This is a genomic window from Bradyrhizobium sp. WD16 (assembly GCF_024181725.1).
In the GTDB taxonomy this organism is placed as follows: Bacteria; Pseudomonadota; Alphaproteobacteria; order Rhizobiales; family Xanthobacteraceae; genus Bradyrhizobium_A.
The window spans coordinates 4,019,922-4,075,167 of sequence record NZ_CP028908.1; the positions used below are offsets into that span (position 1 = coordinate 4,019,922).

General features: G+C 64.4%; 54 protein-coding genes, 4 tRNA genes and 3 pseudogenes (1 of these 61 running past the window's edge). 36 read left to right on the plus strand and 25 right to left on the minus strand.

Annotated features, from left to right (window positions below; all coding sequences use genetic code 11):
* Window positions 1–129: 129 nt before the first annotated feature.
* The 3 genes from DB459_RS18585 (at window position 130) to DB459_RS18595 (ending at window position 1,250) form a co-directional block, all read left to right on the plus strand.
* A tRNA-Leu gene (locus DB459_RS18585) sits at window positions 130–216 on the plus strand.
* A 127-nt stretch (window positions 217–343) separates the two neighbouring features.
* Window positions 344–724 carry a hypothetical protein gene (locus tag DB459_RS18590; RefSeq protein WP_253706743.1) on the plus strand — a complete coding sequence of 127 codons (381 nt, stop codon included), beginning with the start codon at window positions 344–346 and terminating at the stop codon, window positions 722–724.
* An 82-nt stretch (window positions 725–806) separates the two neighbouring features.
* Complete coding sequence (locus DB459_RS18595) at window positions 807–1,250, plus strand: twin-arginine translocation pathway signal (RefSeq protein ID WP_253706744.1); 444 nt, start codon at window positions 807–809, stop codon at window positions 1,248–1,250.
* A gap of 12 nt (window positions 1,251–1,262) precedes the next feature.
* On the opposite strand, the gene DB459_RS18600 is transcribed toward DB459_RS18595, so the two are convergent.
* Together DB459_RS18600 and DB459_RS18605 are read right to left on the minus strand one after the other, a co-directional pair.
* Window positions 1,263–2,465 (minus strand): FAD-dependent monooxygenase, encoded by a 1,203-nt coding sequence (locus DB459_RS18600; protein ID WP_253706745.1) that lies wholly within the window; start codon window positions 2,463–2,465, stop codon window positions 1,263–1,265.
* 7 nt (window positions 2,466–2,472) lie between these two features.
* On the minus strand, window positions 2,473–2,718 hold the full coding sequence (locus DB459_RS18605; protein WP_253706746.1) for a zinc-finger domain-containing protein: 246 nt from the start codon (window positions 2,716–2,718) through the stop codon (window positions 2,473–2,475).
* 744 nt (window positions 2,719–3,462) lie between these two features.
* On the opposite strand from DB459_RS18605, the gene DB459_RS18610 reads away from it, so the two are divergent.
* The 4 genes from DB459_RS18610 (at window position 3,463) to DB459_RS18625 (ending at window position 6,414) form a co-directional block, all read left to right on the plus strand.
* Window positions 3,463–4,260 (plus strand): hypothetical protein, encoded by a 798-nt coding sequence (locus DB459_RS18610; RefSeq protein ID WP_371926776.1) that lies wholly within the window; start codon window positions 3,463–3,465, stop codon window positions 4,258–4,260.
* 35 nt (window positions 4,261–4,295) lie between these two features.
* Window positions 4,296–5,048, plus strand: a complete 753-nt coding sequence (locus DB459_RS18615) for an alpha/beta fold hydrolase (protein WP_253706747.1) — start codon at window positions 4,296–4,298, stop codon at window positions 5,046–5,048.
* A 142-nt stretch (window positions 5,049–5,190) separates the two neighbouring features.
* Window positions 5,191–6,024, plus strand: coding sequence for a serine O-acetyltransferase (gene cysE / locus DB459_RS18620; RefSeq protein WP_253706748.1), 834 nt, complete (start codon window positions 5,191–5,193; stop codon window positions 6,022–6,024).
* 174 nt (window positions 6,025–6,198) lie between these two features.
* Entirely contained in the window at window positions 6,199–6,414 is a 216-nt protein-coding gene (locus tag DB459_RS18625) for a DUF3126 family protein (protein ID WP_253706749.1), read from the plus strand.
* A 39-nt stretch (window positions 6,415–6,453) separates the two neighbouring features.
* Here DB459_RS18625 and DB459_RS18630 read toward each other — a convergent pair whose 3' ends face one another.
* The gene (locus DB459_RS18630; protein ID WP_253706750.1) at window positions 6,454–7,158 is read right to left on the minus strand and encodes a hypothetical protein; all 705 of its coding nucleotides are present in this window, start codon (window positions 7,156–7,158) and stop codon (window positions 6,454–6,456) included.
* Between the two features lie 220 nt (window positions 7,159–7,378).
* On the opposite strand from DB459_RS18630, the gene DB459_RS18635 reads away from it, so the two are divergent.
* The 4 genes from DB459_RS18635 to DB459_RS18650 all read left to right on the plus strand — a co-directional run bounded on the left by DB459_RS18635 (window position 7,379) and on the right by DB459_RS18650 (window position 10,435).
* Window positions 7,379–7,708 carry a hypothetical protein gene (locus tag DB459_RS18635; RefSeq protein ID WP_253706751.1) on the plus strand — a complete coding sequence of 110 codons (330 nt, stop codon included), beginning with the start codon at window positions 7,379–7,381 and terminating at the stop codon, window positions 7,706–7,708.
* 364 nt (window positions 7,709–8,072) lie between these two features.
* Window positions 8,073–9,223, plus strand: a protein-coding gene (locus tag DB459_RS18640) for an IS630 family transposase (RefSeq protein WP_253706721.1) whose coding sequence is annotated in 2 segments (ribosomal slippage) — window positions 8,073–8,523 and window positions 8,523–9,223 — 1,152 coding nt in all. Because the reading frame shifts where the segments join, the coding sequence is not laid out codon by codon here.
* A gap of 265 nt (window positions 9,224–9,488) precedes the next feature.
* On the plus strand, window positions 9,489–10,019 hold the full coding sequence (locus DB459_RS18645) for a gamma carbonic anhydrase family protein (protein WP_253706752.1): 531 nt from the start codon (window positions 9,489–9,491) through the stop codon (window positions 10,017–10,019).
* 5 nt (window positions 10,020–10,024) lie between these two features.
* Window positions 10,025–10,435, plus strand: coding sequence for a DOPA 4,5-dioxygenase family protein (locus DB459_RS18650; protein ID WP_253706753.1), 411 nt, complete (start codon window positions 10,025–10,027; stop codon window positions 10,433–10,435).
* Between the two features lie 389 nt (window positions 10,436–10,824).
* Here the strand turns inward: DB459_RS18650 and DB459_RS18655 are convergent, their stop codons facing one another.
* From DB459_RS18655 to DB459_RS18665, 3 genes are all read right to left on the minus strand, one after another.
* Entirely contained in the window at window positions 10,825–11,415 is a 591-nt protein-coding gene (locus DB459_RS18655; protein WP_371926994.1) for a transglutaminase-like cysteine peptidase, read from the minus strand.
* 355 nt (window positions 11,416–11,770) lie between these two features.
* On the minus strand, window positions 11,771–12,382 hold the full coding sequence (locus DB459_RS18660; RefSeq protein WP_253713626.1) for a PilZ domain-containing protein: 612 nt from the start codon (window positions 12,380–12,382) through the stop codon (window positions 11,771–11,773).
* 120 nt (window positions 12,383–12,502) lie between these two features.
* Window positions 12,503–13,054 carry a PAS domain-containing protein gene (locus tag DB459_RS18665; protein ID WP_253706755.1) on the minus strand — a complete coding sequence of 184 codons (552 nt, stop codon included), beginning with the start codon at window positions 13,052–13,054 and terminating at the stop codon, window positions 12,503–12,505.
* Between the two features lie 286 nt (window positions 13,055–13,340).
* Here DB459_RS18665 and DB459_RS18670 point away from each other — a divergent pair.
* The 3 genes from DB459_RS18670 to DB459_RS18680 all read left to right on the plus strand — a co-directional run bounded on the left by DB459_RS18670 (window position 13,341) and on the right by DB459_RS18680 (window position 16,201).
* A protein-coding gene (locus DB459_RS18670; protein WP_253706756.1) for an IS630 family transposase occupies window positions 13,341–14,287 on the plus strand; the annotation gives its coding sequence in 2 pieces (ribosomal slippage) (window positions 13,341–13,680 and window positions 13,680–14,287; 948 coding nt in all).
* Between the two features lie 576 nt (window positions 14,288–14,863).
* Window positions 14,864–15,601 (plus strand): rhomboid family intramembrane serine protease, encoded by a 738-nt coding sequence (locus tag DB459_RS18675; protein WP_253706757.1) that lies wholly within the window; start codon window positions 14,864–14,866, stop codon window positions 15,599–15,601.
* 171 nt (window positions 15,602–15,772) lie between these two features.
* Complete coding sequence (locus DB459_RS18680; protein WP_253706758.1) at window positions 15,773–16,201, plus strand: CBS domain-containing protein; 429 nt, start codon at window positions 15,773–15,775, stop codon at window positions 16,199–16,201.
* A 149-nt stretch (window positions 16,202–16,350) separates the two neighbouring features.
* On the opposite strand, the gene DB459_RS18685 is transcribed toward DB459_RS18680, so the two are convergent.
* The gene (locus tag DB459_RS18685) at window positions 16,351–17,376 is read right to left on the minus strand and encodes a patatin-like phospholipase family protein (RefSeq protein WP_253706759.1); all 1,026 of its coding nucleotides are present in this window, start codon (window positions 17,374–17,376) and stop codon (window positions 16,351–16,353) included.
* Window positions 17,377–17,870: 494 nt separating this feature from the next.
* On the opposite strand from DB459_RS18685, the gene DB459_RS18690 reads away from it, so the two are divergent.
* Entirely contained in the window at window positions 17,871–18,929 is a 1,059-nt protein-coding gene (locus DB459_RS18690; protein WP_371926777.1) for a hypothetical protein, read from the plus strand.
* Window positions 18,930–19,142: 213 nt separating this feature from the next.
* Window positions 19,143–21,611 (plus strand): bifunctional diguanylate cyclase/phosphodiesterase, encoded by a 2,469-nt coding sequence (locus tag DB459_RS18695; protein ID WP_253706760.1) that lies wholly within the window; start codon window positions 19,143–19,145, stop codon window positions 21,609–21,611.
* Between the two features lie 208 nt (window positions 21,612–21,819).
* Here DB459_RS18695 and DB459_RS18700 read toward each other — a convergent pair whose 3' ends face one another.
* Both DB459_RS18700 and DB459_RS18705 read right to left on the minus strand, forming a co-directional pair.
* Window positions 21,820–22,383, minus strand: a complete 564-nt coding sequence (locus DB459_RS18700) for a nitroreductase (protein ID WP_253706761.1) — start codon at window positions 22,381–22,383, stop codon at window positions 21,820–21,822.
* Window positions 22,384–22,638: 255 nt separating this feature from the next.
* Window positions 22,639–24,207, minus strand: a complete 1,569-nt coding sequence (locus DB459_RS18705) for a sigma 54-interacting transcriptional regulator (RefSeq protein ID WP_253706762.1) — start codon at window positions 24,205–24,207, stop codon at window positions 22,639–22,641.
* 237 nt (window positions 24,208–24,444) lie between these two features.
* Here DB459_RS18705 and DB459_RS18710 point away from each other — a divergent pair, with 237 nt between their 5' ends.
* Together DB459_RS18710 and DB459_RS18715 are read left to right on the plus strand one after the other, a co-directional pair.
* On the plus strand, window positions 24,445–24,585 hold the full coding sequence (locus DB459_RS18710) for a hypothetical protein (protein ID WP_253706763.1): 141 nt from the start codon (window positions 24,445–24,447) through the stop codon (window positions 24,583–24,585).
* A complete protein-coding gene (locus tag DB459_RS18715) occupies window positions 24,572–26,062 on the plus strand; it encodes an amino acid permease (protein ID WP_253706764.1) in 1,491 nt (496 codons plus the stop codon). The genes DB459_RS18710 and DB459_RS18715 overlap by 14 nt, the downstream gene beginning before the upstream one ends.
* Window positions 26,063–26,403: 341 nt before the next feature.
* Here DB459_RS18715 and thrS read toward each other — a convergent pair whose 3' ends face one another.
* Window positions 26,404–28,431, minus strand: a complete 2,028-nt coding sequence (gene thrS / locus DB459_RS18720; protein ID WP_253706765.1) for a threonine--tRNA ligase — start codon at window positions 28,429–28,431, stop codon at window positions 26,404–26,406.
* 185 nt (window positions 28,432–28,616) lie between these two features.
* Between thrS and DB459_RS18725 the strand changes: the two genes are divergently transcribed.
* The gene (locus tag DB459_RS18725) at window positions 28,617–29,798 is read left to right on the plus strand and encodes an MFS transporter (RefSeq protein ID WP_253706766.1); all 1,182 of its coding nucleotides are present in this window, start codon (window positions 28,617–28,619) and stop codon (window positions 29,796–29,798) included.
* On the opposite strand, the gene yidD is transcribed toward DB459_RS18725, so the two are convergent.
* Complete coding sequence (yidD, locus tag DB459_RS18730; protein WP_253706767.1) at window positions 29,776–30,162, minus strand: membrane protein insertion efficiency factor YidD; 387 nt, start codon at window positions 30,160–30,162, stop codon at window positions 29,776–29,778. The genes DB459_RS18725 and yidD overlap by 23 nt on opposite strands.
* A gap of 320 nt (window positions 30,163–30,482) precedes the next feature.
* Here yidD and DB459_RS18735 point away from each other — a divergent pair, with 320 nt between their 5' ends.
* Window positions 30,483–31,403 (plus strand): hypothetical protein, encoded by a 921-nt coding sequence (locus DB459_RS18735; RefSeq protein WP_253713628.1) that lies wholly within the window; start codon window positions 30,483–30,485, stop codon window positions 31,401–31,403.
* 85 nt (window positions 31,404–31,488) lie between these two features.
* Here the strand turns inward: DB459_RS18735 and DB459_RS18740 are convergent, their stop codons facing one another.
* On the minus strand, window positions 31,489–31,953 hold the full coding sequence (locus tag DB459_RS18740) for an iron-sulfur cluster assembly scaffold protein (RefSeq protein ID WP_253706768.1): 465 nt from the start codon (window positions 31,951–31,953) through the stop codon (window positions 31,489–31,491).
* A gap of 293 nt (window positions 31,954–32,246) precedes the next feature.
* Between DB459_RS18740 and folE the strand changes: the two genes are divergently transcribed.
* The 4 genes from folE (at window position 32,247) to DB459_RS18760 (ending at window position 36,060) form a co-directional block, all read left to right on the plus strand.
* On the plus strand, window positions 32,247–32,903 hold the full coding sequence (gene folE / locus DB459_RS18745) for a GTP cyclohydrolase I FolE (RefSeq protein WP_253706769.1): 657 nt from the start codon (window positions 32,247–32,249) through the stop codon (window positions 32,901–32,903).
* Between the two features lie 291 nt (window positions 32,904–33,194).
* Window positions 33,195–33,626 (plus strand): phosphoribosyl-AMP cyclohydrolase, encoded by a 432-nt coding sequence (gene hisI / locus DB459_RS18750; RefSeq protein ID WP_253706770.1) that lies wholly within the window; start codon window positions 33,195–33,197, stop codon window positions 33,624–33,626.
* A 59-nt stretch (window positions 33,627–33,685) separates the two neighbouring features.
* Window positions 33,686–34,666, plus strand: coding sequence for a lytic transglycosylase domain-containing protein (locus DB459_RS18755; protein ID WP_253706771.1), 981 nt, complete (start codon window positions 33,686–33,688; stop codon window positions 34,664–34,666).
* Between the two features lie 227 nt (window positions 34,667–34,893).
* The gene (locus DB459_RS18760; protein ID WP_253706772.1) at window positions 34,894–36,060 is read left to right on the plus strand and encodes a DUF2336 domain-containing protein; all 1,167 of its coding nucleotides are present in this window, start codon (window positions 34,894–34,896) and stop codon (window positions 36,058–36,060) included.
* Window positions 36,061–36,125: 65 nt separating this feature from the next.
* Here the strand turns inward: DB459_RS18760 and DB459_RS18765 are convergent, their stop codons facing one another.
* From DB459_RS18765 to DB459_RS18775, 3 genes are all read right to left on the minus strand, one after another.
* Window positions 36,126–36,713, minus strand: coding sequence for an Hpt domain-containing protein (locus tag DB459_RS18765; RefSeq protein WP_253706773.1), 588 nt, complete (start codon window positions 36,711–36,713; stop codon window positions 36,126–36,128).
* A gap of 22 nt (window positions 36,714–36,735) precedes the next feature.
* Window positions 36,736–37,281, minus strand: coding sequence for a response regulator (locus DB459_RS18770; RefSeq protein ID WP_253706774.1), 546 nt, complete (start codon window positions 37,279–37,281; stop codon window positions 36,736–36,738).
* A gap of 167 nt (window positions 37,282–37,448) precedes the next feature.
* Window positions 37,449–38,234: an NAD kinase gene (locus DB459_RS18775; RefSeq protein WP_253706775.1), complete on the minus strand. Its 786-nt coding sequence runs from the start codon at window positions 38,232–38,234 to the stop codon at window positions 37,449–37,451.
* A gap of 339 nt (window positions 38,235–38,573) precedes the next feature.
* Between DB459_RS18775 and DB459_RS18780 the strand changes: the two genes are divergently transcribed.
* From DB459_RS18780 to DB459_RS18790, 3 genes are all read left to right on the plus strand, one after another.
* On the plus strand, window positions 38,574–39,077 hold the full coding sequence (locus DB459_RS18780) for a His-rich protein BRANT (protein WP_253706776.1): 504 nt from the start codon (window positions 38,574–38,576) through the stop codon (window positions 39,075–39,077).
* A 300-nt stretch (window positions 39,078–39,377) separates the two neighbouring features.
* Window positions 39,378–39,794 (plus strand): hypothetical protein, encoded by a 417-nt coding sequence (locus DB459_RS18785; protein ID WP_253706777.1) that lies wholly within the window; start codon window positions 39,378–39,380, stop codon window positions 39,792–39,794.
* Between the two features lie 214 nt (window positions 39,795–40,008).
* Window positions 40,009–40,482, plus strand: coding sequence for a TspO/MBR family protein (locus tag DB459_RS18790; protein ID WP_253706778.1), 474 nt, complete (start codon window positions 40,009–40,011; stop codon window positions 40,480–40,482).
* A 127-nt stretch (window positions 40,483–40,609) separates the two neighbouring features.
* Here DB459_RS18790 and DB459_RS18795 read toward each other — a convergent pair whose 3' ends face one another.
* Window positions 40,610–41,800: a serine hydrolase gene (locus DB459_RS18795; protein WP_253706779.1), complete on the minus strand. Its 1,191-nt coding sequence runs from the start codon at window positions 41,798–41,800 to the stop codon at window positions 40,610–40,612.
* A gap of 576 nt (window positions 41,801–42,376) precedes the next feature.
* Between DB459_RS18795 and DB459_RS18800 the strand changes: the two genes are divergently transcribed.
* From DB459_RS18800 to DB459_RS18815, 5 genes are all read left to right on the plus strand, one after another.
* Entirely contained in the window at window positions 42,377–42,595 is a 219-nt protein-coding gene (locus tag DB459_RS18800) for a hypothetical protein (RefSeq protein WP_253706780.1), read from the plus strand.
* A 228-nt stretch (window positions 42,596–42,823) separates the two neighbouring features.
* A complete protein-coding gene (locus DB459_RS27390) occupies window positions 42,824–42,946 on the plus strand; it encodes a hypothetical protein (protein WP_256519210.1) in 123 nt (40 codons plus the stop codon).
* 214 nt (window positions 42,947–43,160) lie between these two features.
* Window positions 43,161–43,235: transfer RNA gene (locus DB459_RS18805), tRNA-Thr, on the plus strand.
* Between the two features lie 571 nt (window positions 43,236–43,806).
* On the plus strand, window positions 43,807–44,235 hold the full coding sequence (locus DB459_RS18810) for a hypothetical protein (RefSeq protein ID WP_253706781.1): 429 nt from the start codon (window positions 43,807–43,809) through the stop codon (window positions 44,233–44,235).
* A gap of 99 nt (window positions 44,236–44,334) precedes the next feature.
* On the plus strand, window positions 44,335–44,853 hold the full coding sequence (locus DB459_RS18815; protein WP_253706782.1) for a hypothetical protein: 519 nt from the start codon (window positions 44,335–44,337) through the stop codon (window positions 44,851–44,853).
* A gap of 100 nt (window positions 44,854–44,953) precedes the next feature.
* Here the strand turns inward: DB459_RS18815 and rlmB are convergent, their stop codons facing one another.
* A complete protein-coding gene (gene rlmB / locus DB459_RS18820) occupies window positions 44,954–45,769 on the minus strand; it encodes a 23S rRNA (guanosine(2251)-2'-O)-methyltransferase RlmB (protein ID WP_253706783.1) in 816 nt (271 codons plus the stop codon).
* 237 nt (window positions 45,770–46,006) lie between these two features.
* Between rlmB and DB459_RS18825 the strand changes: the two genes are divergently transcribed.
* Window positions 46,007–46,092: transfer RNA gene (locus DB459_RS18825), tRNA-Tyr, on the plus strand.
* 159 nt (window positions 46,093–46,251) lie between these two features.
* Window positions 46,252–46,491 (plus strand): hypothetical protein, encoded by a 240-nt coding sequence (locus tag DB459_RS18830; RefSeq protein WP_253706784.1) that lies wholly within the window; start codon window positions 46,252–46,254, stop codon window positions 46,489–46,491.
* 414 nt (window positions 46,492–46,905) lie between these two features.
* Here DB459_RS18830 and DB459_RS18835 read toward each other — a convergent pair whose 3' ends face one another.
* A complete protein-coding gene (locus DB459_RS18835) occupies window positions 46,906–47,166 on the minus strand; it encodes a DUF3551 domain-containing protein (protein ID WP_253706785.1) in 261 nt (86 codons plus the stop codon).
* Between the two features lie 181 nt (window positions 47,167–47,347).
* On the opposite strand from DB459_RS18835, the gene DB459_RS18840 reads away from it, so the two are divergent.
* Together DB459_RS18840 and DB459_RS18845 are read left to right on the plus strand one after the other, a co-directional pair.
* Window positions 47,348–47,421 (plus strand) — tRNA-Gly (locus tag DB459_RS18840).
* 410 nt (window positions 47,422–47,831) lie between these two features.
* Complete coding sequence (locus DB459_RS18845; protein WP_253706786.1) at window positions 47,832–48,974, plus strand: hypothetical protein; 1,143 nt, start codon at window positions 47,832–47,834, stop codon at window positions 48,972–48,974.
* Window positions 48,975–49,133: 159 nt separating this feature from the next.
* Here the strand turns inward: DB459_RS18845 and DB459_RS18850 are convergent, their stop codons facing one another.
* From DB459_RS18850 to DB459_RS18880, 7 genes and pseudogenes are all read right to left on the minus strand, one after another.
* Window positions 49,134–49,736, minus strand: coding sequence for a recombinase family protein (locus tag DB459_RS18850; protein WP_253706787.1), 603 nt, complete (start codon window positions 49,734–49,736; stop codon window positions 49,134–49,136).
* Window positions 49,730–50,914 (minus strand): annotated as a pseudogene (locus DB459_RS18855) (TniQ family protein); the annotation flags it as partial. The gene DB459_RS18850 and the pseudogene DB459_RS18855, both read right to left, overlap by 7 nt.
* Entirely contained in the window at window positions 50,911–51,816 is a 906-nt protein-coding gene (locus DB459_RS18860; RefSeq protein ID WP_253706788.1) for a TniB family NTP-binding protein, read from the minus strand. The pseudogene DB459_RS18855 and the gene DB459_RS18860, both read right to left, overlap by 4 nt.
* A gap of 2 nt (window positions 51,817–51,818) precedes the next feature.
* Window positions 51,819–52,463, minus strand: a pseudogene (locus DB459_RS18865) (Mu transposase C-terminal domain-containing protein); the annotation flags it as partial.
* A gap of 142 nt (window positions 52,464–52,605) precedes the next feature.
* Window positions 52,606–53,430 (minus strand): IS21-like element helper ATPase IstB, encoded by an 825-nt coding sequence (istB, locus tag DB459_RS18870; protein WP_305884140.1) that lies wholly within the window; start codon window positions 53,428–53,430, stop codon window positions 52,606–52,608.
* The gene (istA, locus tag DB459_RS18875; protein ID WP_253713630.1) at window positions 53,427–54,929 is read right to left on the minus strand and encodes an IS21 family transposase; all 1,503 of its coding nucleotides are present in this window, start codon (window positions 54,927–54,929) and stop codon (window positions 53,427–53,429) included. Before istA ends, istB begins: the two co-directional genes overlap by 4 nt.
* A 220-nt stretch (window positions 54,930–55,149) precedes the next feature.
* A pseudogene (locus DB459_RS18880) lies at window positions 55,150–55,246 on the minus strand (transposase) (its annotated part continues 947 nt past the right edge of the window); the annotation flags it as partial.

A 55,246-nucleotide genomic window follows, 5' to 3' on the forward strand; every position in this document is an offset into this window, starting at 1 on the left:
CGATGCTGACATGGCGCCACTGCGGCGACAACGCGCCGCCGCTGCGCGCGGCGGCATGGCGCCATGCGGCAGAACAGGGCGGGGATAGCCATTTCCCGCAAGACGGAAACGCGCTAGAAGCGGGCGCGAGCGAACGTGGCGGAACTGGTAGACGCAAGGGACTTAAAATCCCTCGATGGCAACGTCGTGCGGGTTCGATTCCCGCCGTTCGCACCAGCCCCTCAGTCTCCGCCAATGCGACTTGCGCGTGTATGGAGCGCCATCGACAACGCCAGCCATCAAAAGACCTGCTATAGTTAGAAATGCTGCAGTCGTTCAGACGTGTCAAACCACGGAGAGACGCATGCCCGTTTTCAAGCTGCCGCTGTCTGGAGATGTCGTTCAATCGATCAGTCCATTCACCGCATTCATGAGCCCGATCGGCAGCCAGTTCGGCCTGATCAATATCACGCTCGGTCAATCGTCCGCTCCGGAGGTCGAGCAGGATGTGCTGTCCGATGTCGGCACCTACGGCAAGCAGCTTGGCAAGATCGGAGACGCTCTGCTCGTCCTCGTCGAGCGGATGTCGATCACGCCGGCGTTGACGTCCGAGGAGCGTGCGGCGATCGACGCCTTCAAGGACATGCTGCATCAGATCGCGGAAGTGAAGGAGCGCCATGGCCGGCCGGCGCTCGGCGTGCGGCCTCATGCCGCGCAGCTTGCCTCGGGACCGGGCGGTCCGTAAAAGGCCTGCCTCATTCCGGACATGTTCCCGACATGGGTCTGCGCTTTACGCAAACTCAACCTGATCTCGTTACGAAGGCCGGATGACCGATCATCTGATCCCGACCGAACCGATATCGTGCCTTGCCCGGCCGCGAAATGTGCGCCGGCGTGCGGTCGCACTCGGCCTGCTGCTTGCCGGCCTTGCGCTCGGCGGCTGCGCCCAACTGTCCGAGAACGTCTCGGGGGCCTTCGTCGACCCGGCGAAATACGATCTCTACAACTGCGCCCAGCTGCGCACGGCACGCACCGAGAATGCCAATCGCATTGTCGAGCTCAAGGCGTTGATGGCCAAGGCCAAGACTGGCGCCGCCGGGCCGGTGGTGGCGGAAGTTGCCTATGGCAATGATTATCTGTCGGCGCGCGCCCAGGCCAAGCTCGCCGACGAGGTCTGGGCTCGCAACCGCTGCGACAGCGAGGCGCTGCCGCCGGCAAACCCGCCGCCGGCGCCGGCTGCTGCACCTGACTCGCGCAAGCGAAAACAGTAGCGTCGTCGCCCCTCAATCCACCCGGTAGTCGTAGATCCAGTCCTGCCGCGCCAGCAGGCGCTGGCCGCTCAAGGCATGGATCACGCTGTCGCGCGCCAGCGCCATCGGGCCGGTGAGGTGATAGATCCGGCCGTTGCGCCGTGCCGTACGGACCACCCGCTCGACCCGATCCCGCCGCGCCGTTTCGTAGCGCTGCAGCGCCTGCGGAATGCCGGCGGGGGCGTCGAGGGTGGGGCCGAGCTCACGTGCCAGCACGGCGGCGTCCTCGATCGCCATGCCGGCGCCCTGGGCGACGAAAGGCAGCATGGCATGGGCGGCATCGCCGACCAGGGCGACGTGGCCGCGCACCCATGGCTCGTTGCTGTCGACCCCGAACAGCGCCCAGCGCCGCCAATGGTCGACGCCGCCGACCAGCATGCGCGCACCGAGCGGCCATTGCTTGAGATCGAATGTCTCGCGGATATCGGCTGGCTCGGCGGTCTCGTTCCAGCCCGGCCGGTTCCAGCTGCCCGGTGCGACCGCCACGAGATTGATGCGCTTGCCGCCCGAAACCGGATAGGCGACGAGATGGGCGTTCGGCCCGAGCCAGAGCTGAACGCTGCGGAGGCGGTATTGGCGAGGTAACCGGTCGGCTTCGATCGTGCCGCGCCAGGCGATGCGGCCGCTGAAGCCCGCCTGCGCCTTGGGAAAAAGCTGCCGGCGCACCGCGCTCCAGACGCCGTCGGCGCCGATCAGTGCCAGCGCGGCGTCCTGCTGACGGTCTCCATTGTGCAGTGTCGTCGCGATGACGCCTTCGGCCCCATCGACGACGCCTTCCAACTCGGCGCCGAGGCGTAGCTCGATCTGTGAGACCTCGCGCAGGCGCTCGAGCAAGGCCGCCTGGAGGTCGGCACGATGAACGATCCAGTAGGGCGCGCCGTAGCGGCTGCGGGCGGTTTCCCCGAGCGGAATGCGGCCAATCTCGCGACCCGACCGCGCGCTCATCACGCTGACCTGATCCGGCGCGACCACGCGGGAGCCAAGATGCGGCTCGACGCCGAGGCAGGTCAGAATGCGGCTGGCATTGGGCGAGAGCTGCAGGCCGGCGCCGACTTCCTCGAGCCGGCCGGCCTTCTCCAGAATGATTGTGCGGAATCCCTTCCGCGCCAGTGCGAGCGCCGCCGTCATTCCGCCGATGCCGGCGCCCGCGATGAGAATGGTGCGCGACGGCGCCACGGCCGCCTCAGGCGGCCTTCTCTTTCAACCGGCACTCCGGCGGGCGCGATTCGCCCTCGGCCAGATCGGCCGCATAGCGGTACAGGGTCGAGCAGTAGGGGCAGATGATCTCGTTGTCGTCGCCGAGATCCAGAAAGACGTGCGGATGATCGAAGGGCGGGTTGGCGCCCACGCACATGAATTCCCGCGCACCGATTTCGATGACGGCGACGCCGGCATCGTTGTGAAAGTGGGGAACGACGTGATCAGCCATTGAGCCTACCTGCAAGAAATCCAGTTGTGACATCTCTGTCGTCGATCGCTGCTGGCAGCGGAATCGATGTCAGTCAGCGCTACGCGACGGAGCCGCCGTCTGCAACGCGCGGCACCATAAGGTTCAATTGCAACGAGTTCCAGACCGTCGCCCTTGAAATCCAGGGTGAAATTTGACCCTTCCCGGAGATCCCGGCCGCTGCTCGGTCGCCGACTTGCACCGGTAAATTCGACACAATCAAGGCGCTCCGGAGAAGCCCTTCTTTGGTCGGGGGGGGGCGGCCTACATATTGATCGGGATGACGGTCCGAAAACCTGTCGTTAGGGATCCCGAACGAGTCGGATGTGAGGGACGCGGAGACCAGTAGCGGGATAACATCGTGGCGCGTTCCGGCGCGCGCGTCGCTTCGACGCGTCCTGCAATTGGCGCTGGCGGTCATTGCTGTCGCGGGATTCGCTGCCGCGTTCCGGATCGCCTGGCCGCAAGCGCGTCAAGCGGGTGCTGTCTTGCTTGCCCAGCACGATCCGGTGGCGCTGAGCGAGGCGCGGCTCGCGCAAGTGAAGACGGCGACATTGATCGACGAGACCGAGCGCGCGCTGGCCGCCGGCGACTCCGATCTCGCCGCGAGTTTCGTCGAACTCGCCACCGCGCGCGGCACGCCACTGCCGGCTGATCTGTCGGAACGCGTTGTTGCCGCCGTACACCAGGATGCATTCGTCACGCGGACCGCGGCGCGCTTCGCCGGTGGCTTTGTCACCGGCGAGAGCGGGGGGGGATCTGGCCGCCCTGTCCGGTACGGTAGCCGGCGATCTGTTCGTCTTTGGCGATATCCGCGATCTGCTGCGCGAGGGCAGCCGCTTGGCGAGCGGCGAAAAAGCCGACCGCTTGCTGCTAGGTCTCGCCGCCGCCGGTATCGCTGTCACCGCGGCAACCTACGTTTCCGTCGGCACGGCAGCGCCGGCGCGCGCCGGCCTCTCCCTGGTCAAGGACGCCCGCAAGGCGGGCCGCCTGGGCGCCGGCCTGGCCGGCTGGGCCGGGCGCTCTGCCATCGACGTGGTCGATGGCCCGATGCTGCGGGGCGCGATGGCGGATGCCTCGGTGATGCGGCCGGCGGCGAGCCTCGCCGCGCTGCGCGGCGCGGTGCGCGCCGACAAGGTGGCGGCGCTGATCCGTGCCGCCAAGGACGCCGGACGCATCGGCGAGAAGGCCGGCACCCGTGGCGCGCTGGAGACATTGCGTCTGGCGGACGAGCCCGCCGATCTCGCCCGTGCCGCGCGGCTCGCCGAAGGCAAAGGCACACAGACGCGCGCGCTGCTGAAATTGTTCGGCCGTGGCGCCCTGGTGCTCGCTGCGGGAGCCTTCGACCTCGCCGTCTGGCTGTTCGGAGCCGCATTCGCGCTGCTCGGGTTGCTCGCCTCGATCAAGGCCACAACGGAACGTCTCACCGAAGCCCTGCTGCGGCGAGCCAAACTGCGCCGTGCCCGGCGCGCGGCTGTCAGGCAGGCGCGGAGCGGCCTTGCCGCCGCCCCGGTGATTGGGTAGGGCAGGCGTTCTCCAAACCCGCTCAGGATGGTCCGATGCCGAGCTTCACCAACGGCGCCGCTGAAATTGCCTATCTCGACGAAGGCGAGGGCGATCCCATTGTCCTGATCCATGGCTTCGCCTCGACCAAGAACGTCAATTGGGTTTATCCCAGTTGGGTCTCGGAACTGGCCAAGGCGGGCCGGCGCGTCATCGCGCTCGACAACCGCGGCCATGGCGAATCCACCAAGCTTTACGATCCGGAATTCTACCACATCGGCACCATGGCCGGTGACGTGCGCGCCCTGATGGATCATCTCGGCCTGCCGTGCGCCGATCTGATGGGCTATTCCATGGGCGGGCGGATCGCCGCCTATCTAGCCTACAGCGTACCCGAGCGGGTACGCTCGGCGGTCCTCGGCGGCATCGGCATGGGCCTCATCGCCGGCGGCGGCCCTTCGGAGAATGTCGCCACCGCCCTCGAGGTGGAGGATCCCGCCACCATTGCCGATCCGATGGGCCGGACCTTCCGCGCCTTCGCCGACCAGACCCGCTCCGACCGGCGGGCACTGGCTGCCTGCCTGCGCGGCTCGCGCCGGTTGATGAGCCGCGAGGAGGCTGCCGCGATCAAGGTGCCGGTACTGATCGCCGTCGGCACCACCGACGATGTCGCCGGCTCGGCGCAGGCGCTGGCCGAGGTCATCCCCGGCTCGAAGGTGCTCGACATTCCCGACCGCGACCACATGCGGGCGGTCGGCGACAAAATCTACAAGTCGGGCGTCCGGGATTTCCTCGCCGAACGGCCTTAACTACCCGGAAAGACAGGCAGTTTCCTCATCCTGGCGGACGGACGACCAGCCGGGAGGGGGATTGTCGGCTTGTCCGGACGGATTATGTGGTAAACTTGCTACTTGTTGAGGCTGTTGGACCCCATTCGTCGGACCCAGGATCATGGCCAAACCCCATTCGGACCCGCATCCCACGCTCTCTACCGTCGATCCGATCTGGACGCGGATCCGGGACGAGGCCGAAGATATCGTGCGGCGCGAGCCGGAGCTCGCGACGTTCATCTATGCGACGGTGCTTCATCACGAGAAGCTCGAGCAGTCGGTGGTGCATCGTCTCGCCGAGCGGCTCGACCACGCGGCCCTGTCCGGCGACCTGATCCGTCAGGCCTATTCGGAGGCGCTGCGCGACGAGCCCGATCTCGGCAATGCCTTCCGCGCCGATCTCGTCGCGGTCTATGATCGGGATCCCGCGACCTCGCGCTTCATCGACCCCTTGCTCTATTTCAAGGGGTTTCACGCCATCCAGGCGCATCGTCTCGCCCATTGGCTGTTGCAGCAGGGGCGCAAGGATTTTGCCTATTACGTCCAGAGCCGATCGTCCGAAGTCTTTCAGACCGACATCAATCCGGCGGCGAAGATCGGTCGCGGCATCTTCCTCGACCATGCCACCGGTCTCGTGGTCGGCGAGACCGCGGTGATCGAGGATGACGTTTCGATCCTGCATGGTGTCACGCTCGGTGGCACCGGCAAGGAGAACGAGGACCGGCACCCCAAGGTGCGGCGTGGCGTGATGATCGGCGCCGGCGCCAAGATCCTCGGCAATATCGAAGTCGGACATTGCGCGCGCATCGCCGCCGGTTCGGTGGTGGTCAAGCCGGTGCCGAACAACGTTACGGTCGCCGGCGTGCCGGCCAAGGTGGTGGGCACGGCCGGCTGCTCGGAGCCGTCGCGCACCATGAATCAGATGCTCAATGCGGGCTTCGACGGCCCGGCGTAACCGCGATTGGAAGTTCTGCGCCGCCGGTCGCCGGACGGCCCGCGTGAGCGGTGCCGGTGCTGTGCAGCTCGTTTCGGCGGGCTGTCATGCACGCTTTTTTGTCACCTGCAGTCTGGCGGTGCGCCGCTGTTTTGCCTAAACCCCTGCCAATTCCCTCTCGCGCTGGAGATACTCGTGGACGTCAAGGAAGTCAGGAAGCTCGATGCCTATCTGAAGCGGTTGTTCAGCAACCAGAAAATTCGGGTGGTGCCGCGGCCGAAGAAGGACGATTCCGCCGAGATCTATATCGGTGAGGAATTCGTCGGTGTGCTGTTCGTCGACGACGAGGACGACGATCGCTCCTACCAGGTGCAGATCGCGATCCTGGAAAGCGACCTCGAAGAAGTGTGAGTTGCGGGGCGCGCCGCCGCAGGCGGCGCGTCGTCGCCCTCAATGCGGCGGGTGCAGGTCGGCCGAGATCTGGTCCATTGCTGCAGCAATCGAGCGCCACTCGGTCAGCAGGCTGCGCGGAAAGCGGAAGGTGAGGTCTGCGCCCTCGACGCGGCGTTCGCTCAGGCAGATGCCAGGCGTGCGGGCGTCGCGGCTGCAGCGCACAACGAGCGCCGGCGCAGTGGCGACGAACAGATCCTCGCTTGCATAAGGCGTGTCGCTGCGGAAGGCGCGCGCGACGAGATCGTCGGTCGCCGTCGCCCGGCCGGTTTCCAGATAGCGTGGATAGATCGTGCGGGCGCGCTCCTCGGGCGCCAGGGCATTGCCGTGAGCGGCGATCGAGAGAAAGATCACGTCGAGGTTGGTCGGCAGGTTGTCGATCTGGTCGACGGTGACGTGCTTCGGCGTCCCGCCCGGCGCCAGCGAGGGCCAGCCGAAATCGAGGTCGACGCGATCCTGCGGCCCGGAGCGGCGCTGCACTTTCATGCGGATCGACGCCGTCGGCACGTTGAACACCGTTCCGCCGATGCTGATCGGCAGCCTGGTCGGGTCGCTGGCCCCGCCCGCCGTCCAGGTCGGCCATAACAAATAGCTCACCGCGGCGATCGCCAGGGCGCCGATCGCGCCTGAGGCGATCATGGGCAGAAGATGGCCACGACGGGCGCGGTTGGCCCGCGCGCGGCGGGACACCGAAAGCAACGACATGCGACGGGAACTGCCTGCAGCGGAGAAGAGAACGAATCGCGGGCAATTATGCCACGGCCGACGCTGCCGCGAGCCCCGCGGGAGGCGCGCTGCCATGCGCTGCCATCGGTCGCTCGTTAACCCTTTCTTAAGGATGAAGTAGCGCGGCCGGGCGCGTTTTGCGAAGCCTCCGGGACTGCCGGGGCGGGTGTTCCGCTCCCGTTGTCGAGGGAAGTCGCTGATGTCACCGGATGTCGTGAATTCGGCTTTTTCGCTGCTGATCGGCTTTGCGTTCGCCGGCGCCCTGACGTCCGGCTACCAGCTGCTGGCGGATCGGCCCGCCAGCTTCGGCCTGCTCCAGGAGGGGGCGCGGCCCAGGGCCTTTGCCGCCGTTCCATTCCTGGTCTTTGCTGCCCCCTTCATCATCATGCGCAACACCGTGCGCGGCCGGCGGATCGAGAAGCGGCGGGTCGAATTCGTGATGCTGGCGACGGTGCTCGCCGGCTTCTGGAGCCTGATGTGCGGGACCGTGTTCCTGCAGGTGCTTCAGATCAGCGGCCTGTTCCTCTAACGTGCTCGCTCTCGCCACGGCCGCCGCATCGTGGCACTCTTGTGCGGTGGATCTGACGCTCGTTTCTGCATTGCAGCGAAATCATCATACGAGCGTTAGATCCCAAAATATCGATGCTAGTGTGGCGTCTCGCAATTGCCTACCGCCTTTGCGGCCAGTCTGTCGTAGACAATTGCGAGACATAAGCCACACTGGCGCTTTGATTTTGCTAGCGTCCTTTATGTCTCCGAATGACCGAGCGAGCGTGAGGCAAATGGGGCGGTAATTCTGAGGCAGGACACTAGTCGCTCGCTTCAAATAATTTGAAAGGATGGAGAATTTGTGATTCGATTCGATCGTCTCGACGCGAGCGCCGGAGAGGATCATGGCTGCGACGGAAATTTCGGTAAAGAAGTATGTTGTGCGGCTGAGCGGCGAGGAACGCGAACAGCTTGAAACGCTGATACGGAAGGGCAAGAGCGCAGCTCAAAAACTGCTGAAGGCGCGAATATTGTTGAAGGCCGATGTCTCGGAAGCCGGCGAAGGTTGGAGTGACAGCCGGATCATTAAGGCGTTCGATACAAGCGTTTCCATGGTTTACCGAGTGCGGAAGCAACTGGTGGAAGAAGGCTTCGAGGCGGTATTGAGCCGTAAGCAGCGCGCAACACCGGGGGTTGCGCGGATTTTTGACGGTGAGAAGGAAGCCAAACTGATTGCCCTGGCTTGTTCCAAACCTCCCAAGGGACGCACACGCTGGACCCTGCGGCTACTGGAGCAAAAAGTCGTAGAACTCCATATTGTTGATCGTGCCAGCGACTCGACGATCGGGCGGGCACTAAAAAAAACACTCTCCAGCCCCATCGCCGACAGTGCTGGGTCATCCCGCCGAAAGCCAATAGTGCGTTCGTAGCCGCCATGGAGGACGTGCTGGCCGTCTACACCCGGCCACGCGATCCCGACTACCCGCTGGTTTGCCTGGACGAGAGCTCAAAGCAACTCCTCGCCGAGACGCGCATGCCGATTCCGATGAAGCGTGGGCGCCCGGCTCGTTGCGATTACGAGTACAAACGCAACGGCACCGCCAATCTCTTCATGATGTTTGCTCCGCTCGAAGGCTGGCGCCATGTCAAAGTCACCGATCGCCATACCGCCGTGGATTATGCTCACGTCCTGAAGGACTTGGCCGATGTCCACTTCGCCGGCGCCAAGACCATCGTTCTGATCCAGGACAATCTCAACATCCACAGCAAGGCGTCACTCTATGAAGCCTTTCCGGCCCCTGAGGCCAGGCGGCTGGTCGAGCGCTTTGAATGGCATTACACACCAAAGCACGGCAGTTGGCTTGATCTCGCCGAGTCCGAACTCGGCGTCCTATCGTCCCAATGCCTCGATCGACGGATTCCCGACAAACAGACCCTCGCCGAGGAAATCGCCGCCTGGGAGAAAGACCGCAATGCCAACCACACCAAGGCAAACTGGCACTTCACAACTCCCAATGCTCGCATCAAACTCAAGCACCTTTACCCTTCAATCTGAATGAATCGGGCGACTAGTGTCCCTTTGTGTCCGACGCTCGTATAAATGGCCTACGAACGTTGGAAACGTTACACTAGTGTGGCGTCTCGCAATTGCCTACCGCCTTTGCGGCAAGCCTCTCGTAGGCAATTGCGAGACATAAGCCACACTAGCACTTTGATTTTGCTCGTGTCCTTATGTCTCCGAATTGCCGTGCGAGGGTGAGGCAAACGAAGCGGTAATTCGGAGACAGGACACTAGCGCCTCTGCTCAATCAGGGAACGGCATGGCGCTCTACGAACTCGACGGGGTTTCACCCCGCCTTCCCGCCGATGGCGAGGTCTTCATCGCCGACAGCGCCGAGGTGATCGGCGATGTCCGGCTCGGCTCCAATACCAGCATCTGGTTCGGCTCGGTGCTGCGTGGCGACAACGAGCCGATCGAGATCGGCGACAATTCCAACGTGCAGGACAACTGCACCTTCCACACCGATCCCGGTTTTCCGATGACCATCGGCAAGAATTGCACGATCGGACACAACGTCGTGCTGCACGGCTGTACCATCGACGACGGCGCGCTGATCGGCATGGGCGCCATCGTCATGAATGGCGCGCGGATCGGTAAGGGCAGCGTCGTCGGCGCCGGTGCCGTGATCACCGAAGGCAAGGTGTTTCCTGATCACTCGCTCATCGTCGGCGCGCCCGCCAAGGCGATCCGCACGCTCGATCCCGCCCAGGCGGAGATGCTGCTCGGCGGCGCACGCCGCTATGTCGAGAATGGCCGCCGCTTCCGCGCCGGCCTGAAGAAGATCGGCTGAGGACCATGACCGCGCCGCGTTCGGTGGCCGAGATCGCGAGCTACCACGCCCATGTCTATTACGATCCGGCGACGACGCGGGCGATCGCCGAGTGGCTGCGCGAGCGAATTGCCGAGCGCTTTTCGGTTCGGATCGGCGCCTGGCACGATGTCAAGGTCGGGCCGCACGATCAGGCGATGTACCAGGTGGCTTTCGCGCCAGAGGTGTTCGCGACGCTGATGCCGTGGCTGGCGTTGAACCATCGCGGGCTCAGCATCCTCGTCCATCCCAATACGACCAACGCGCGCCGCGATCACCTCGTCGATCCGATCTGGATCGGGCCCGCGCTGCCAGTCCATGGCGACAAGCTGCCCGAGGGCGATCACGGCGCCGAGCCGCCGCTTTCGCCGAACACGAGGCCGCACCTGCGGCCATAGGGTATGCCGCCAACACGCAAAATGCCCGGCACGGGGCCGGGCATCATGCGAAGGCTCGATCCTATTTCAGTGCGGCCTGTCCGGCGAGCGACACCGCGTTGTCCAGAGAGCCGGGGCAGCCGGTGCGGACCATAGTCCGTTTCCCGCCCCGCTCCGGCGCAGGAAGGATCGATAGCCGTATAGTGCGGGCTTATCGCAGCGCATTGCTCGTTGAGCGGGACGAACCACGACACACCACGCGTCAGCCGGACAGCCGCCGAAATCGCTTCACGTCGGCGAACCCCAAAAAGTGCGGCCAGCCTTGGGGAAGGCTGGCCGCGCGCGTACCGGTCTGGGGACGGGGAGGGGTGGGGATGCGACCGGTCGCGGAGCTCCTGTGCTGTCTTGCGTCAGCGCGCGGTGGCAGTGGCCACTGCGGGACGGTTGTCGCCGAGCGACACCCAGGTGTTCTGGTCGTTCTGCGCCTGGCGCTTGACGAAGCGATAGCCCGTCTCGGTCCAGGGCAGTATCTCCTCGTTCTGATTGTCGAGGATGAATTCGCCCTTGTCGGATTTCACGGTCAGCACCGCGTGACCGTCACCCTTCTTGTCGCGCACCACCGTGATCAGCAGCGCCTCGCGCGGCCATCCGGCCTCAACGAGCATCTTGCGCTTGAGCAGGACATAGTCCTCGCAATCGCCGTAGCCGTCTGTGGGATAGGACCACTTCTCGATGACGCCCCAATGATCCATGTCGGTCATCGGTTTCACCGACTCGTTGACCCAGCGATTGACGCGGACGAGATCCTTCCACGCCGTCTGGCTCATGACGATGTCGCGCGGATGCGTCGCTCCGCTGCGGCAGTCAGCCGGATTGTCGGCACAGAATTCGACCCATCCGATCGGCGCCCGTGTTGTGTCGCCGAGGCTTGCGTATTGTGCTCGCTCCGCTGCGGCCGCCTGGATCGTCAGCCCGATCAGAATGGCGCATGCCGTTCCGATCTTCCGTCCTGTCCGTGTTGACACTGTAGCCCCCGTCTTCTTGTTGGGGGCATCATTCCCACAGACGATTTGCGCCGCCGCTAAATCGCCTCAAGCACTTCGAGTCGAATGCCGGTCAAAACTGGCGCAAATTCAGCGAAAATGATCAGCGTAATTGATTCAAATTGGAGCTATTCCGCTTTGATTCAAATTCGAGGAATTTCTTCGCAAGTGGCTGCGGCGTCTTGTTTTTTGGTTCTGTCGATGAACTGCCGCGGCGTCCGCCCGGCGCGTGAGCCGGCTCCGGGGCAGCCTCGCTAGATACAAAAAGGCCCCGCCGTGGCGAGGCCATTGACGATTGCGAAACCGTCGCGCTTTACCGGGCGGTGACGTTGTTTTCGAGAGTATCCGGTGTCTGCGGAAACGCGAACTCGAGCGCGAAGCCTTCCTCGAGGTGGCGCACCACCTGGGCCTGCACCCGTCCGATCGTGATCTTGCTGCCGATTGCCGGCCGGACGGTGGAAGATACGGCCGCACCGGACAGCGACATGTCGATGATCCGGCACAGCATGTCGGTTCCGTTGACGAGAACGACATGGGCGGTGGGATTGCGCGGCACGATGCGATCGTGACGGCGGTCTTCAGGCAGGTTGAGGATGTCGCGGTTGGCGAGCCAGGTGAGCTGCGCCGCCATCTTGTCGCGCTTGCGCGGCGTGGCGTTCACTGTCATGGCGAAGCCGTTGTCGATGATACGGGTGATCTTGCCTTCGACCCGACCGATATGGTCGAGATAGGCGATCACCCGATCGCCGACATTGCCAATGCCGGGCGCCAGCATGGCAAGGCCCCCCGGGGACATGTTGATCACCTGGCAGGGAAATTCGCGGCGGTCCGGCAGCATGTAGCGGCCGAGTAGATGGACCTTGACGCGCTGGAAGCGCCGCCGCTCTTCGGTCGCTGGATAGATCTTACGCTGCGCGAACGCCATCATCGTGCCCACCGGCCGCATGCCGGGCTTTGTTAACCCTAAGGCGCTCAGGGTTAAGGCAAGGTTACGATGCTGATTCCGTGCGTCTGTCTGTTTCCGATGACTGGGCGAGTTGCGCCCTCAGCGCAACCCCTCGTAGACGACGAAGCCGCGGACAGCGTTCCAGCGCCGGACCGGACGCGGCCCCGCCCCTTGGGGAGTGATGAAGCGCCAGGACGCGAGGTCGAAATCTGTCATCCGTCCGTTGGCCGGCTCGAGCGGCGCCAGCAGTCCGGTAAGACTGAGCGGCGTATGGAGACGAGGGGCGAAGGGCAGCAGCAGGAGTTCTAGCGGTAATAAAGTACCGTCTGCGCCGCGGGCGGAGACCCCAGCCACGGCTGGCTGCAACTCCTCGGCGACGATGGAGGCGATCTCGTCAATATCGCTACGGCTACCGGCGGTGAACAGGCTCGTGAAGCGGGTGCCCTTGGCATCCCCGCCGAGGTAGGCGCACAGCCTCGTGCCGGCGACTCGGAAGGGAAATCCCTCTGCGCGCTCATAACCAAGGACAAAGATATCGCCGAGCAGGTCGCGGACGCCTTCGGGGGCGAAATCGCTGCGGTCGGGGGCCACGGAACGGCCGCGCCGCTCATTCCAATAGGCATAGAAGGCGCGCGTCGAGGAGTGTTTCATCTCGGGTCCCGCCCCTGGCCTGGATGCCCGGGACAGACATGTCCCGAAACGATCCCTCGCGAGGGCTTTGATGGTTGTGCAGGACCAGGCTTGCAGCGTCCATGCCGCGGAATGCGCTGTCCGGTTCGGGCCGCAGATTTAAGCCGTTAACGTTAAATTAAGCATGATGTTGGCGCCGGCAGGCCGACCGGCTAGAGCAGGCTCCGAGCGATGTGAATCGAATCAGGATTCCCGAATCGGCTGACATCTGATTCATGATTCCTGCCGCAGAATGGAGGCGGCTGGAATGGCGCTTTCCGACGATCTTCGCAAACGAGTGGTGGAGGCTGTCGTCTCGGGCGGGCTGTCGCGCAATGCGGCGGCGAAGCGTTTCGAAGTCAGCATTGCGAGCGCCGTGCGCTGGGTCAAGCAATTCGAGACGACGGGAGAAATGTCGCCGAAGTCGACTGGAGGCGATCGCCGCTCCGGCCGCATCGAAGCCCATCACGGCTACCTGATGGGGCTGATCCGGCGCACGCCGGACGTCACCCTGCTGGAGATCCAGGAACGTCTGATCAGGAATTGTGGCGAGCATTTTTCGAGTTCCGTGCTGTGGCGCTTCTTCGACCGTCATGGCGTCACGTTTAAAAAAAGACCGCACACGCCTCGGAGCAGCAGCGGCCGGACGTCCTGAAGCAACGCCTCGAATGGTTCGAGCGACAGCTCGATCTCGATCCCGAGAAGCTCGTCTTCATCGACGAAACGGGCGCCTCGACCAATTTGGCGCGCAAAGGTGGGCGTTGCCGGCGCGGACGGCGGTTGCGCGTCGGCGTGCCGCACGGCCATTACAAGACGGTCACGCTCGTCGCCGGCATCCGCCTTCGCGGGCTCGTGGCGGCGAAGACCTATGATCGTCCGATCACCGCCGCCCTGTTCGAGGACTGGGTGGAACACTGCCTCGTTCCTACCCTCACGAAAGGCGACGTTGTCGTCATGGACAATCTGTCCGCCCACAAGGGGCCGCGGGTCAAGGAGTTGATCGAGGCCGCGGGCGCCGAGCTGCTCTACCTCCCGCCCTATAGCCCCGACATGAACCCGATCGAGAAGGCGTTTTCCAAGCTGAAAGCGCATTTGCGCAAAATCGCCGAGCGAACCGTCGCCGCCCTGATGCGCGCCCTCGAAACCTGCGCCGACATCTTCAAGCCCGCCCAATGCGCAAACTACTTCGCCGCATGCGGATATGATCCACCTTGATCGGAGTCTGCTCTAGAGCCTTTTCCCGCGAAGTGGATACCGGTTCGCGCGAAGAAAACGCGTCAAAACAAAAACCTGGAGCCTCCGCTCCAATTCCATCGGAGCGGAGAAAGCTTCAGATCAAAACCACACGGAAGCGCAGAAGAACTGCGGTCGCAATGCGCAAGGCGTCATACGATCACGGCCGGGGAGGGGTGGGGCTCTCCACGGGCTGCGAGGAGCGGGAATGGCGGGGTGCCTTTCCCGCTCCTTTTGTTTACGGCACGGTTGGGTCCCGTCGGAGTGGATTCGACATTCGCCACCTGCTCGGACGTGGGCTCGTGACACGGGTCCAGAGTAGCCTTGCCCCGAAGTCTTTCGCCGGCCAAATCTTGTCCGGCCAAATCTTGTCCGGCCAAGTCTTGTCCGGCCAAGTCTTGTCCTGCCAAGTCTTGCGCCCCCCACGCAAAGCCGCCTATCTGGTGCCCCTTGATCCGGTGCGGCCGATGGCCGCTTCGCCTAGCCGATTTGAGGCCGTCCTTGGATTCAACGCCTGCGGATTTGCCACGGGAGCCGATTCTGACCATCCCGGGGCCCATGACGGCGCTCCTGGTGTTGCTCGTGGTCATCCATGTCGTGCGAGCGTTGCTCCCGGTCGAATTCGACGAGTGGACCATCTGGGTCTTCGGCTTCGTGCCGGCGCGCTACGATGCCGCGCTGGTTGAACTGCCCTTTCCCAACCCTCCCGGCGCCGCGATCTGGTCCTTTCTGACCTATTCGCTTCTCCACGCCGACCTGAACCACATCATCTTCAACGCCTTGTGGCTCCTGCCGTTCGGCAGTGCGGTAGCGCGGCGCTTCGGGGCCGTCCGGTTTTACCTGTTCCTCGCGGTGACTGCGGTCGCCGGCTCGGTAGCCCATCTCGTCACTCATCAGCACGAGGTGGCGCCGATGATCGGCGCCTCGGCCGCGGTCTCCGGCGCCATGGCGGCGGCGATCCGGTTCGCTTTCGGTCGCGGTTCCTTTCTGGCATTCGGGCGGCGCAGCGATGCCGAAGCCGCGGCACTGGTCCCCGCCCAGCCGCTGAGCCTGGCACTGCGCAATCCGCGCGTGCTTGCCTTCCTCGGCATCTGGTTCGGCATCAACATTGTGTTCGGCATCGGATCGATTGCGGTTGGCGCACCGGCACAAAGCATTGCCTGGCAGGCCCATATCGGGGGGTTCCTCGCCGGGCTGGTGCTGTTCTCGATGTTCGATCCGGTCCCGCGCCGTGCGGCGGACGCCCGCGAAGCGACGCCCGGACCGGAAGTCGACAGCGACAGCGACATCGTCTGAACGCAAGCTGATCGACACGGGACCTCGTGCGCATGGCGGGCGCCCGCGCTTGCGAGCTGGCCCAAATTACTCCATCATTGGGCGACCAAATCGATATGCGCTGAATTCCGTAGTTGAAAACGAACAAGGCCGCGGCGCCGCAAGCGGCTGTTTTCTCGAATGGAGGCGACGATGACGGTCAGGGCGATCCTCAATACCAAGGGCCATGAGGTGGTGAGCGTCGAGCCGGACAGCAAGCTGTCGGCCGCGATCAAGCTGCTGAGCGAGCGCCGGATCGGCGCGGTGCTGGTGTGCAAGGATCGTCAGATCCAGGGGATTTTGTCGGAACGCGACATCGTGCGAGTCCTCGGCGAGCGCGGCGCCGCGGTACTGGATGAATCCGTCAGCAAGGTGATGACGCGCAAGGTTGTGACCTGCGGCGAGGCCGATACCGTCTCCGGCATCATGGAGACCATGACGACGGGCAAGTTTCGCCACCTGCCGGTGGTCGAGGGTGACAAGGTGGTCGGCCTGATTTCGATCGGCGACGTCGTGAAGTGGCGCGTCAGGGAATACGAGCAGGAACAGCAGGCTCTTCAGGAATACATCAAGACGGCCTGAGCCCGTTCCCCGGAGGGCAGCTTGCAACCGGCGCCGATCACGAAAACTCGTGGCGCTGCCGTGGCCTCATCCTTCGAGCCGCGGCGAGACCGCGGAGGCGCGTGCCGGTTGTCCCAGGCAGGCATCAGATCGAAGGGCCAGTCGGGTCCTCACGATCCGCCGTTCTCGTCAGGTCCCAGGCCGGGAGCATTGCTCGCGGTCGGCGACAGGATGGCGATCGCCTCCTGGATTGAATCCAGATTGCGTTGGGCGGCACGGGTGCCATGCGCGATGGCTTCTTCGGCACGGTGAAAGTCGAACCAGCCGATCTTGCCGACGCGCGGCGAGATCAGCACGTCGGGCGGATCACCAGCGAGGCGGGCGCGGGTGATGCGATCCTGCATGATGTTGAATGCATCGACCATGACCGTGGATATGCCGGGGCGGTTCTGGCTGCCGAAGAACTCCCGTTTGACCGTGCGCTCCACGGAAAACAGCCGGCCGAAGCCGCGCCGTGGCGGCGGCGGAAGTTCGGGCTCCACGGTGGGATCTTCGGTGGTGCCGTGGCGCGAAATGATCGTGCCGTGACCGAACACATCGGTGCTGACATTGGCGGCGATGACGATTTCCGCTCCGAGGGCGCGAGCGGCAGAGACCGGCACGGGATTGACCAGCGCGCCGTCGACCAGCCAGCGGTCGCTGATCTCGACTGGAGCGAAGATGCCGGGCAGGGCGTAGGATGCGCGCATGGCGTCGACCAGCCGGCCGTGGGTCAGCCAGATTTCGTGGCCGGTCTGTACCTCGGTGGCGATGGCTGCGAATTTCAGCGGCAGGTCGTCAATCCGGGTCGGTCCGATCGATGCTTCGAGCTGGGCCGCGAGCTTGTTGCCGCCGATCAGGCCCGAGCCGTTCAGACGGATATCGAGGTAGCCGAAGATATTCTTGGGCAGCAGGCCCCGGGCCCATTCCTCGAGTTCATCGAGATGGCCGGCGGCGTAGCAGCCTCCCACCACTGCGCCGATGGACGTTCCGACCACGATGTCCGGCCGAATGCCGTTGTCGATCAGGGTGCGTAGGATGCCGATATGGGCAAAACCGCGGGCAGCGCCCCCGCCCAAGGCAAGGCCGATGGTCGGCCGCCGGGACGGGCCGGTGCCACCCTTGTCTTTTCCCCAACCAATCAGGCTTTCGAGCACGCCGCTTCTCCTCTGCCGGTCGCCAGATCGGCGATTCGCCGCATCGCCCCCAAAGGGATGATGCGCCTATAGCGTTAAATTATGCAGGGTTAGAGCGGTGGATCTGACGCTCGTATCAGCTGGCAGCCTGTCCTTGGTACGCGCGTCAGATCCACCGCACTAGTGTCCTGTCTCCGAATTACCGCTTCATTTGCCTCACCCTCGCACGGTAATTCGGAGACATAAGGACACTAGCAAAGTCAAAGCGCTAGTGTGGCTTATGTCTCGCAATTGCCTACGAGAGACTGGCCGCAAAGGCGGTAGGCAATTGCGAGACGCCACACTAGAATCGTATGTCACATCCTTACCGGGCTGATACTTGGTCGATCATGCGCTTCAGATGGGTCTGTGTCGCCGGATAAAAGATCGCCAGGCCATCCGTTCGCGCGGAGAGCGGGGATTCGAGCCGCCAGAGGCTTGAATTTGCCGCCTTTTCGGCCCAATACCCGCCAGTTATGATCCGCCATTGCCACCAGTTCCGGCTTTCGCCGCGGCGTTTCGCCGGGCTGCTCATCGCCATGGCGGCCGTTGCGCTCGGCTGCGCGGTGAATGTCGCCCCGGCTCAGGCGCAATTCTTCAGTGATCGGCCGCCGCCGGTGCCTCCCGGGACCGTTCCGGACGTACCCAGCGGTCCGGCGATGAATCTGGCTCCTCCTGCGGGTGCAGGCGCTCCGGCGCTGCCGAACCCGATCACCCAGCCGCCGATCTCGGTCGCTCCGGCACTGCCGCCCGCTGCCGCGGGCGTGTCCGCGCCGGGACAGGCGGTCCTGGCGCTGACCGCGCGCTACGGCAGGGATCTGCCCACTGTGAACAGCGGGCTGGTATGGCGTGTCTATGCGGACCGACCCGATGCGTCGGGCGCCTTCAGACTGGTGCGCGAAGACCATACGGCGACGCCGAATATCGTGCTGCCGCCCGGTAGCTACGTGGTTCATGTTGGCCTCGGCCTTGCCAGCGCGGTGCGTTCGGTGACGCTCAAGCAGGAGACCACGCGGGAATCCTTCGATCTGCCCGCCGGCGGCCTGCGGCTCGAAGGCCGCGTCGGGTCCAGCAAGATCCCGCCGGGCCAGATCACGTTCACCATCTTCAAGGGCAGCCAGTTCGAGGGCGGCGATCGTGCACCGATCGCCCAGAATGTGGGCGCAGGCGAAGTTCTGCTGGTGCCCGAAGGCACCTATTACATCGTCTCAAACTACGGTGACGCCAATTCGGTTGTGCGGTCCGATATCCGCATCCAGGCCGGCAAGCTGACCGACGTTGCGGTCTCCCACCGCGCCGCGGTGATCACTCTCAAGCTGGTCGGTGAAAACGGTGGCGAGGCGCTCGCCAATACCGCCTGGTCGGTGATTACGCCGGCTGGTGACATCATCAAGGAATCGATCGGCGCGTTTCCGCGCGTCATTCTCGCCGAAGGTGAATACCGCGCCATCGCCAAGAACGAAGGCAAGGTCTTTGAGCGTACGTTCAATGTCGTGAACGGCGTCGACGGCGAGATCGAGGTGGTTGCGCGCTGACGCGACTTGTTCGGTGCCATTTTTTCCTGACGCTCGCGATAATCCGAGCCGCGAACAGGTGCGAAGCTTACAATTGCTGGCACTTGTCGTCTGCCGCTAACCATCAGGTGCCTTAAAACTGTCATAGAACGACGCTGCAGCTTTCTGTTTACCAAGCGTCAATCCGACAACGCTGAATTGCGCGTGAACTAACGTGTATGGCGTGGGGATTCCGTGACCGCTGTCGGCAAGCAGAATGACGCACTGGTGGAAGGGTTGAGCGACGTGGCGACGCTCCGCCGCAGATGGTTCGCTGCGCTGCGCCCCGGCGAGATCCTCCCGGCCTATGAAGATGTCGTCCTCGGCAGCCTCGGGCGTCTCGCCGACTATATGGCGCTGCTTCAGGGCCGTGGCGACGAACTCATCATCATGCGGACCGGGCGAGGGCTGCGGCGTTGGCTCGGCGAAGATGCCTGGGACCGGCGCGTCGCCGACCTCGCGCCCGAATATCGCGGCGTCCTCACCGAGGCCGTAGAGAATGCTCTCACCATTGCCCGCCCCTATGCCACCACGGCCTACCAGGTCGCGAACGGGATTGTGCGCTCCTTCGATCTCTACGCCATGCCCATGGCCTGTCGCTGGGGACCGCCGCTGGTTTCGACCTACGCGCACGAACGCGGCAATGGCTACAGCCTGGTCGATACCATCTTTCGCGCCACCGAGGACGGCTTCCTCGCGCTCGCGGCTTGCCGTGATGCCGGCCTCGCCGCGATCGATTTCCAGGTCGTCGATCTCAACGAGGGCGCGGCGCGCCTCTTGCGATGCTCCGCCGCTGCGCTGCGTTGGCAGCGCCTGGGGCAGGGCGCACACGATCTGTCGTCGACCGAGGTGCTGCGCCGGCTCAACGCGGTCGTGAGCAGCGGCCATCCGGACCGGTTCGAGATCGCTACGCGTGACGGCCACCTGCGGGTCAGTGTCGCCTCGATCGGCGACCTCTTGTCAGCGACGCTCACCGACGTCACAGCCATGAAGCGCCGCGAGGAATCCTTTCGCCTGCTGTTCGACAGCAACCCGATGCCGATGTGGCTGATCGACAACACGACGTTCGAGTTTCTCGACATCAATGAAGCGGCGGTCGCCCATTACGGCTACCGCCGCGAGGATTTCCTGCGGATGACGGCGAGGGACATCTGGCCGCCGGATGAGCGCGAGATTCATGCGCGGGCCATCCTGCATCTCGACGACAGCTATCAGTCGGGGCGGAGCTGGCGGCATCTGCGGGCCGACGGCAGCGAGATCGAGGTCGTGACCAGCGGGCGCCGCATCGATTTCGGCGGTCGTTCCGCCTTCCTGGTCTCGATCATCGACGTCACCGAGCGCCGCAAGGCGGAGGCGCAGATATCCTATCTCGCCCATCACGATGCCCTGACCGGTCTGCCCAACCGCGTCACTCTGCAGCAGCGGCTCCAGCACACCGTCGAGCAGTGCAACCGTGCCGACCGCAAGGCCGCGGTTCTCGGCATCGATCTCGACATGTTCAAGAACATCAACGACACCTTCGGTCATCCCACCGGCGATCGCCTGCTGGTCGAGGTGGCCGGCCGCCTCAAGGCGGCGCTCTCAGGCGGAGATATCGCCGCGCGGCTGGGCGGCGACGAATTCGCCGTGATCCTCGATCCCGTCAACGCTCCGGCGGAAATCGCCGAGCGGGTGGCGCATCTGATCGAGGCCCTGAGCTCCCCCTATCATATCGATGGTCGTGAACTCGTCGTTGGCGCCAGCATCGGCATCGCCATTGCGCCGACCGACGGTGACAGCGCCGATTTGTTGCTGCGTAATGCCGACATGGCGCTGTACCGCGCCAAGGCGGACGGTGGCGGCGTCCATCATTTCTTCGAGCTCGAGATGGACCGTCAGGCCCAGGCGCGCCGCTCGCTGGAAGCGGACCTGCGCGAGGCGCTGGCCGAAGGCGGCTTTGATCTGCATTATCAGCCGCTCGTCAATGTCGCCGAGCGCCGGATCGTGTCCTTCGAGGCGCTGCTGCGCTGGCAGCACCCCGTTCGCGGCATGGTGCCGCCGGCCGAATTCGTTCCGATCGCGGAGGACATTGGGCTGATCGTGCCGATCGGCGAGTGGGTGTTGCGCTCGGCCTGCGCCGAGGCCGCGCGCTGGCCGGATGACATCAAGGTTGCGGTCAATCTGTCGCCGGTTCAGTTCAAGAGCCGCAATCTTGTCTCAGCGGTCATGGCGGCCCTGGCCCATTCGGGCCTTGCGCCCGATCGGCTCGAACTCGAAATCACCGAATCCGTCCTGCTCGCCGAAACCGACGCCAATCTTCAGACCTTGCACCAGCTGCGTCGGCTGGGGGTGCGGATCTCCATGGACGATTTCGGCACCGGCTATTCCAGCCTGAGCTATCTGCGCAGCTTTCCCTTCGACAAGATCAAGATCGACCGCTCCTTCATCCGCGACCTTCCCGAGCGAGCCGACTGCGTCGCCATCGTCCGGGCGATTTCGGGGCTGGCACGCAGCCTGGGCATCAGCACCACGGCCGAGGGTGTGGAGACGCAGGGACAGCTCGAACATCTGCGAGCCGAAGGCTGCACCGAGGTACAGGGCTTCCTGTTCAGTGCGGCGCAGCCGGCGGCGGCACTCTCCGCCCTGTTCGGCCGCCTTGGCGGCGACGCCAGCCGCGCCGCGTAAGCATGTCATTCAACGACTGGGGGCGAGAGCTGCGCGCTCTGCCGGAGGCTTGTGGCCGGGAAAGCGTTTTCTCTGCCGCGCCCGTCTTGTGGGCTTGCGAAACCCCGGCATCAACGAGACTTCCGCGGTCACGCGCCCGGTCGCGACTTTGCAACTGCATGAATCGACGCTGCCGCATCTCGTCCGCTGAAGTGCCCGCGGCGTCCCGTCAGAACCGCGTCACGATCTCGCTCAGCGCCGGGCGCGGCCGGTCCTCGACGGGCTGATCGATGCGGCCGATATGGACGAAGCCGGCGATCTTCTCGTCCCCGCTGAGGCCGAGCCCGGCGAGGACGTCGCGGTCGAAGGCCATCCAGCCGGTGAGCCAGTTAGCGGCGTAGCCGAGAGCGGCGGCCGCGGTGACGATATTCATGGCGCTGGCGCCCGCGGACAGTTCCTGCTCCCAGGCCGGCACCTTGGGATGGGGCTTGGTGCGACTGATCACGGCGATGATCAGCGGCGCCTCGGTGAAGCGGGCCTTCTCGGTGGCGATCTGCTCGGGCGTCGCATCCGGATGCTTTGCCGCGAAGACCCTGGCGATGACGTCGCCGGCGCGCAGCCGGCCCTCGCCCTCGAACACGATGAAGCGCCACGGCGTGACCTTACCGTGATCCGGGACGCGGGCGGCGATGGTGAGAATGGTGTCGAGCTCGGCCGGGGAGGGGCCGGGGCCGCGCATGTCGCGCGTCTTGGCGGAGCGGCGGGTCTTGAGAAGGTCGATGGCGTCGGTCAAGGCGGTTGTTCCAATCATGGTTGCAACGGCGCGAGCCTTAACACGTCTGTCTAGCCGCTACGAGCAGCCGGGTCCGATTGGAAGGATTCAATGGGCGCCAAACTTGCGGGGGTATGCGGCGTGCGAGGGGTAGTGGCCTCCCAGCAAAAGGAAGCCCCGCTTCGATAGACGTCTGATCGCGCTTTCGACTTTACCTTCGGATTGGTGCGCGGCGCGGCGACCGCCTCCATGTGATGCGGACCTCGCGCGATCGGTTCAGCGGCCGGGCGGCCGCGGCAAGCCGAACCGGCGCAGCTTGTTGGCGATCATCGTATGCGACGCGCCAAGGCGTGCGGCGAGCTTTCTGCTCGACGGATAGCTCGGATAAAACCGTTGCAGCAGGTCGCGTTCGAAAGCCGCGACCGCCTCAGCCCAAGTTGCACAGTCGGCGTCGTCCGGCAGCATGGAAGCGGATGGTCCGGCCGCCGGGGGGGCCGGGACGGCGATCAGCTCGAGGTCGGAGGGGGCGATCAGTGCGCGGTCGCTGAGCGTCACGGCACGGAAGATGACGTTTTCGAGCTGGCGGACATTGCCAGGCCAGGGGTGGGCAACAAGGGCCTCCTCAGCCGCCGCGGTCAGCCGGCAAGGGGGGCGCCGCGCCTGCACCGCTGCCCGCTCCACGAAATGGCGCGCCAGCAGCCGCACATCCTCGCCGCGCTCGCGCAGGGGCGGGATCTTCAGGGTCAGTACATTGAGTCGGTAGTAGAGGTCCTCGCGGAAACCACCGCGTGCGATCATCGTCGGCAGGTCGCGGTGCGTGGCGCTGATGATCCGCACGTTCACCCGCGTCTCGCGCTCGCCGCCGACCCGGCGGAAGCTGCCGTCGCTAAGGAAGCGCAGCAGCTTCGCCTGAAGGTAGAGCGACATTTCGCCGATCTCATCGAGAAACACAGTGCCGTGGTCTGCGAGTTCGAGCAGTCCTGGCTTGCCGTCGCGCCGGGCACCCGAGAAGGCGCCCCCGGCATAGCCGAAGAGCTCGCTTTCCGCGAGGCTCTCGGGCAGCGCCGCGCAGTTCAGCGCCAGGAAGGGTTTGTCGGCGCGCGAGCTGGCGCGATGGCAGGCGTGGGCGAGCAGTTCCTTGCCGGTGCCGGTCTCACCGACCAGGAGCAGCGGCGCGTCGACGGCGGCTAGGCGCGCCGCGCGCGCTTTCAGCGCCCGCAAGAGGGCGGATTCGCTAAGAATGGCGTCGAAGCCAGCGTCTCCCGAGTGCTGCAACGCGTTCAGCCGCTCCCCGATGCGGCGCGGGGCTTGCAGCAGGATGACTCCGCCGGCAAGGACGGCGCCCTCGATCAGCGGCCGGGTTTCGAGCAGAAACGGCGTCCCGCGCATCGTCGCCTCGCGCTGCGGCTCGCTAAACCCCTGCGCCAGCAAGGTGCGGCCGACCTCTGGATCGTCGAAGAGACCGGCGAGCGTCATGCCAGCCAGGGCCTCCTTGTCATCGAGGCTGAGCGCATCGGCCGCAGCTGTGTTCGCGACCACGATGCGGCCGGCGCGATCCACGGCCAACACCGGGTCCGCGAGTGCATCGAGCAGCGTGTCGAGGTGCAGCCGCCGCCGTGCGCCCGGCAGCAGATCGACCGGGTGGACGGACTCGACGCCGGCCACCTGGCGCAGTGCTGCCCGCAGTTCGTCGATGTCGTCGTCCTCGGCGAAGTCCGGAACGTCCACATGGATATGCGGCGGCTCTACCTCCACCGCCACCACGTCAAGGCGGCGGCGCGCAAGCACCGACAGGATCTCCGAGGCGATGCCGACGCGGTCGACGAACGTTATCTGCAGCCGCATCGTAGTAATCCCCGTACACAAACCCTGACAGTGTAAACGAACGGCTACAGGTGCCCGGACTCGTTGGTCAATCAAGCCTTCACGAGGCCGAGTGACTGGGCGTTGTAAACATTCATGTACACATGTGGCATCGGTTGCCAGGCACGGCAAGGAATATCAAGGAGATAGAGGGAAAAACGAGGGCCGGACGTTGGCATGGGCCTTGCTGGCTATTGTCTCTAACAACCAGAGGAGGAAGTGAAGGTCTTCGACAATCTGCCGGCCGCGCTGGCCGAGGCCGGAACGAGCCTCGATCAGATCCACGCGAAGCGCTTCGGCGCCCGCGGCGGCTTATCCCTGACAAGAACACTGGAGGAAGCCCATCGTGCAACAGGATGACCAACTCGCATTCGACGCCGAACAGAAACAGGAGGCGCGCGACTTCCAGCGCGGCCTCAAGGACCGGCACGTCCAGCTCATTGCGCTCGGAGGGGCGATCGGCGTCGGCCTGTTCCTCGGCTCGGGCCGCGCCATCTCCCAGACCGGACCCGGCCTCGTCGTCGCCTACGTTCTGGGCGGTATCGTCATTTTCTTCATCATGCGCGCGCTCGGCGAACTCATGCTGCACCGTCCGGTGGCCGGATCCTTCGCGACCTATGCCGAGGAGTACGTCAGTCCCTTCGCCGGATTCGCCACGGGCTGGTCCTACTGGTTCACCTGGGTGGTCACCGGCATGGCCGAAATCACCGCGGTCGGCATCTACACCAACTACTGGTTCCCGAGCCTGCCCCAGTGGCTACCGGCGCTCATCGGGCTCTGCGTTCTCTACGGCGTCAACCTCATCGCGGTGAAGCTGTTCGGAGAGCTCGAGTTCTGGTTCGCGCTCATCAAGATACTCGCTATCGTGGCGCTGCTCGTCGCCGGACCGCTGGTCATGCTCCTCGGTTGGGGCGAGGCCGCGCGAGTGTCGAACCTGTGGGAGCACGGCGGCATCTTTCCTACCGGCGTGCTCGGCGTGGTGCTCAGCCTGCAGATCGTGATGTTCGCGTTCCAGGGCGTCGAGTTGATAGGGGTGACCGCCGGCGAGGTCGAGAATCCGGAGAAGTCGTTGCCGAAAGCCACCAACGCCATCGCGTGGCGGATTCTCGTGTTCTACGTGGGCGCGCTGCTGGTCATCATGGCGCTCGTGCCCTGGACCGCCTTCGGCCCCGGCAAGAGCCCGTTCGTTATGGTGTTCGATCGTATCGGTCTGCCGGCCGCCGCCGGCATCATCAACTTCGTGGTCATCACGGCAGCCGCCTCCTCTTGCAACAGCGGCATCTTCTCCACGGGGCGGATGCTCTATACGCTCGCCTACTTCGGTCAGGCGCCGAAGGTCTTCGGCAAGGTCAGCCAAAACCACGTGCCAGCCTTCGGGATCACCGCCTCCGTGGCTGTGATGCTGCTGGGCGTGGTGCTGAACTACTTCATCCCCGAGCAGGTCTTTGTTTATGTGACCAGTGTCGCGCTCGTCGGAACCCTCTGGACCTGGGCGATGATCATGCTGGCGCATATAGGATACCGCCGAGCGGTCGCTAGCGGCGAGGCGGCGCCGGTCTCGTTCCGGATGCCGGGGGCACCCGTCACTAACTGGGCGGTGCTCGGCTTCCTCGGCCTCGTCGCGGTCTTCATGGGCTTCGACGAGGAAACCCGGGTTGCGCTCTACATCGCTCCGATCTGGTTCTGTCTCCTCGCCATCGGTTATCGGCTCTGTCGGCGCGAGGTCGTTGTGTTCGGCCGACGGCCCGAAAGCGCTGGGATGGCCGTGCACGCGCCGGCGTTCGCAAGATTTCTAAAGCGCAATCCGCGCCCGGCGGGGCGGGAGCGCCAGCTATAGAACGTTGCGTCCTTATGCCGTGCTGCAGCGGCACAATTCCGCAACTCGCGGAACAGTGCGAGCGAGGCGACAGGCTTGCGGACACAGGCGGCGGCCGTTGCCGCCGCCTGATCGCGTTGAGTGCCGAGCAAGTTCGACGGCTTGGAGTTGGAAGTCCTCTACCCAGCCTGCTGGCGGCGAAGGGTTGGCGAAGCGGCCGATCGTTGGCATCCATACTACGGCATCAATGGAACAGCTATTGCCGCTCAATCCGGCGAACCGCCGTATACGGACCCTGTACGGCGGTGTGGGAGGGGGAGCCGCGAGGTTTCCCCCTATCCCGATTGCCGTTGGTGCCGAGATCAGTGGGCCGCGCGGGCGCGCTTGATGTCGGGCGGCGTCGCCTCATCGACCAGCGCCGCGATGGCCTCGTCCAGCGGCAGCACGGTCTGGCGTTCGCTGCCGAGCCGGCGCACCGAGACGGACCGGCCTTCCGCCTCCTTCTTGCCGACGACGAGCAGAGCAGGGATCTTCGCCAGAGAGTGCTCGCGGACCTTATAGTTGATCTTCTCGTTGCGCAGATCGATCTCGACCCTCAGTCCGGCGCGGCGCGCCGCCGCGGCGACCTGCTCGGCATAATGGTCGCCCTCCGAGGTGATGGTGGTCACCATGACCTGGGTTGGGGCCAGCCACAGCGGGAAATGACCGGCGAAGTGCTCGATCAGAATGCCGATGAAGCGCTCCATGGAGCCGCAGATCGCGCGGTGGACCATGACCGGCGGCTTCTTGGCGCCGTCGGCGTCGATATAGAAGGCGCCGAAGCGTTCAGGCAGGTTGAAGTCGACCTGGGTGGTGCCGCACTGCCAGTCGCGGCCGATGGCGTCGCGCAGCACATACTCGAACTTCGGACCGTAGAACGCGCCTTCGCCGGGGTTGATCTCGGTCTTGATCCGATGATTGTGGCCCTGCGTCTCGATCTCGCGCAGAACGGTCGCCATGACGCGTTCGGCGTGATCCCACAACTCATCGCTGCCGACACGTTTTTCTGGGCGTGTCGACAGTTTCACCGTCAGGTCTCCCTCGAAGCCGAAATCGGCATAGGTCGACAGGATCAGTTCGTTGATTTTCAGGCACTCGGCGGCGAGCTGATCTTCCGTGCAGAAGATATGGGCGTCGTCCTGGGTGAAGCCGCGCACGCGCATCAGGCCGTGCATGGCCCCCGACGGTTCGTAGCGGTGCACCACGCCGAACTCGGCGAGGCGCAGCGGCAGGTCGCGGTAGCTCTTCAGGCCGTGCTTGAAGAGCTGGACATGGCCGGGGCAGTTCATCGGCTTGAGCGCGAACCAGCGCTTGTCTTCGGCCTCGTCGCCGGCCGACTGCGCCGCGAACATGTTCTCGCGATACCAGTCCCAGTGCCCGGAGGTCTCCCACAGCACCTTGTCGAGGATTTGCGGCGCATTGACCTCGTCATACTCGCCGGACAGCCGGCGGCGCATATAGGCGACCACGGTCTGGAACAGCGTCCAGCCCTTGGCGTGCCAGAACACGACGCCCGGGCCTTCCTCCTGGAAATGAAACAGGTCGAGCTCGCGGCCAAGCCGACGATGGTCGCGCTTCTCGGCTTCCTCGAGCTGTTTCAGATAGGCGTCGAGCTCCTCCTGCCTGGCGAAGGCGGTGCCGTAGATGCGGGTCAACATCGGGTTCTTGGAATCGCCGCGCCAATAGGCGCCGGCCACCTTCATCAGCTTGAAGGCGTTGCCGATCTTGCCGGTGGAGGTCATGTGCGGACCACGGCAGAGGTCGAACCATTCGCCTTGCTTGTAGATCCGGATGGTCTGGTCTTCGGGGATGGCGTCGACCAGCTCGACCTTGAACAGTTCGCCTTTATCGCGGAAAACCTGCTTGGTCTCGTCGCGTGTCCAGATTTCCTTGGTGAACGGCGCATCGCGGGCGATGATCTCGCGCATCTTCTTTTCGATCGCGGCGAAATCCTCCGGCGTGAACGGTTCGTTGCGGAAGAAGTCGTAATAGAAGCCGTTCTCGATCACCGGGCCGATGGTGACCTGGGTGCCCGGCCACAGGCTCTGCACCGCCTCGGCCAGCACGTGGGCGGCGTCGTGGCGGATCAGCTCCAACGCCCGTGGATCCTCGCGCGAGACGAATTCGATCCGGGCGTCCTGCGTGATCGGGTCGTTGAGATCGGCGAGTTCGCCGTCGAGGGCCATCGCAACGGTGCGCTTCGCCAGCGAGGGCGAAATGGCCTTGGCGATCTCGAAGCCGGTCGTGTTCTTGGGATATTGGCGGGCGGCGCCGTCGGGAAAAGTCAGGGTGATCGGCTGCGATTCCACGGGGCGCAGATTGGCGAGGCCAAATACGAATTTCTCGGTCATCATCGTCTCCTGGGGCTCACTCCTGCGAACGAGCGCAGGTAAGCGGGAGGACAGCGATAGACCAGCCGCCGGCCCTTCCGCAACGCCAATGTTCCCGGTCCGGTCGCGTTCCCATGCGAAGGGCGCAGCACTCGGCATCCAAAAAAGTATATGCACATGCATGAAATCCGGGGTAGCATGTGCGGATGTCACGCTCCCTCGCGCCCACCGCCCTGATGCTGGGCAATGTCGTCACCGGTCTCGCCATCATGTCGCCGACGGGCATGCTCGGCGACCTCGCCAAAGGACTCGGCGTGTCCGTCTACCAGGCCGGGCTCCTGATCACCTTCGGGGCCGCGGTGCTGTGCGTCGGCTCGCCCATGATGACCTGGCTGACCAGCCGGATCGATCGCCGTCTGCTGCTCGCCGGAACGATGCTGGTCGTCGGCGTTTGTCACCTCGCGCTGATGGCCGCGCCGGATTACGCCGCGCTGCTGGCGGTGCGGCTCGTGATGCTCGCCATCGCAGCGTTGTTCACGCCGATCGCCGCGGGAACCGCATCGCAGATCGTGCCGGAGGCGCGCCGCGCCGGCACCATCGTCTATGTGTTTCTCGGCTGGTCGTTGGCCTTCGCCTTCGGCATGCCGGTGATCACTTTCACGGCCGCGCATGTCGGTTGGCGCGAGACGCTGGGCGGGATCGGCGCCCTGGCGCTGGTCGTGGCGGTGCTTATCGCGATCTTCCTGCCGAAGGGATTGGTGGGGGCGAGCGTCGATCTGCGCACCTGGCTGGCGCTGGCGCGCAATCGAATGGTGCTGCTGCTGCTTTCGATCACCACGCTGCAGATCGCCGGCCAGTTCGCCGTCTTCGCCTATCTCGCTCCGCTTCTGACGCGCATCGGCGGCGCCACGCCCGAGATCATCTCTCTGTCCTTCATGATCTATGGCGTGTGCGGGTTTCTCGGCAATCTGTTCGCCATGCGAATCGTCGGCCCGTTCGGTCCGTTCCGGACGTCGGTGTTCTTCATGATGTCGCTGCTCGCCGGCAGCATGTTGTGGACCCTGGGTGCGGGACTCGCGACCTTGTGGGTGCTGCTGGCGGCGAGCGTGCCCTGGGGCTTCGGCTTCGCCGCGATGAACTCGATGCAGCAGGCCCGCCTCGTCGCCGCGGCGCCGGCTTCGGCCAACGCTTCGGTCGCGCTCAACACGTCCGTTCTCTATGTCGGCCAGGCGATCGGCTCGGGCCTCGGCGGCGCGTTCTTCGCGCGCGAGCAGATCCATGGCAACGGTTATGCCGCCGTTGCATTCATCGCGCTGGCCCTCGTGGTGCTGTGGCGTACCCGCCCAGTGATCGCAGCAGCGACGGTCAGTGCCGCGCCGGCGGAGTGAGTGGAGGTGGTGCATTGACGCCGCGCCAGCGGCCATAGCGCCAGGGCATGTACCAGTGCGCTCCGGCCGGCAGTTCGTTGGCAACGTTGTCGATGCCGGACGTACCCCAGGGCTGGCAGCGCAGGAGGCGCGCCAGCGTCATCCAGCCGCCAGGCCACAGTCCGAAGCGCATGATCGCTTCTTCGCCGTAGGCCGAGCACGTCGGCAGATGCCGGCAATGGAAGCCGATCAGCGGTGACAGCGTAAATCGGTATCCGAGTATCAACGCGCGGCCAACGAGGCGCGGCAAGCGGACAAGGGTTGCAGCGAAGGCCGAACGGCGCGATCGATCGAGTGAAAAGTCCGACTTTTTGATTTCGATCATCATGTAAACGTGGGGTGCGGCGAGTGTGATGCATCCTGGTACGCAAGGTGTCGGGTCCTCAGCAGGGAACCGGGAGCTCTGATTGCAATCACATCACACCCGCAAAATATCACACGAAAATGGCTGCGCTGCACCAAAGTTGCGTGGACGCGACTTGTCCCTCTCGGGTACGATTTTTGCAACGATCGTGTGACGTGGATCGCTGACGTGATCCGGTTCGAGCCCGGGCGGGGTGGGGAAGGAACCAGAGCTTGTCGCTGACGAAGCAAGCCACCAACAGCCGGCGCGGCCTGGTAGGGATTGTTGCTGCCGCGCTCCTGATGTCGTTGCCAGGTGGATCCGTGTTCGGCGGGCGGGCGCTCGCCAGCGGCCCGCTGGAGGCGCGCAAGCAGCCCATGCAATTCGCCTGGCACGAGATCAAAAACGGGCAGCCGACGCCATGTGCTGCTGCGTGCCGGGGGGGTGTCACCGCGGTCGGCTCGATCACCGGTGACACGCCGGATGCGTTCGCCGAATTCGCCGATGGCCGTGATCTCAAGGGCGCGACCATCGTGCTCGACTCCAGCGGCGGCTCGGTTCTCGATGCCATCGATCTCGGGCGAAAGTGGCGCGAACTCGGCGTTCATACCACTGTCGGTATCCTTTCGAGCGATGCACAGGGTGCGACGCTCGTGCAGCCCGAGGCCTATTGCGAATCCATGTGCGTGTTCCTGCTGCTCGCCGGCAAGACGCGGAGCGTTCCTGACGGCGCCCATGTCCGGGTACATCAGATCTGGATGGGCGATCGCGCCGAGGATGCCACCGCGGCGAGCTATACGGCTCAGGACGTCATGATCATCGAGCGCGATGTCGGCCGGCTTGCCAAATATACCTTCGAGATGGGCGGCGGCGGCGATCTGCTGGGCCTGGCTCTGAGCGTGCCGCCATGGGAGCCGCTGCACGAACTGAGCTTTGCCGAACTGCGCCAGACCAATCTGGTCACAGATATGCTGATTGCCGACGGCAAGGGCGACAGCCAGGCCGCTGATATGACGGCGGCCACGCCGGTGCGTAGCGTTGACAAGCCGATCCAGGATCGGTTGGCGACCGCTGCGCTGCCGGAATCCTCGGTCAAGCCGGTCAGCGATACGTCGGCGTCCCATCTGCGGCAGCTCGCGGTCGAGAAGACGCCTCCGGGCGACAACGACAACGAGCCGGGGACGAAGTCGACCCGGACAGCGGAAGCCGGCTCGCATCAATAGAGCGTCTTTTTGCGAAATGGATTTCTGCCCGGCGCCAGAGCGCGCCCGGCGCCACCTGCATTTTGACATGGCCTGAAGTGTCCACTCAGCTTTGGGCTGGCGCCAGCTGCTCAGTCTTGCCCTTCTTCGCCTCGATCTGGTCGATTGCGTCGACTACCGCGTCGAAGGTCAGCAGGGTTGAGGCGTGGCGGGCCTTGTAATCGCGGACCGGCTCCAGCACGGCGATTTCGGCCCATTTGCCATCCGGCGGAGCTCCGTTTTCCTTGAGCATCCGTCGGACCGTATCGCGCAATTCGCGCAGCTCGGCCGCGCTCGATCCGACCACATGGCGGGCCATGATCGACGAGGACGCCTGGCCGAGGGCGCAGGCCTTGACCTCATGGGCGAAGTCGCTGACCACCGGGCCGTCCATCTTCAGGTCGACCTTCACGGTCGAGCCGCACAGCTTGGAATGGGCGGTGGCGGTGGCATCGGGGACCTGCAGCCGCCCGAGGCGCGGGATATTCCCGGCCAGTTCGATGATCTTCTTGTTGTAGACGTCGTTCAGCATGGTGGCCGGTCTTGGCTATCGGGGGCGGGTGACGCCCTTGGCGGCTCCCGGTCCCTGTCATATATCTACCCTTGACCATATATGGACGGGACCGCAGGAATAAACCCGCTGCTCCCGAAAGTCGTCGTTATCCCGGGTCGGACCGCTTGTGCGGTTGCGTCAGGGTAGGGCCGGACGGTCCGACGAACCATGGATCAGCCACCGATCGAGCATCGATCCGTGGTCGATCCCTGGGCCGCGATTGATCGAGTTCTCGACCGGTCGTGGTTCGGAGTGGTGGAACGGAGAGCTGAATGGACGCGATTATCAAGCAGCTGCGGACCCCGTCGGAGATCCCGGCTTCGGAATTCCAGGCTTCTGCCATTCAGGCCGACCTGCCACGCCCCTCGCGCGAGGAGGCCGAACTCGCGGTGAAGACGCTGCTTGCCTATATCGGCGAGAATCCTGCCCGCGAAGGCCTGCTCGACACCCCGCGTCGGGTGGTCGAGGCCTATGACGAACTGTTTCAGGGGTATCATCTCTGCCCCGCCGAGGTGTTGAACCGGACCTTCGGCGAGACTGCCGGATATGACGATTTCGTGCTGGTGCGGGACATCCCCTTCACCTCCCATTGCGAGCATCACGTGATGCCGTTCTACGGCAAGGCGCATGTCGCCTATACGCCCGTGGAGCGGGTGGTCGGCCTGTCCAAGCTTGCGCGTCTCGTTGATATCTTCGCCCATCGCTTGCAGACCCAGGAGCATCTCACCGCGCAGATCGCCGGTGCGATCGACACCGTGCTCAAGCCGCGCGGCGTGGCGGTGCTGGTCGAAGCAGAACACACCTGCATGTCGGTGCGCGGCGTCGCCAAGCATGGCGCCTCGACGCTGACGACGCGCTTTACCGGCGTGTTCCGCAATAATCCCGACGACCAGAATCGTTTCCTGAACCTGGTTCGCGACAAGCGCTAATGTGGTGGATCTGACGCTCGTTTCAGCATTGCAGCGAGCTCTTCATACGAGCGTCAGATCCAAAACCGCACTAGAATCATAATGCTAGTGTCCCTTTGTTTCCAACGTTCGTATGAGCGCCTGCTGGAAAGGAAACAAAAACCTAGAGCCGCCGCTCCGTTTCCATCGAAGTTCGTGGAAGCGGTCACCAGTTTCGGCGGCGCTGCGGCCGCTTCGCCATTCTTTTATTTCGCAGCCTTTTGCTTCGCAGCGTCGCGCAATCCGCGCCGCTGATGCCTTTGAGGGAGAGCCGTGAGCGCGACATCATCGGAGATCGAGGAAGGCCTGGTACTGCAGCCCAAGTTCGACGCGGCCGGTCTTCTGACTTGCGTCACCACCGACGCCGCCACCGGCGAGGTGCTGATGGTGGCGCACATGAATCGGGACGCCCTGGACAAGACCATCTCCAGCGGCGAGGCTTGGTATTACAGCCGGTCGCGCCAGGCTCTGTGGCGCAAGGGTGAAAGCTCCGGCCATGTACAGAAGGTCATCGAGATGCGGGTCGACTGCGACCAGGATGCGGTCTGGATCCGGGTGGAGCAGCACGGGGCGGCCTGTCACACCGGCCGCAGATCCTGCTTCTATCGCGCCGTGAGCCACCGCGATGGCGCGGACGGCGCCGCGCTGGCCTTCGTCAGCGCCGAGCGGCTGTTCGACCCGGCTCAGGTCTACCGCAAAGCCTGACGTTAACCCGCCGTTAACCATAATCCGCCACGGTTCCCGCTGGGAGCAGGGCACCATCAATGTCGGTCGACGGCAATAGCTTCGCGTCAGGCCTCGAGGCCGTGCGGGCGCAGATCACCGGGGCCATCAGGCAGGCGGCCAGTGCCACCGGCGCGAGCTTCGAGTATCTGCTCTCCGCCGCCAAGATGGAATCGAACCTGAATCCGTCCGCGTCGGCCTCGACGTCGTCGGCGCGCGGCCTTTACCAGTTCATCGAGCAAACCTGGCTCGGCACCGTGAAGGAGGCCGGCCCCTCACTCGGCTACGGCCAATATGCCGACGCCATCAGCAAGTCGGCCTCGGGCTTCTATTCTATTGCCGACCCCGGGGTGCGCCAGCAGATTCTCGCGCTCCGCGATGACCCGGTGGTGAGCTCGGCCATGGCCGGGGTGCTGACCCAGGCCAACAGCTTCAAGCTCACCGACATGATTGGTCGTCGTCCCTCCGACGGCGAGCTCTATATTGCTCATTTTATGGGCGTCGGCGGAGCCGCCAAGCTCATCACCAGTGCCGCGGACAATCCCCGCGCTTCGGCGGCCGCGATATTTCCCAGCGCCGCGGCGGCAAACCAGCCGATCTTCTACGATCGCAGCGGCGCGCCGCGCTCGGTCGGCGAGGTCTATTCCCTGCTGACCTCGCGCTATGAGGCGGCCGCGCAGTCGCAGTCGACCCGTACCGCCATCGCAAGCCTCGGTGCCAGTCCCGCCGCCGGACAGGGCGCAGGCAACCCTTCGCAGGCCGGTGTGGCGGACAACGCGTTCTTCCTTTCCGGTTTCCCGCAAGCGCAGCAGGCTTCGTCGGGGCGGACGGCCGAGCAGCCGTCCCAGGCGACCGCCTACGCCCCGACCTTCCGCTCGCTGTTCCAGGTCGGTGAGCGCAACGAGCCGGTGTCGCCCGCTGTCCGCGCGTTGTGGGGGAACGCTCCGTCCGCCCAGAACGGGCAGGCGGCGGCGCAGCCGCTCGACCTGTTCAGCGACCGTGCTGGAACCTTCAGCGGCTGATCGTCAAAATATTGGGAAAATGTGGTATTTCACGGCAGGTCGAGGGGGCTGCTGGCGTGATGCGCTGATCCCACACAGGCATTTTCAGCGGCGCCCGCTGGTTAATATAACATCAATTATAGCAGTTAGTTATGGTGAACGCTTTGTTAAGCGTCATGGTTTAATTTGTATGAGTGGCAGCCTTCTGGAGGTCTGCCGTCACAAGTTTGCGTAGGTCGGCTTAAAGCATGATCGTTCGGCAATTCATCAGTTGGGTACGGACCGCTCCCGCAGGGGAGCGGGCGGAGGCGACCCGGGCGCTGGCCCGCGCCTATCTGATCTCAGACCTGTCGGAGGACGATCGCGCCGCGGCCGAAGGTGCGCTCCTGATGCAACTCGACGATCCGTCGCCGCTGGTGCGCAGGGCCATGGCCGAGGTCTTCGCCGGCAGCATCGCGGCGCCGCCGGCGATCGTCCAGGCGTTGGCGCTGGATCAGGTGACCGTCGCGCTGCTGGTTCTGGAGTCCTCCCCGCTGCTCATCGACGCCGATTTGGTGGACCTCGTCGCCATCGGTGATCGTGACGTCCAGTGCGCCATCGCCCGCCGCGCCGCGCTGCCGGCGTCGATCTGCGCCGCGATCGCCGAGGTCGGTCACGCCGCCGCCGCGCTCGAACTCGTTGAAAACGCCACGGCGGCTCTTCCGGCTTTCTCGCTGGGGCGGATCGTCGAGCGCCACGGCCATCTCGCCGCGCTGCGCGAGGCGCTGCTTGCCCGCGAGGATCTGCCTTCGGCGCTGCGTCTGTCGCTGGTGGCGAAGCTGTCGGAGACGCTCGTGCAGTTCGTCGCCGGTCGCAACTGGCTCTCCGCCGATCGCGCCGCACGCCTGGCCACCGAGGCCGCCGAGCGCTCGACCGTCTCCATCGCTGCCGGGTCCCGCGGCGAAGATCTCGCGGCGCTGGTCGGCCACCTGCGCATCACCGGACAACTGACCGCCGGCCTGATCCTGCGGGCGCTGTTGTCGGGCAATGTCGATCTTTTCGAGGCCGCGGTTGTCGAACTCACCGGACTGCCGCCGCAACGCGTCGCGGGGCTGTCGCAGGACGGCGGCAGCGCCGCCGTCACCGCGCTGCTCAGCCGGGCGGGGTTGCCGGCTTCGACCTTTGCCGCCTTCCGCGCCGCGCTCGATGCGGTGCGCGAGATCGGCTTTGTCGGCAGCATCGAGGGGCGCGGCCGGTTGCACCGGCGCATGGTCGAACGTGTACTCACGGCCTGCGCCGACGATGCTGAGGCGACCGCACCGCTAATGGTGCTGCTCCGCCGCTTCTCGACGGAATCGGCCCGCGAGGAGGCGCGTCTGTTCTGTGATGAACTCGCCGCCGTCGACGACGATCCCTTCGCGCTGATCGCCGCCTGAGGCGGCTGTCCTGCATGCAATGATGTGTGGCGCGTGCCTCGCCGGAACGGGGCGGGCGGCGTCGCTCAGTCGCTTGGGACGATGCTTGGCGCGAGAATGGCTTCGAGGTGTTCGGGGCGGTCCTGATTGGCAGCTACCAGATACTTGTCGGCCATGGTGCGAAGCCTGCGGCTGAGTTCGCTCGCCACTCCCATACGGTCGATCCGGGCGTGCTCGCGCACGATCGCAAGGATCGACGAGACGTGGTTTTCGATCAGGTTCGGCGGCACCTTGGTGAGCTCCGGGGCGTGCTCGATCAGCCGGCAAAGGCTCTCGGCGGCCGCCGCGGCCATCGGATAACCGAATGTCGCGGCGTGGCCCTTGACGTCGTGGGCGGCGCGAAACAGTTCGTCGCGGGTCTTGGCGGTCACGCCATCGCGCACCAGTGCCGCATGCGAGGCGGCGAGGCGGTCGCATTCCACCGCCATCCAGCCCTTGAATTCGCTGGAAAGTTCGGCAAGCGCGCGCTCGGCGCGGGCGATCGGATCGTCATGCTCGCCGTCGTCGAGCGGGCGCAGCGCGTCGCGCAGCGGGTTCGGCTGGGTGATGATTTGATGCTGCGCATAGGTCTCGACCTTGATCTCGGCCGGCTTGGTCTTCCTGGTCCTCGCCATGGTGAAGTCCTCTGCTGACCGATCAGCTCGTCACCCGCGCCTTGTCGAGGAGCGCGGGCTGCTGGATGATCTCGGCCTTGCCGCTGCCGCGGCGTTCGGGGCCGATATAGGCCTGGGTGGTGTTGCGGCGCCGATCCGGGCCGAAATAATTCTTGGTGCGGATGAAGGGGCGCGGATGCGCCACCACGCTGAGGATGCGCTGATAGAGCGCCTTTGCGGAGATCGGCTTTGCCAGGAATTCCGTGACGCCGGCATCGCGCGCTACCATCACCCGGCGCTTCTCGGAATGTCCGGTGAGCATGATGATCGGCACGTAGGGATTGCCGATACCCTCGGGCTGGCGAATGATCTGGGTCAGCTCGAGGCCATCGAAGATCGGCATCGCCCAGTCGCAGATCAGGATGTCCGGCACCGAATGGCTGAACATCTCGAGGGCGGTGGCGCCGTCCTCGGCCTCATAGACTTCGCGGGCCCCGAAGGAGTGCAGCAGCGTGCGCAGGATGCGACGCATATGCGGGTTGTCGTCGCAGATCAGGAAGCGCAGCTTGTTGAAGTCGATGCGAAACATGGCGCGGCTCGCGGCGGCCCGGGACGGCAGATATACCCGACGTTAACTATAGGTGGCGGGGGCTTAACGATTGGTTGAGGGACCGCAGCCGTTGCAGCGGTCAATTCCCTTGCCGTACTGTCTTGCGGCGAGTCCGTATTCCGCCGGGCGCTCGCTTGTGCCCGGCCTCAATAGCTGAACTGCTCGCGTAGGATGCGTTCCTCGAGGCTGTGGCCGGGATCGAACAGCATGCGCATGGAAATGGTCCGGTCGGAGATGATCTCGACACGGCTGACATCGCGGGCCTCGTCGTGGTCGGCGACGGCAGCCACCGGGCGCTTGTCGGCTTCCAGGATCTCGATCACGACGAAGGCGGTGTTGGGCAACAGCGCGCCGCGCCAGCGCCGGGGACGGAAGGCGCTGATCGGGGTCAGCGCCAGCAGTTGGGCGTTGATCGGCAGGATAGGGCCCTGGGCCGAGAGGTTGTAGGCGGTGGAGCCGGCCGGGGTGGCCACCAGCACCCCGTCAGCCACCAGTTCGGGCATGCGCTCGTGCTCGTCGATCAGGATCCGCAGTCGGGCCGCCTGGTGGGTCTGTCGGAACAGCGCCACTTCGTTGATCGCATGATGAATGTGCACCCTGCCGTGAACGTCGGTGGCGCGCATCAGCAGCGGGTGGATCAGCGTTTCGCGGGCGGCGTCAAGTCGTGTGCCGAGATTGTGGGTCGAGAATTCATTCATCAGGAAGCCGACGGTGCCGCGATGCATGCCGTAGATCGGCTTGCCTGAGCGCATCTCGCGATGCAGCGTCTGCAGCATCAGGCCGTCGCCGCCCAAGGCGACCACCACATCGGATTCCGACACCGGATGATTGCCGTAGATTTCGCTGAGATGCACGAGTGCCTGCTGGGCCTCGTCGCTCTGGCTCGCCACGAAGGCGACCTTGGGATACTTGGTCGAGACCGAGACGGACATCGAGGTGACTTCGTGGCCCGAGGGACGAGTTGGCGTCGCCAAGGCGGCGGGCGCGCAGCCCCGACCCTCTATACGTCGGCTGCGGCGTTGTCGAGGCAGGCCGGGTGGCCAAAGCTGGTCCCGGTTTAAAGCCGGCCTGTCGGCGCCTGGACAGGCATCACTGCGGGGCCATGACATGCCGGCTCGCCGGCCGCCCAACATTGCCGAAACGTCATCCAGGTGAACGAACCCTGTCCGCACGCGTCAGGTCGGGTTCACCGCCAGCCCCCTAATCTCGATCCGACGATCACGAAGTCGACCATACCGGCCGCCGACGTGATCGAATGACAGGAGAATTCCATGCTCAAGAGTTTGTCTGCCGCCCTGGTCGCCACCTCGGTCATCGCCGCTCCGGCCTTCGCCGCCGAGACTTCGGTCAAGACCGAGAAGGCGCCGGCCGCGACGGTGACCCAGACCGCCGCGCCCAAGGCACACGATTCCAAGGCAGTCGATTCCAAGGCAGTGCCGGCCTTCGCCGCCGAGACTTCGGTCAAGACCGAGAAGGCGCCGGCCGCGACGGTGACCCAGACCGCCGCGCCCAAGGCACACGATTCCAAGGCAGTCGATTCCAAGGCAGTGCCGGCCTTCGCCGCCGAGACTTCGGTCAAGACCGAGAAGGCGCCGGCCGCGACGGTGACCCAGACCGCCGCGCCCAAGGCGCTCGATTCCAAGGCACTCGATTCCAAGGCGAGCATGGAGAAGCCCACCGTGACCAAGGGCGATGCGACCAAGGCCTCCGGGATCAAGGCAAACGAGGAGACCAAGTCCATCGGCACGAAGGCCAATGAGACCAAAGGGCACTGAGGCCCCCAGCCATCGACACGACGGTGGCCTTTCAGGCGTCATACCGACGCTACGCGTCGCCTTCACGGCATCGGCCAAGACCGTCGCCCCCAAGGTCAAAGGCTGAACGCTGCGGCTTAGTGTCCCGGTTCTGACGTTTTGGAAACGGGACGCCAGCGCCGCACGAAGAGCCCCGGCTGCCCGCCGGGGCTTTTTGCGTGGTGTCTCGGGTCTTCCGCTCGCGCCGCGACTTGCCTAAAAACCATGGTGCGAGACAGATGGGTCGAGGCGGCACAGGAAAGGCGTGGGCGACGGATGCGGATGGGGCGGACGATCCTGGCTGGAGCGGGGATGCTGATGCTGGTCGGCTGCGCCGGCATGGGGGGAGGCGACGAGGCCACGTCCTACATGACGGACAGCTCTCTGGCGGTGCAGCCGTTTCCCGCCAATTACCGCGCCGATCTTCTCGCCTTCATGCGCACCTACCTCAACAATCCGCGTGGTATCCGTAATGCCGTGATCGCCGAGCCGGTTCAGCGCAACATCGGCGGGCGGACGCGCTACGTCGCCTGCCTGCGTTATACGGCGACTGACGAAGGCGATCGCTACGACGGCAGCGAGGATCGTGCGGCGCTGTTCCTCGACGGCCGGCTCGATCGTTTGATCCCGAGGGCGAAGGAGCTGTGCGGCAGCGTCGCCTATATGCCGTTTCCGGAATTGGAAAAGCTGACGCGATAGCGCACGACGAGTCCAGGTTGCAAATCCGCCGCATTCCGCTGGTGAGCATACGGCGGATGCGATTCCGGGGCATCGTCCAGGGGCTGATTCTGTTTGCGCCGGGCCGGAACCTCACGGGCCGGTCGCGGTTTGTTGCCCGTCCAGCCAAATAATTTGCACTCGGGGTCGTTCATTGAAGCATTTTTCCGGACCAGCCCCACATGCTGATACCGACATGTTGAAATCGATCGGGCGCCTGGCCTTGTGTCTGGCGCTATGCCTGGGCATCGGCGTGACGGCCGGCCTGGCCACAATGCCGGAGATCCCGACCTGGTATGCGAGCCTCGCCAAGCCGGCGTGGACGCCGCCGCGCGCGATGTTTGCGCCGGTCTGGAGCTTTCTCTACATGCTGATGGCGGTGTCGCTGTGGCGGCTGTGGGACCGCACGATACCGTCGCCGGCGCGGCGAGAGGCGCTCATTTTTTTCTTCACTCAACTCGCGCTCAATGCGGTCTGGTCGCCGGTGTTCTTCGTGCTGCACGATACGCTGATTGCACTCGGGATCATTATCGCTCTGGTTGTGGTGATCATCGGTACTATCGTGACCAGCGGCCGGGTCGATCGCGGCGCGGCCTGGCTGCTCATGCCCTATCTCGGCTGGGTCGCCTATGCGACGACGCTCAACGCCGGCATCGTGGCGATGAATTAGCGCGGCGTTTCGCAATTGCCTATGCCCTTTGCGGCAGGCCCCTGCAGGCAGTTGCGAGATATCAGCCGTCGAGATGCCCGCCGGGCTGGCTCGTCGCGCGCGGCAGCCCCGCGGGTGTCGCTTCGCGTCAGAATCGTGCCCGGGCGATCGCAGCGAAGGTATCGATCCACAGCTTCACCGCCTCGGGATCCAGCGGGGTGTGGTCCGAGCCGAGGCGGATCATCACCGTTTCGCTCGGCGGGTCGATATAGATCCACTGGCCGTGGATGCCGAGGGCCGCGAGCACGCCCCGTTCCGGATCGATGGCGTACCATTTGCTACGGTAATGTGCCTTGGGAAACAGCGGGGCGAATTCGCCTCGCGCCCAGGCCTCGCGGCTGCCGTTGCCGGCGATGTCGTCGATCCACCAGCCTGGCACCACCTGGCGGCCCTCTGCGATGCCACGTCGGCGCATCATCTCGCCGAAGCGGGCGAGGTCGCGCGGTGCAACGCAGATGCCGCCGGCCGCTCGCATCGCGCCGTGGGCATCGACAGTGATATAGGCGTCGGTTTCGGCGCCGAGCGGCTGCCAGAGTTCTTCGCTGATCAGTTCGGCGAGAGGACGATCGCTGGCGCGTTCGTAAAGCCAGCCAAGGACGTCAGTGTTGGTCGAGACATAATGGAATGTCTGGCCGTGGGGTGTTCCGTCGGGGCGCTGCTGGGCCAGAAAACTGCGGAGGTCGATCGGCGTCTGGCCGGGCAGCAGCGGGTCCCAGCCGACGGCACGGCGGTAGCGGATCACGTCGCCATCTGGATCCTCGTAGTCCTCGGTGAAGGAAATGCCGACGGTCATGTCGAGCAGGTGGCGGACCGTGCAGGTGGCATAGGCCGAGGATTTCAGCTCGGGCAGGGTCTCGGCCACCGGCCGGTCGGGATCGATCAGGCCACGGTCGGCGAGAATGCCGCCGAGGGCGCCGCACATCGACTTGCTCACGGAGAAGATGATGTGCTGCTGGGTCGCGTCCATGCCGTTGCCGTACCACTCGTGGACGAGGCGTCCGCGCCGCAGCACCACCAGCGCATCGGTACTGCTCGCGTGCAGCACGCCATCGAGAGTGGTGACCTTGCCCTCGCTTCGCTTGATCGCGATAGCGCCGAGGTCATGCAGGTCGAGTTTGAGCGGAGAAGCATGTTCGGAGGCGGCGATGGTGGCGCTCGGCACCAGGCGACGGACGTTGCGATAGCTCCAGGTGGTGGAAGGATAAGTGCGCCAGTTGGCGAGCGTCACGAGGTGCTGGGCCGGTGGGGGAAAACCGGTCATCATGCGAGGAGCGTTCATTGCAAAGTCCTGTTGGCGGGATCCGGCTAGTGTCCCGGTTCTAACGTTCGTATCACTTTGCAGCGAGCGCTCGTACGAACGTTAGAACCAAAGGGACACTAGTGCGGCGTCTCGCAATTGCCTATGCCCTTCGCGGCAAGCCCCTGTAGGCAATTGCGAGACATAAGCCACACTAGCGCTTTGATTTTTCTAGTGTCCTTATGTCTCCGAATGACCGTGCGAGCATGAGGCAAATGGAGCGGTAATTCGGAGACAGGACACTAGTTCCGGGCCAAGTTTGTTCGTGAATCGGCGATGACGACTTCGCCGCGATGCGATCACATTTGCGGCGAATGGGGCGGCTCGCAAGCTGCATGCAGCAGACCTTGCGGAAATATTTCGACTACTGCTCCGCAGCAATGCGGCGAAGTCGCGTCGCGTTGATTGTTCGATGTGTCTTCGCGTCGCGTGGATCACGTCGAATTGCAATCCTTCGAGCATACGTGACGAATGGTCACGACGATGTAACTCGCCGGACTCACATTGGTCACGTTCATCGTGCACTGAAGCGCCACCATTTACTTGATGGAGGTGTGCATGACTCGACTGGCTTATAACGAATTCGATGCGGAGTTCGTGTCGACGCTGAGAGCCGTGCTCGACGAAGCCGTCAAGCGCATATCCGAGGAGAACCGCACGCCGGCCACCAAGGCCAAGATGGCCGAGCGCATCGTGCGACGCGCCGCTGCGGGCGTCACCGACGCCGGTGTCCTCATCACCGAGGCGGTGGAGGAGGGACGTGTTCCGGCGGCCTGAAGGCGATGCGATCGTTCCACTTTTTTCGCCGACAGTTTCTCTGTGGTATTCATTCGCCTGGCCCCGGCTCGTCCGGGGCCTTCCAGTTTTTGGTGCGCAACGACGATCGTCGCGACGATGCCGAAGGGGGAATCGGCGCGCTTGGACTCCGTTCGGTCAGTTCGGCAAGGGGATCGAGGAGAAAGAATCCACAAGACTCCGGCGCAGGGCCGGAGTCAGACTTTAACCATGGTCTATGCGATTCTCAGATCGACTTACGACGAGACCGTACTGCAAGCGACCTTGGCGCTGGGGCTGCTGTCGGCCTGCGCAGTGAATGCATGCTTGCTGCTGCGCTGCCTGCAGCTCTAGCGTCCTGTTTCCAACGTTCGTATCCCATTGCAGCAGGCGCTCATACGAACGTTGGAAACAACACTAGTGTCCCGGAAGATGCGACAACCGACTCACGAACTTCGGAAACAAAGGTACCAGCGCAAGCGGGGCACGAGTCCTCGGCACCCCTCTGGTTCCGCTCCGACGCCGAATTGACGGTTTTCCCAGCCGCTGCTAGCTGTGCCGGCTGGGCGCCGGCTTAGCTCAGCGGTAGAGCAGCGGTTTTGTAAACCGAAGGTCGGGGGTTCAATCCCCTCAGCCGGCACCAGCGAAATCAATGGCTTAGCTGTAGTTGGCGCCGATTTTCCCAGCCGCGCCGGCTACGTCGCCGGCGAGAATGCCGGCGGCCTGCCGCCCTGGCCTCTACTGTCGCTCTATCATGTTCCGGAGAATGATGTCGGAGAGTCGCACGACGAGCTCTCTCAGCCGGGCATTTTCAGCGAGAAGTGATTGCACGTCCGACCGCTCACGCAGTACTGGCGGTCGCTCCAATTCCAGATGTGCCTTGTGAGGCGGGGGAAGCCCAATACCCATGGCCGATCCATCCGAAGTCGCCAAGCCCCCCATGCCTAGTTTTGAAGCTAACCGATTCGCGGACGCCTAGAAAGTGGATGCGAGTACAACCGTCGGTTCCGTCCGGGTTCCCGCCGCGGCTGGGCGGCATGGGGTGGACCTCGTCATAGCGCGACGGTGTCATCGCGGGCTCCGCGTTACGTCTTCTTCACCATGTTGGTTCCGGCGTAACGACGACGTTAGCCTTACCGACAGATCGAGTGCGGCTCTTAACCCGTGCGGGCGCGGCCTGTCCTAAAATAGTCGCGAGTTTACGGAGCCGCGCCATGCGCATCGCGTTCGCCGCCGCCATCTTGATTGGAACCAGCGTGTCGGCCGCTGCCGACACCAGCCCTGTCATCGCCGTTCCCGGCCGGGCCGGAGTGCCGGTGATCATCAATGGCCGGGATGCCTCCTGGGCCGTGGTCGAGGGTGACTATGGTCTGGCTAATCGCATCCATGTCCAGCCGACGGTGATCGGCGGTTGGGACGTCTACGTCGGCAAGGAGGTCGGCCATTACTATCCGACCGCCGGACGTCTGCCCGGCTACGGCCGCCTCGAGGTCGACCAACCCCGCCGGCCGCGGCCTGCCGAGACCTATCAACAGTCCTGGGGCACCCAGTCGCCGCCGGCCCAGTTCTCGCCGCCGGTGGATGCGCCACCGGTCATCCTGGCGCCCAATATCGGGCCCGGCCCGGTGCCGTCCCGTCCGTAGTGCCGGTTTTCCCGCTGCACGGAGCGCGGGCCGCGTGATCGCGAGCCAAGGTCAGCGTAAGTTGAACCAAGAGGAACGATGCGCACAGGAGAGAGCGTAATGCGTAAATGGATGACGGGGATCGCCGCCGCGGCGGTGCTGACGACAGCCGGTGTGGCACCGGCCGTGGCCTGCGGCTGGGACGTCAGTCCGTGCTCCGGCGGCCTTTTGACCGGCTATGCAGTTGCGCCTGCCGGGCCGTGGGCGTGGGATCGCGTGCCGGACCCGCAGGGGCCGCGCTATTACTACGTCAACCAGGGACCTTATTATTCCGGTCCGGCGGCGTTCGCTCCGGTGCCGACCTATCAGGAGCGCGCGGTCTCGGGCTGGCCCAATTACGAGCGCGGCTTCTATTACGGCTATAATGGCGGGCCCTATGGCGACGCCATGACGCATTACTATGACGGCATGCCGGCGGTCCGGGGACCGATGGTCTACCGCTACGCGCCACGCGTGCAGGGCTACGGCCCGGGGATCTACCGCTACCGCCACAGCAGTTTGCGCTACGGCGACCGCACCCATCGCGCGGTGCGCTACGGCTATGCGCCGCGCCGCCTGCCGCATCACTCGCACGACTGATCGATCAGCCGACCCAGGCGGTCGAGAGGAAAAACGCCCGCCGCATCGCGATCGGCATTGTCGTTTTCCGTTCCAGCGTGGCGCAAAGCCGCTGAGGCGATCAGCTCATCAGCCCGAGCCGTGATGCACCGATATAGAGCGCCAGCACCGCGGCGTTCGAGACGTTGAGGCTCTTGATTGCGCCCGGCATATCGAGACGTGCCACCAGCCGGCAGGTCTCTCGCGTCAGCTGGCGCAGGCCCTTGCCCTCGGCGCCGAGCACCAGTGCGAGCGGCGCCTCGAGCTTGACCGCGGCAAGATTGTCGGCGCCGGCGCTGTCGAGGCCCACGGTCATGAAGCCGTGCTCGTTGAGCTCGGTGAGGGTGCGGGCGAGGTTCTGCACGGTGATGAAGGGCACGAGTTCAAGCGCGCCGGAGGCGGATTTCGCTAGCACGCCGGTGGCCTCGGGACTGTGCCGTGCCGTGGTGATGATGGCGCTGACGCCGAAAGCCGCAGCCGAGCGCATGATGGCGCCGACGTTATGCGGATCGGTGATCTGGTCGAGCACCAAGACGATGCCGCGACGATCGAGCGTATCGAGGGCCGGCGAGGGCAGGGGATCGGCCTCGGCATAGAGGCCCTGGTGGACCGCATCCGGGCCGAGGCGCTGGTCGATGGCGGCAGGGCGCACCAGTTCCGGCGTCACGGGGGGGAGGATCTTCTCTTCCGCGAGCCGGCGGGCGGCATTCTCGGTCAGCAACAGGCGGCGGATGACCCGCTTCGGATTGGCGAGGGCCGCGGTCACCGTGTGCCAGCCGTAAAGAATAACCGGAGCCTCAAGGCGGTTCTCGCGGGCCCGCCGGTCCGGCCGGCCGGGGCGGCCCGACTGGCCGCGGGTGTGGGGCCGCGGGCGCGGCCGGGAGTCGTGTTCGCTCATGCCGGCTTGTCTCACGCTTGCAAAAGCTTGGCAATTTGCCGGTGGAGGGGTGGGGGCGCGGATGCGACAAGTCTGCGAATTAAATGCTTCGGTTGGTTGACTTTACCGCGCCCGATCCCCCATAAACGCGCCGACCCGCGGACCCTGCGGACGATCTGGCCGGGGTCCGTTTTCGACCGTCAGCGCTGGCCGGTTTCGCGCCCCGTTTTGGGCGCAAACGGCGGCGCCGGTGCGAGCGGGGGAGTGTCCCGAGCGGCAAAGGGAGCTGACTGTAAATCAGCCGTCTTACGACTTCGCAGGTTCGAGTCCTGCCTCCCCCACCATCCATTTCGAAACGCCCGGGCCGCACGGTTCCGGGCGTTTTTTCATGGTCCTCCTCTTTTCCTCGTTTTCCCGTCGGCCTTCGACCAAAGCCGGCTTGGCATATTGTTCTCTTTTTGTTCTTATCGGTTTGCCGATTAGATCAAGCACGGAGCCCCGCCATGTCCCGCCGGTCCCAGCATGTGTCATCCTTGCCTGAGGTTGAGCGGGAGGAGCTGCTGGCGGAGCTCGGCGCCGCACGGCGCCTTGCCGTCAGGTTCGGCGGCCGGCCGGGCGGGCCCAATTACGATGTGCTGCATGCGGTGGTCGAGGCGATCGATGCCGTCGCCGCCCATCTCGCCGGCGACGCCCAGTATTTCTGGGCGAAGCGGACCAGCGTGCCGCCGCAAGGGGGATGCTAGTGTGGCGTCTCGCAATTGCCTACCGCCTTTGCGGCCAGTCTCTCGTAGGCAATTGCGAGACATGAGCCACACTAGCTTTTTGATTTTGCTAGTGTCCCGATGTCTCCGAATTACCGTGCGTGGGTGAGGCAAATGGAGCGGTAATTCGGAGACGGGACACTAGTGTTCCTGATCTAACGTTCGTGCCCCTTTGCCGCGAGCACTCATACGAACGTTAGAACCAAAGGGACACCAGTAAAGTCATGGTTCTATTGCGGTTTTTGATCTGATGCGCGTACGTCGAATTCGCTGCAATGCTGATACGAGCGTCAGATCCAAAACCACACTAGAATCATAATGATGCTAGTGTCCCCTTGTTTCCAGCGTTCGTATGAGCGCCTGCTGCAATGGGATACGAACGTTGGAAACAGGACACTAGTAAGGGTAGTAATGGCGATGCGGCCGGCGGTAGCGGCGCGGCGCCTCGCCATAATAGGCGAAGGGATTGCGCACGCATTCGCCGCGCAACCCGCTGATCGCTGCGCGGCACTGGCCATAGGTGTAATACATGCAGTCGTCGGCCCAGCCATTGACCGATGTTCGGGCGCACCAGGTGATCGGTGGCGCGGCCGTGGCCGGCGTGATGACGGCAGAGCTGGCGGCGAGGACGGCAGTGAGGGCGAACGCGCGCATCATGGCAATTGCTCCCGGACGACGGCTCGATCTGATATCAACACCATAGCACGGTCCGAATTCCGCTGGTTGTCACCGGTTCCGCCGGAGCCCGAAACCAAACTCCGCGCTTCCGCTCGGTCGGTATTCCGCACCACCGGCGCGGTTGCCAATCGCGCCGATCCGTTGCATATCTCGGCCGCGCGCGGGTGTAGCTCAATGGTAGAGCAGCAGCCTTCCAAGCTGAATACGAGGGTTCGATTCCCTTCACCCGCTCCAATGTTTCAAGAACTTGCGTGGTGCCTGGGTTCCATTCGGACAAGGTCGGCCGAAGCATTCTGACGAGTGTTCACCGTCTTGCCGCCTTCTTTACGTTGTCGTTTTCAGAAGTTGACTGCACAGAATGTCAAAAGGTAATTGCACTTAAACCACGAAAGCGGTCCATGCTGGCCTGCAAATCGGATGCTTGCGACGGGCAGCTCGGTGCCCTGAGCAGAAGTAGTCGAATATGGAAAGCGGACGATCAGGGACGTTCGAATTCACCGGCCTGCTCGGCTATTTGCGCTGCTCCGATGGAATGATGAGGTATCCTGAAGCGATATCGAGTACGAAACTTCAGTGTAGGCCAAAAAACGGCCAGTCTGGCCAAGGCGCGTCTCACCGACCATGCCTTTTCTGCTGCCCCATGAATGCTCGAACCGTTTTTTCCGCTATACCGATCCCGGCCACGCTGGTTGGTTGTGCTGTGCTCGTTATGGCTGGGCTTTTTCTGTCTGGCCCGTTCTGCCTTGGCCGATATCGAGGTGGTGGTCGATCTCTACCATGTGGCTGGCAATCTGACCGTGGCACAACGCGATGCCTTACTGGCCGATCCGGGTTGGCAGGTCAGCGCCGGTTACGCGCCACTGCTCAGCGTGCCAGGTGTCACGGCCTCGTGGTCGCGCTGCGGGTTTTTGAGTTTGCCCTGCCTGAGTGATGATCAGGAAACGGTCAGTTTATCGGGGGAGGAGATTCGCCGCGACGGAACAAGCCTGAGCTTTCGTCTCCCCGGTTATGTCGGCATTCGACGCTTTCGCCTGGCCCATGTCAGCCTGACATTGGCCAAGAATCCCTACGATTCCCTCGAACGCCCTGAGGTCGGTTTTTTTGTGGACAGCAAGGATGGCACGGATCACGCCCCGGTGGTACTTGATGGCGGTAGTTTCATCCTGGCAGGCAGCCTGAAGACCAAGGGCGTTCAGTTCCGCCTAATCTCCCACGGATCAGTCGATAGCGACATGTTCTGGGGGCAGGATGAGCGGGGGAGCTACACATTCATGCCCAAGCATCGGTTCGCGTTTTATCGCCAGCCCTACCAGTATCCCGGCAAGGAGGTGACCTGGTCGTCGACGCCCCAAGAGTTCGTCGGCACCAAGCTCTATCGTGCGTCGCTCAGATCGGCGGTGGTCGACGGTCATCGTATCGAGTCCGTCGATATCGCAGCGACTCAGAAGCGTGAGGATTGTTTTTCGGATGATTTGCAATACGCGATTCAATATGTCGATGGCGAAGCCATCCGGTATATGCGGAGGGTACCGGACACCGACCTCGCCCAGTGTCACGCCCACTTCAGGCGAATGGAGTGGGACGATTCGGGTCGCGTGATGAGTTACGACACCGCACTGACCAGTTGGGTCAACCATGGTTCATCGGTGGCGGATACAAATTGGGCGGCCAACTGCGTCAAGCAGGTGAGCGGCAATTTCAGCAAATGCAACAGTCCAGCACCGGGGAGCGCAATTGAAACGGATATCCGGGCCGATGCCCGGCGTGTTCGCGCCTGGTTTCCCTGAGAGAGCAGCAGTTAAAAAGGGGCCACCCACGTCGCATTTTTCTCAAGGTGTATGTCCGCTTCAGGGTTATGCACACGAAGGACAGCTCATGGCCGACTGCCGTCTTTGGCGATCCAACAGCCATACTTGACCGGTGGACCATTCGCCTCCCGGTTAAGATCAGCCTCGTGAAAGTAACTTCACGCCATCTGGACGCATTTCGCCTTTTGGCGATACGTGCCGGTACAAGGTCTGTCGGGTGACACTGAGTTCCTCACACAGCTTGCTGACCACGGTCTCTGGCTGCCCCATTGCCGCCATGGCCAAGCGCAGTTTCGCGGCAGTCATCTTGAACGGCCGACCGCCGTTCCTTCCCCGTGTTCGTGCCGACGCCAATCCCGCTATCGTGCGCTCCGAGATTAGTTCACGCTCGAATTCGGCAAGCGCAGCGAAGATGCCGAAGACCAACTTACCAGCAGCGGTCGTGGTATCGATGGCGGCACCGTGACCGGTTAGCACCTTCAGGCCGATACCTCGCCCAGTCAGGTCGTGGACAGTGTTGATCAGATGGCGCAAATCGCGCCCAAGCCGGTCAAGTTTCCACACAACCAGCGTATCTCCCGGTCGCAGAGCCTTAATGCAAGCAGCCAGGCCAGGTCGGTCCTCGCGCTTGCCGGATGCATGGTCTTCATACAAATGCGCCGGATCGACGCCGCCGGCAACCAGTGCATCACGTTGCAAGTCCGTTGTCTGGGAACCGTCCGCTTTAGACACCCAAGGCACGCAAAGGGTCCGTCAGGCTCGTAATGTGACAGAAATTCCGGGGGGATGCCTTCCTTCGCGAAGATGGTGCGCAACTGTTCCAGAGAAGCGGGGTCGCGCCGGCCATAGGAAGCCAACGCGAACAACGAGCGTGCCGTCTCGGGGTTGTGCCGCGCTTCAATGATCGCCTCATCGATGACCTGGACTGCTCGCTGCCAGTGATCGACGAGTTCGGGCTTCGGCGCTTTCGCTGGCAGGCCACTGCTGAACCCGGTTTGGGGCTCGAACCAGAATAGCTTTGCATGCTCTCCTGGTGGACTGATATCCCTCGACTCGATCAAGTGGATTGCCGTTGCGGCCGCCTCCAGCATCTGCAACTGCACTGCCGGGTTCAGGGTTTCATACGGTCGCCACAGACTTTGCCCTGCACGCAGTGGATGCCCGCAGCCTTCCCAGACCTGGCGGAGATAACCTGCGTAGCTTCCGCACGTCGAAAGAGGAGTGTTCAGCTCATCGAGCAGCGTGCGTAGCAGCCGAAACCACAATCCGGCGTGGATGCGTCGGCGCGGCAACTCCACGTGGCCGGTCGTCAGTGCCTGCCAGGTACGCTGGTCCATCGCCGCAATCGCGTCGCTGGCAGTGCGCGGTTCGACGTCGGCGTTCTCCCAGCCGAGAAACCGCCCTGGCACGCCCCAATAGGATTCCAGCCAGCAGCCATGCAGTGGGCAGCTCAGCATCAGGGGCAGCTTCCACGCGAGCAGTACGGCTTGGTTCTCCGGATCGTTCAGGCAGAGCGGACAGGCGCGGTGTATTGGCTGGCTGGGCAGCCAGGCACGCCAGCACGTGATGGATCGCGTCTTACGGCGGAGTCTCGGCAGCAGTACCGAGAGCTGGAACGCATAGGTTTCCAATGCGGCTGGAATCTGATCATCAAGGCTGTCCAGTAGCCAAGGCACCCAGCCGGCGAAACTCATGCAGCGCAGCCGATCCAGCTCGATACCGCTCCGCTGGGAGAGCATCGCCAGCAGCGCCAGTGGTGGCGCGGTGTCCAGGTCATCACCCTGGCCGTGACCAAGATCGTGCTCCAGCAGGTCCGACACCTCCATTTGATAGCAAAGGGCTACGCGGTTAAGCCACGAAGACAGGGCTTCGCCTTCCCAGGGAGCAGGATGCAGCGGCCAGCGTGGCGCTGGCTTCACATCAGTTCTCGCTCGAATTGCCGCCGCCGCTCGCTGGGGCCGGTGTAATCGGCCATGCTGAGCGTGCGGTGGTTGATCGCTTCCTCACCGCTCTCCACGGCGGCGACGGCCGCTGCCATCGACAGGTGCACCAACTCTCCGATGGTGCCCTCGCTGCGCGTGAGCAGGTAGCGGGCCATGTCCAGCGTGGCAATCGACGAGGGTCGCCGCAGCGGGAGCGAAGCCGCGAAGCTGGCCAGCAGCGAGCAGCAATCGTCGTTGGCCTCCCACACCGGCAGCAGCATCGGCTCGAAGCGGTTTTCCAACTGGTCATCCGAGCGGATGGCCAGGTAGGCGTCGCGTGTGCCCACACCGACCAGCGGGATGCACAATTCGTTGCCGAGGAAGCGCAGCAGGTTGAGGAATTCCCGGCGGTTGACGCTGTTGCCGGCCAGGACGTTGTGTAACTCGTCGATCACCAGCAAACGCACACCGAGCTTACGCAGCAGTGTCAGCGCCAGTTGCTCTATTTCCGGCAGCCGTGGGCGCGGTCGCAATGGTGTTCCCATCGCAGCGAGCAGCGCGACGTAGAAGCGAATCACCGGCTCGGACGGCATCTGCACGACCAATACCGGGATGTGTTCCTGGTCGGCGTCAGAGCTGGCCGGGTGGGCGCGGCGGAACTTCTCGACGATCATCGACTTGCCGTTGTTGGTTGGACCGACCAACAGCAGGTTGGGCATGCGTTGTTTGTTTGGCCACGTATACAGGGCTTCCAGCCGGTTCAGCGCCTCGACTGCTCGCGGATAGCCGATCCAGCGGTCGGCGCGAAGGCGATGGATGCGCTCGTCCGCCGGGAGACGGGCCAAGCCCTGGGCCGCCGGCAGCAGGTGGGACAGGTCGATGATGGGATATTCGTCCACGGCTACCACTCCTCAATCTGGTCGAACGGTTTGGCAGATGGCTGGTTGTCCGCCTGCGGGTCTGCCATGTCCGTGTCCGCTGGTGGCGTGGTTTTGACAGGTTGTGCCGTTGACTTGAGATGCTGGCGTCGATCCGCATCGCGCCGCGCCTTGCGCGTGGCTTTCTGCGCAGTGGTCACGATTTCGCGCATCTGCCCGATCATGCGGAACAGCGCCGACTCATCCACCTGTTCGCGCCCTTGCTGCCGCAATTTCGCCAGCGCCTGTCGTTGTTCCCAGAGGGTGACAGCCGGGTGCGACAAGGTACGGTATGGAATTTCCAGATAGTGCTGCCCCTCCGGCTCCAGCACCCAAATGCGGCTGATGTCGCGTGGGTCGCGCCGGATCAGGAACGCAGGCAGGCGGTCGCGCCGAGCTATCCACGGCTTGAGCGCATCGGCGTAGTAGTGGATGTGGTCGATGACGAAGCCGGTGCGGGTCAGCGTGCGGCGGAGGATGGGCAGAAAATCGACCAGGAACGCCGTGGCGCGGGTGATGACGGTTGGCACGCCAGTCTGTGCGGTAGCTTCGGACCAGCGCGCGGCCGGCGGTTGGAGCAGGCCGTTGTGCACGGAGCCGTGATAGGTGCCCACCGCCAATGCGAGCCAGCTATAGCGCGACGATCTGGATGAGAACTGGGCGTCAATCTGGATGAGAAGATTGGAGCCGGATGCTGTGATCATTGTCGCGGATGGTCGGCTTGGCAAGGGCTGATTGACGCTGGGCGACAATCATGAAGCGCTGCCAGCGTCAATCAGCAGATTTCTCGATCTCCTTCGGCGTGGCGTGAACCGGCGGGCGGCCAGCGCCGCGCCTGCGGCCAAGGGCGGCCTTGCGGCGGTAGCTTTCGACGTTCATCTCCATGATGGTGGCGTGGTGCACGAGACGGTCGATGGCCGCGAGCGTCATCGCCTGATCGGGGAAGATGCGGCCCCATTCGCCGAACGGCTGGTTGGCCGTGATGAGAAGCGAGCGCCGCTCGTAGCGGGCGGCGATCAGCTCGAACAGGACGCTGGTCTCGGCCTGATCCTTGGACACGTAGGCGATGTCGTCGAGGATCAGCAGGTCGTAGCGGTCGAGCTTGGCGATGGTCGCCTCCAGCGCCAGCTCGCGCCGCGCCATCTGCAGCCGCTGCACGAGATCGGTCGTGCGCGTGAACAGGACGCGCCAGCCGTTCTCGACGAGAGCCAGGCCGATGGCCGCGCTGAGATGGCTCTTGCCGACGCCAGGCGGACCGAACAGCAGCAGGTTGGAGCCGGTCTCGAGCCAGACATCGCCGGAGGCGAGCGCCATCACCTGCGCCTTGGACAGCATCGGCACGCTGTCGAAGTCGAAGGTGGCGAGCGTCTTGCCTGCGGGCAGGCGTGCCTCGGCCATGTGCCGCTCGATCCGGCGGCGGGCACGGTCGGCCACCTCGTGCTCGGCGAGCGCGGCGAGGAAGCGTGCGGCGGGCCAGCCTTCCTTGTCCGATTGCGCTGCGAGCTTCGGCCAGATCGCCTTAACGCTGGGCAGGCGCAACTCGGTGAGCAGCAGTTCGACGCGGGCGGCATCGATCGATGTCGTCATTCCGGTCATGCTGCATCTCCGGTGTTCGAGGTCACCGGCACGAAGCCGACGGAGGCCAGCTCGTCGTAGGCGGCGAGCGGAGCCAGCTCGACGGCGACGTGCGGGATCGGCGCCTTCTCGGGCCGGAAGCGGACGCGCAGCGCGGCGAGATCGGGCAGCCGTCCGGCATCGAGATCGATGGCGATGGTATCGGCGAGCTCGGCCTCGCAGGCCCGCTCGTGGGCCAGGGCGAGAAGCTCGACCGTCACCTTGCAGGCATGCCGATCATCGTATCGCTCGCGCAAGATCTCGAACGCTCGTCTGTAGGCGGCCCGCGGGAACAGCTGGTCGCGATAGACGAGATTGGCGAGCGCCATCGGCTTGCGTCGCAGGGCGTGGATGACGTGCCGATAATCGACGACATGGCCGCCCCGGTTCTCCGACACCGGCCGGCCACGTCTCAGCGTTGCGACCTGCGTGGTCCCGAGGAAGCATTCGAGGCGATCGTCGAAGATGCGCACGCGCAGACGATGGCCGATCAGCTTCGACGGCACGGTGTAGAACACGCGGCGCAGGATGAAGCCGCCCGATGACGTCACCGGGATCACCTTCTCCTCGAAGTCGCTGGTGCGGCTTCTCGGCAGCGGCGCCAGCGTCTCCTTCTCGAGCGCGATCCGCTTCACGAGATTGGCGTTGCGTCGACCGACAACCACATCGACGAAGGCACGGTAAGCATCGAGGTCGGCGAAGTCACGCGAGCCCCGCAGCAGCAGTGCATCCTCCAGCGCCTGCTTGAGATGGCCGTGGGCGCTCTCGATCGAACCGTTCTCGTGCGCGATGCCGGCATTGTTGCGGGTGGGCACCATGCCGTAATGGCTCATCAGCGCGGTGTAGCGCTGCGTGAGGTCCTCGCGCGCATCACGCGTCAGGTTGCGGAACGCCGCCGACAGGCTGTCGCTGCGATGCTCCTTGGGAACGCCTCCGAGCGCCCACAGCGCGTTCTGCAGGCCCTCGGCGAGGGCGACGAAGCTCTCGCCGCCGAGCACGACATGGGCATGCTCGAAGCCGGAGAACGCCAGGCGGAAGTGATAGAGCCGGTGATCGAGCACAGCACCCGCGATGGTGATGCGAAGCGCGCTGGTATCGGTGAAGTCCGACAGGCCGAGTCGCCCGGGCTCGTGCTCCTGGCGGAAGATGACGTCCCGCTCGGGACCGTTGAGCGCGCGCCAGGCAGTGATGCGGCGCTCCAGCGTCCGTCGGATGTTGGGATTGAGATCGGGATGCCGCCGGCGCAACTCGTCCAGCACGCCGATCGCCCGGATCCCGGGTGCGGCCTTCAGGATCGGCTCGATCTCGGCCTCCCAGTAGGGCGCGAGCGGATCAGGCCGCCGCCGGCCCCTGGGCTCCTCTTTCTGCGACGGCAGCCGTGGATCGGCCTCGATCCGATAGGCAGTCGCGGTCGAAAACCCGGCTTTGGCCGCCGCGGCCTCGGCCGATAACGTCGGTCGGTAACTCATGTATAGCCTCATCTGGTGATCGGTGATGTGGCGGCCAGGCAAGGCGTCGATCCCCTCGTTGTCGAGACGAATCAACAGCTTGCGCTAACCACACCCGGCCGCCAGAGGGCCCGAGACGGACGCCGCCGGCGGGAGCGGTCCTCCGGTCGGGCTACGCCCTCCCTTCGTCCCGCCCCCGCCGGCGCTCTCTCATCCTGATTGTCGCTGCGTTCTCACCTTCATTGTCGCCGCGCAGCCAGCGCTCCAACTCGCGCAGCGTCAGGGCGGCCATTTTCTCGGAGGCGTATTCCCCGCGCTGGTCAGGGTTGGAGAAGGTCGTCCCTGGCAGT

Coding starts and splice junctions, on each gene's coding strand:
- DB459_RS18590 (WP_253706743.1), top strand. CDS start 344: ATGCCCGTTTTCAAGCTGCCGCTGTCTGGAGATGTCGTTCAATCGATC.
- DB459_RS18595 (WP_253706744.1), top strand. CDS start 807: ATGACCGATCATCTGATCCCGACCGAACCGATATCGTGCCTTGCCCGG.
- DB459_RS18605 (WP_253706746.1), bottom strand. CDS start 2,718: ATGGCTGATCACGTCGTTCCCCACTTTCACAACGATGCCGGCGTCGCC.
- DB459_RS18615 (WP_253706747.1), top strand. CDS start 4,296: ATGCCGAGCTTCACCAACGGCGCCGCTGAAATTGCCTATCTCGACGAA.
- cysE (WP_253706748.1), top strand. CDS start 5,191: ATGGCCAAACCCCATTCGGACCCGCATCCCACGCTCTCTACCGTCGAT.
- DB459_RS18630 (WP_253706750.1), bottom strand. CDS start 7,158: ATGTCGTTGCTTTCGGTGTCCCGCCGCGCGCGGGCCAACCGCGCCCGT.
- DB459_RS18635 (WP_253706751.1), top strand. CDS start 7,379: ATGTCACCGGATGTCGTGAATTCGGCTTTTTCGCTGCTGATCGGCTTT.
- DB459_RS18645 (WP_253706752.1), top strand. CDS start 9,489: ATGGCGCTCTACGAACTCGACGGGGTTTCACCCCGCCTTCCCGCCGAT.
- DB459_RS18650 (WP_253706753.1), top strand. CDS start 10,025: ATGACCGCGCCGCGTTCGGTGGCCGAGATCGCGAGCTACCACGCCCAT.
- DB459_RS18660 (WP_253713626.1), bottom strand. CDS start 12,382: ATGGCGTTCGCGCAGCGTAAGATCTATCCAGCGACCGAAGAGCGGCGG.
- DB459_RS18665 (WP_253706755.1), bottom strand. CDS start 13,054: ATGAAACACTCCTCGACGCGCGCCTTCTATGCCTATTGGAATGAGCGG.
- DB459_RS18675 (WP_253706757.1), top strand. CDS start 14,864: ATGACGGCGCTCCTGGTGTTGCTCGTGGTCATCCATGTCGTGCGAGCG.
- DB459_RS18680 (WP_253706758.1), top strand. CDS start 15,773: ATGACGGTCAGGGCGATCCTCAATACCAAGGGCCATGAGGTGGTGAGC.
- DB459_RS18690 (WP_371926777.1), top strand. CDS start 17,871: ATGATCCGCCATTGCCACCAGTTCCGGCTTTCGCCGCGGCGTTTCGCC.
- DB459_RS18705 (WP_253706762.1), bottom strand. CDS start 24,207: ATGCGGCTGCAGATAACGTTCGTCGACCGCGTCGGCATCGCCTCGGAG.
- thrS (WP_253706765.1), bottom strand. CDS start 28,431: ATGACCGAGAAATTCGTATTTGGCCTCGCCAATCTGCGCCCCGTGGAA.
- DB459_RS18725 (WP_253706766.1), top strand. CDS start 28,617: ATGTCACGCTCCCTCGCGCCCACCGCCCTGATGCTGGGCAATGTCGTC.
- yidD (WP_253706767.1), bottom strand. CDS start 30,162: ATGATCGAAATCAAAAAGTCGGACTTTTCACTCGATCGATCGCGCCGT.
- DB459_RS18735 (WP_253713628.1), top strand. CDS start 30,483: ATGTCGTTGCCAGGTGGATCCGTGTTCGGCGGGCGGGCGCTCGCCAGC.
- DB459_RS18740 (WP_253706768.1), bottom strand. CDS start 31,953: ATGCTGAACGACGTCTACAACAAGAAGATCATCGAACTGGCCGGGAAT.
- folE (WP_253706769.1), top strand. CDS start 32,247: ATGGACGCGATTATCAAGCAGCTGCGGACCCCGTCGGAGATCCCGGCT.
- DB459_RS18755 (WP_253706771.1), top strand. CDS start 33,686: ATGTCGGTCGACGGCAATAGCTTCGCGTCAGGCCTCGAGGCCGTGCGG.
- DB459_RS18760 (WP_253706772.1), top strand. CDS start 34,894: ATGATCGTTCGGCAATTCATCAGTTGGGTACGGACCGCTCCCGCAGGG.
- DB459_RS18765 (WP_253706773.1), bottom strand. CDS start 36,713: ATGGCGAGGACCAGGAAGACCAAGCCGGCCGAGATCAAGGTCGAGACC.
- DB459_RS18770 (WP_253706774.1), bottom strand. CDS start 37,281: ATGTTTCGCATCGACTTCAACAAGCTGCGCTTCCTGATCTGCGACGAC.
- DB459_RS18775 (WP_253706775.1), bottom strand. CDS start 38,234: ATGTCCGTCTCGGTCTCGACCAAGTATCCCAAGGTCGCCTTCGTGGCG.
- DB459_RS18780 (WP_253706776.1), top strand. CDS start 38,574: ATGCTCAAGAGTTTGTCTGCCGCCCTGGTCGCCACCTCGGTCATCGCC.
- DB459_RS18785 (WP_253706777.1), top strand. CDS start 39,378: ATGGGGCGGACGATCCTGGCTGGAGCGGGGATGCTGATGCTGGTCGGC.
- DB459_RS18790 (WP_253706778.1), top strand. CDS start 40,009: ATGTTGAAATCGATCGGGCGCCTGGCCTTGTGTCTGGCGCTATGCCTG.
- DB459_RS18795 (WP_253706779.1), bottom strand. CDS start 41,800: ATGAACGCTCCTCGCATGATGACCGGTTTTCCCCCACCGGCCCAGCAC.
- DB459_RS18800 (WP_253706780.1), top strand. CDS start 42,377: ATGACTCGACTGGCTTATAACGAATTCGATGCGGAGTTCGTGTCGACG.
- DB459_RS27390 (WP_256519210.1), top strand. CDS start 42,824: ATGGTCTATGCGATTCTCAGATCGACTTACGACGAGACCGTACTGCAA.
- DB459_RS18810 (WP_253706781.1), top strand. CDS start 43,807: ATGCGCATCGCGTTCGCCGCCGCCATCTTGATTGGAACCAGCGTGTCG.
- DB459_RS18815 (WP_253706782.1), top strand. CDS start 44,335: ATGCGTAAATGGATGACGGGGATCGCCGCCGCGGCGGTGCTGACGACA.
- rlmB (WP_253706783.1), bottom strand. CDS start 45,769: ATGAGCGAACACGACTCCCGGCCGCGCCCGCGGCCCCACACCCGCGGC.
- DB459_RS18830 (WP_253706784.1), top strand. CDS start 46,252: ATGTCCCGCCGGTCCCAGCATGTGTCATCCTTGCCTGAGGTTGAGCGG.
- DB459_RS18835 (WP_253706785.1), bottom strand. CDS start 47,166: ATGATGCGCGCGTTCGCCCTCACTGCCGTCCTCGCCGCCAGCTCTGCC.
- DB459_RS18845 (WP_253706786.1), top strand. CDS start 47,832: ATGCTCGAACCGTTTTTTCCGCTATACCGATCCCGGCCACGCTGGTTG.
- istB (WP_305884140.1), bottom strand. CDS start 53,430: ATGACCGGAATGACGACATCGATCGATGCCGCCCGCGTCGAACTGCTG.
- istA (WP_253713630.1), bottom strand. CDS start 54,929: ATGAGGCTATACATGAGTTACCGACCGACGTTATCGGCCGAGGCCGCG.